The organism is Corallibacter sp., from assembly GCF_048381695.1.
GTDB classification, from domain to species: Bacteria; Bacteroidota; Bacteroidia; order Flavobacteriales; family Flavobacteriaceae; genus Corallibacter; species Corallibacter vietnamensis.
The window spans coordinates 331,587-389,257 of sequence record NZ_JBLXHI010000002.1 but is presented as its reverse complement, the minus strand read 5'-3'; the positions used below and the strand labels follow the sequence as shown (position 1 = coordinate 389,257).

55 protein-coding genes and 1 tRNA gene (2 of these 56 cut by a window edge) are annotated in these 57,671 nt (G+C 33.1%); 33 read left to right on the top strand and 23 right to left on the bottom strand.

Going from position 1 to position 57,671, the window contains the following annotated elements:
• A protein-coding gene (locus tag ACN5J3_RS05550; RefSeq protein ID WP_417290618.1) for a thioredoxin family protein crosses the window boundary here: on the top strand, positions 1 to 238 show its 3' portion. It extends 359 nt beyond the left edge of the window; only the last 238 of its 597 coding nucleotides appear in the window; the start codon falls outside the window, past its left edge; it ends in the stop codon at positions 236 to 238.
• On the opposite strand, the gene ACN5J3_RS05545 is transcribed toward ACN5J3_RS05550, so the two are convergent.
• From ACN5J3_RS05545 to ACN5J3_RS05530, 4 genes are read right to left on the bottom strand one after another with little or no spacing between them, the layout of a single operon-like run.
• Positions 235 to 954, bottom strand: coding sequence for a hypothetical protein (locus ACN5J3_RS05545; RefSeq protein WP_418511054.1), 720 nt, complete (start codon positions 952 to 954; stop codon positions 235 to 237). The genes ACN5J3_RS05550 and ACN5J3_RS05545 overlap by 4 nt on opposite strands.
• Positions 955 to 1,014: 60 nt before the next feature.
• Entirely contained in the window at positions 1,015 to 1,713 is a 699-nt protein-coding gene (gene truB, locus ACN5J3_RS05540; protein ID WP_418511053.1) for a tRNA pseudouridine(55) synthase TruB, read from the bottom strand.
• A gap of 4 nt (positions 1,714 to 1,717) precedes the next feature.
• Positions 1,718 to 2,512 (bottom strand): undecaprenyl-diphosphate phosphatase, encoded by a 795-nt coding sequence (locus ACN5J3_RS05535; RefSeq protein ID WP_418511051.1) that lies wholly within the window; start codon positions 2,510 to 2,512, stop codon positions 1,718 to 1,720.
• Between the two features lie 54 nt (positions 2,513 to 2,566).
• Entirely contained in the window at positions 2,567 to 3,592 is a 1,026-nt protein-coding gene (locus ACN5J3_RS05530; protein WP_418508589.1) for a LacI family DNA-binding transcriptional regulator, read from the bottom strand.
• 138 nt (positions 3,593 to 3,730) lie between these two features.
• Between ACN5J3_RS05530 and ACN5J3_RS05525 the strand changes: the two genes are divergently transcribed.
• The 4 genes from ACN5J3_RS05525 to ACN5J3_RS05510 all read left to right on the top strand — a co-directional run bounded on the left by ACN5J3_RS05525 (position 3,731) and on the right by ACN5J3_RS05510 (position 10,512).
• Positions 3,731 to 6,325, top strand: coding sequence for a TonB-dependent receptor (locus ACN5J3_RS05525; RefSeq protein WP_418511050.1), 2,595 nt, complete (start codon positions 3,731 to 3,733; stop codon positions 6,323 to 6,325).
• Positions 6,326 to 6,406: 81 nt separating this feature from the next.
• Positions 6,407 to 7,726: an MGH1-like glycoside hydrolase domain-containing protein gene (locus tag ACN5J3_RS05520; RefSeq protein WP_418511049.1), complete on the top strand. Its 1,320-nt coding sequence runs from the start codon at positions 6,407 to 6,409 to the stop codon at positions 7,724 to 7,726.
• Between the two features lie 4 nt (positions 7,727 to 7,730).
• Positions 7,731 to 9,374, top strand: coding sequence for a sodium:solute symporter family transporter (locus ACN5J3_RS05515; RefSeq protein WP_418508586.1), 1,644 nt, complete (start codon positions 7,731 to 7,733; stop codon positions 9,372 to 9,374).
• Positions 9,375 to 9,384: 10 nt separating this feature from the next.
• The gene (locus ACN5J3_RS05510) at positions 9,385 to 10,512 is read left to right on the top strand and encodes a glycerate kinase (protein WP_418511048.1); all 1,128 of its coding nucleotides are present in this window, start codon (positions 9,385 to 9,387) and stop codon (positions 10,510 to 10,512) included.
• 1 nt (position 10,513) lies between these two features.
• Here the strand turns inward: ACN5J3_RS05510 and ACN5J3_RS05505 are convergent, their stop codons facing one another.
• The 3 genes from ACN5J3_RS05505 to ACN5J3_RS05495 are packed head-to-tail and all read right to left on the bottom strand — an operon-like array spanning position 10,514 to position 12,042.
• A complete protein-coding gene (locus tag ACN5J3_RS05505) occupies positions 10,514 to 10,777 on the bottom strand; it encodes a DUF3098 domain-containing protein (protein ID WP_344726426.1) in 264 nt (87 codons plus the stop codon).
• A 10-nt stretch (positions 10,778 to 10,787) separates the two neighbouring features.
• On the bottom strand, positions 10,788 to 11,162 hold the full coding sequence (locus ACN5J3_RS05500) for a hypothetical protein (protein ID WP_344726424.1): 375 nt from the start codon (positions 11,160 to 11,162) through the stop codon (positions 10,788 to 10,790).
• A gap of 1 nt (position 11,163) precedes the next feature.
• Positions 11,164 to 12,042, bottom strand: a complete 879-nt coding sequence (locus ACN5J3_RS05495) for a cell division protein FtsX (RefSeq protein ID WP_344726422.1) — start codon at positions 12,040 to 12,042, stop codon at positions 11,164 to 11,166.
• A gap of 131 nt (positions 12,043 to 12,173) precedes the next feature.
• Between ACN5J3_RS05495 and ACN5J3_RS05490 the strand changes: the two genes are divergently transcribed.
• From ACN5J3_RS05490 to ACN5J3_RS05480, 3 genes are all read left to right on the top strand, one after another.
• The gene (locus ACN5J3_RS05490; RefSeq protein WP_418511047.1) at positions 12,174 to 15,164 is read left to right on the top strand and encodes a leucine--tRNA ligase; all 2,991 of its coding nucleotides are present in this window, start codon (positions 12,174 to 12,176) and stop codon (positions 15,162 to 15,164) included.
• Positions 15,165 to 15,299: 135 nt separating this feature from the next.
• Entirely contained in the window at positions 15,300 to 15,824 is a 525-nt protein-coding gene (locus tag ACN5J3_RS05485; RefSeq protein WP_418511046.1) for a hypothetical protein, read from the top strand.
• A gap of 78 nt (positions 15,825 to 15,902) precedes the next feature.
• A complete protein-coding gene (locus ACN5J3_RS05480) occupies positions 15,903 to 16,598 on the top strand; it encodes a zinc metallopeptidase (protein ID WP_417290630.1) in 696 nt (231 codons plus the stop codon).
• Positions 16,599 to 16,803: 205 nt separating this feature from the next.
• Here the strand turns inward: ACN5J3_RS05480 and ACN5J3_RS05475 are convergent, their stop codons facing one another.
• Together ACN5J3_RS05475 and ACN5J3_RS05470 are read right to left on the bottom strand one after the other, a co-directional pair.
• Complete coding sequence (locus ACN5J3_RS05475) at positions 16,804 to 17,274, bottom strand: Lrp/AsnC ligand binding domain-containing protein (RefSeq protein ID WP_417290631.1); 471 nt, start codon at positions 17,272 to 17,274, stop codon at positions 16,804 to 16,806.
• 76 nt (positions 17,275 to 17,350) lie between these two features.
• Entirely contained in the window at positions 17,351 to 18,715 is a 1,365-nt protein-coding gene (locus ACN5J3_RS05470; protein WP_417290632.1) for a saccharopine dehydrogenase family protein, read from the bottom strand.
• A gap of 80 nt (positions 18,716 to 18,795) precedes the next feature.
• On the opposite strand from ACN5J3_RS05470, the gene ACN5J3_RS05465 reads away from it, so the two are divergent.
• The 3 genes from ACN5J3_RS05465 (at position 18,796) to ACN5J3_RS05455 (ending at position 22,137) form a co-directional block, all read left to right on the top strand.
• Entirely contained in the window at positions 18,796 to 19,188 is a 393-nt protein-coding gene (locus ACN5J3_RS05465) for a DUF423 domain-containing protein (protein WP_418511045.1), read from the top strand.
• A 63-nt stretch (positions 19,189 to 19,251) separates the two neighbouring features.
• Positions 19,252 to 20,868, top strand: a complete 1,617-nt coding sequence (pckA, locus tag ACN5J3_RS05460) for a phosphoenolpyruvate carboxykinase (ATP) (RefSeq protein ID WP_417290634.1) — start codon at positions 19,252 to 19,254, stop codon at positions 20,866 to 20,868.
• Between the two features lie 177 nt (positions 20,869 to 21,045).
• Entirely contained in the window at positions 21,046 to 22,137 is a 1,092-nt protein-coding gene (locus ACN5J3_RS05455) for a T9SS type A sorting domain-containing protein (protein ID WP_418511044.1), read from the top strand.
• Positions 22,138 to 22,220: 83 nt separating this feature from the next.
• Here the strand turns inward: ACN5J3_RS05455 and ACN5J3_RS05450 are convergent, their stop codons facing one another.
• Complete coding sequence (locus tag ACN5J3_RS05450; RefSeq protein ID WP_344726404.1) at positions 22,221 to 22,970, bottom strand: uroporphyrinogen-III synthase; 750 nt, start codon at positions 22,968 to 22,970, stop codon at positions 22,221 to 22,223.
• A 25-nt stretch (positions 22,971 to 22,995) separates the two neighbouring features.
• The gene (locus ACN5J3_RS05445; RefSeq protein ID WP_417290636.1) at positions 22,996 to 23,640 is read right to left on the bottom strand and encodes a DUF4271 domain-containing protein; all 645 of its coding nucleotides are present in this window, start codon (positions 23,638 to 23,640) and stop codon (positions 22,996 to 22,998) included.
• Between the two features lie 151 nt (positions 23,641 to 23,791).
• Here ACN5J3_RS05445 and ACN5J3_RS05440 point away from each other — a divergent pair, with 151 nt between their 5' ends.
• From ACN5J3_RS05440 to ACN5J3_RS05430, 3 genes are read left to right on the top strand one after another with little or no spacing between them, the layout of a single operon-like run.
• On the top strand, positions 23,792 to 24,514 hold the full coding sequence (locus ACN5J3_RS05440; protein ID WP_344726400.1) for a polyprenol monophosphomannose synthase: 723 nt from the start codon (positions 23,792 to 23,794) through the stop codon (positions 24,512 to 24,514).
• 2 nt (positions 24,515 to 24,516) lie between these two features.
• Entirely contained in the window at positions 24,517 to 25,863 is a 1,347-nt protein-coding gene (locus ACN5J3_RS05435; protein ID WP_418511043.1) for a dihydroorotase, read from the top strand.
• 3 nt (positions 25,864 to 25,866) lie between these two features.
• On the top strand, positions 25,867 to 26,325 hold the full coding sequence (locus ACN5J3_RS05430) for a DUF4296 domain-containing protein (RefSeq protein ID WP_417290639.1): 459 nt from the start codon (positions 25,867 to 25,869) through the stop codon (positions 26,323 to 26,325).
• A 2-nt stretch (positions 26,326 to 26,327) separates the two neighbouring features.
• Here ACN5J3_RS05430 and ACN5J3_RS05425 read toward each other — a convergent pair whose 3' ends face one another.
• A complete protein-coding gene (locus tag ACN5J3_RS05425) occupies positions 26,328 to 27,329 on the bottom strand; it encodes an NAD-dependent epimerase/dehydratase family protein (RefSeq protein WP_418511042.1) in 1,002 nt (333 codons plus the stop codon).
• A gap of 87 nt (positions 27,330 to 27,416) precedes the next feature.
• On the opposite strand from ACN5J3_RS05425, the gene tyrS reads away from it, so the two are divergent.
• On the top strand, positions 27,417 to 28,724 hold the full coding sequence (gene tyrS / locus ACN5J3_RS05420) for a tyrosine--tRNA ligase (RefSeq protein WP_418508578.1): 1,308 nt from the start codon (positions 27,417 to 27,419) through the stop codon (positions 28,722 to 28,724).
• Between the two features lie 103 nt (positions 28,725 to 28,827).
• Here the strand turns inward: tyrS and ACN5J3_RS05415 are convergent, their stop codons facing one another.
• From ACN5J3_RS05415 to ACN5J3_RS05400, 4 genes are all read right to left on the bottom strand, one after another.
• Positions 28,828 to 29,808: an acyl transferase gene (locus ACN5J3_RS05415; protein ID WP_417290642.1), complete on the bottom strand. Its 981-nt coding sequence runs from the start codon at positions 29,806 to 29,808 to the stop codon at positions 28,828 to 28,830.
• A 72-nt stretch (positions 29,809 to 29,880) separates the two neighbouring features.
• A complete protein-coding gene (locus ACN5J3_RS05410; protein WP_418511041.1) occupies positions 29,881 to 31,425 on the bottom strand; it encodes a T9SS type A sorting domain-containing protein in 1,545 nt (514 codons plus the stop codon).
• 102 nt (positions 31,426 to 31,527) lie between these two features.
• Positions 31,528 to 33,168, bottom strand: coding sequence for a T9SS type A sorting domain-containing protein (locus tag ACN5J3_RS05405; protein WP_418511040.1), 1,641 nt, complete (start codon positions 33,166 to 33,168; stop codon positions 31,528 to 31,530).
• A 105-nt stretch (positions 33,169 to 33,273) separates the two neighbouring features.
• Entirely contained in the window at positions 33,274 to 33,609 is a 336-nt protein-coding gene (locus tag ACN5J3_RS05400) for a T9SS type A sorting domain-containing protein (protein ID WP_418511039.1), read from the bottom strand.
• A 268-nt stretch (positions 33,610 to 33,877) separates the two neighbouring features.
• On the opposite strand from ACN5J3_RS05400, the gene ACN5J3_RS05395 reads away from it, so the two are divergent.
• Together ACN5J3_RS05395 and ACN5J3_RS05390 are read left to right on the top strand one after the other, a co-directional pair.
• On the top strand, positions 33,878 to 34,561 hold the full coding sequence (locus tag ACN5J3_RS05395) for a response regulator transcription factor (RefSeq protein ID WP_418508571.1): 684 nt from the start codon (positions 33,878 to 33,880) through the stop codon (positions 34,559 to 34,561).
• Positions 34,561 to 35,601, top strand: a complete 1,041-nt coding sequence (locus tag ACN5J3_RS05390; protein WP_417290450.1) for a sensor histidine kinase — start codon at positions 34,561 to 34,563, stop codon at positions 35,599 to 35,601. Before ACN5J3_RS05395 ends, ACN5J3_RS05390 begins: the two co-directional genes overlap by 1 nt.
• Here ACN5J3_RS05390 and ACN5J3_RS05385 read toward each other — a convergent pair.
• A complete protein-coding gene (locus ACN5J3_RS05385) occupies positions 35,575 to 36,633 on the bottom strand; it encodes a glycosyltransferase (protein WP_418511038.1) in 1,059 nt (352 codons plus the stop codon). The two genes, ACN5J3_RS05390 and ACN5J3_RS05385, sit on opposite strands and share 27 nt — an antisense overlap.
• 171 nt (positions 36,634 to 36,804) lie before the next feature.
• On the opposite strand from ACN5J3_RS05385, the gene trmB reads away from it, so the two are divergent.
• From trmB to ACN5J3_RS05350, 7 genes are all read left to right on the top strand, one after another.
• The gene (gene trmB / locus ACN5J3_RS05380; RefSeq protein ID WP_417290448.1) at positions 36,805 to 37,485 is read left to right on the top strand and encodes a tRNA (guanosine(46)-N7)-methyltransferase TrmB; all 681 of its coding nucleotides are present in this window, start codon (positions 36,805 to 36,807) and stop codon (positions 37,483 to 37,485) included.
• Positions 37,482 to 38,111 (top strand): LysE family transporter, encoded by a 630-nt coding sequence (locus ACN5J3_RS05375; RefSeq protein ID WP_417290447.1) that lies wholly within the window; start codon positions 37,482 to 37,484, stop codon positions 38,109 to 38,111. Before trmB ends, ACN5J3_RS05375 begins: the two co-directional genes overlap by 4 nt.
• Entirely contained in the window at positions 38,111 to 38,440 is a 330-nt protein-coding gene (locus ACN5J3_RS05370) for an MGMT family protein (RefSeq protein WP_344726373.1), read from the top strand. Before ACN5J3_RS05375 ends, ACN5J3_RS05370 begins: the two co-directional genes overlap by 1 nt.
• Positions 38,441 to 38,553: 113 nt before the next feature.
• The gene (locus tag ACN5J3_RS05365; RefSeq protein ID WP_418511037.1) at positions 38,554 to 39,687 is read left to right on the top strand and encodes a P-loop NTPase; all 1,134 of its coding nucleotides are present in this window, start codon (positions 38,554 to 38,556) and stop codon (positions 39,685 to 39,687) included.
• 4 nt (positions 39,688 to 39,691) lie between these two features.
• Positions 39,692 to 39,934, top strand: coding sequence for a NifU family protein (locus ACN5J3_RS05360; protein WP_344726369.1), 243 nt, complete (start codon positions 39,692 to 39,694; stop codon positions 39,932 to 39,934).
• A 67-nt stretch (positions 39,935 to 40,001) separates the two neighbouring features.
• Positions 40,002 to 41,063, top strand: a complete 1,062-nt coding sequence (locus ACN5J3_RS05355) for an NAD(P)/FAD-dependent oxidoreductase (protein WP_418508568.1) — start codon at positions 40,002 to 40,004, stop codon at positions 41,061 to 41,063.
• Positions 41,063 to 41,398 carry a ferredoxin gene (locus tag ACN5J3_RS05350; protein WP_417290444.1) on the top strand — a complete coding sequence of 112 codons (336 nt, stop codon included), beginning with the start codon at positions 41,063 to 41,065 and terminating at the stop codon, positions 41,396 to 41,398. Before ACN5J3_RS05355 ends, ACN5J3_RS05350 begins: the two co-directional genes overlap by 1 nt.
• A 7-nt stretch (positions 41,399 to 41,405) precedes the next feature.
• On the opposite strand, the gene ACN5J3_RS05345 is transcribed toward ACN5J3_RS05350, so the two are convergent.
• The 5 genes from ACN5J3_RS05345 to ACN5J3_RS05325 form a co-directional block, all read right to left on the bottom strand.
• Complete coding sequence (locus ACN5J3_RS05345; RefSeq protein ID WP_418511036.1) at positions 41,406 to 42,305, bottom strand: metallophosphoesterase; 900 nt, start codon at positions 42,303 to 42,305, stop codon at positions 41,406 to 41,408.
• 73 nt (positions 42,306 to 42,378) lie between these two features.
• Positions 42,379 to 43,557: an acyl-CoA dehydrogenase family protein gene (locus ACN5J3_RS05340; RefSeq protein WP_344726361.1), complete on the bottom strand. Its 1,179-nt coding sequence runs from the start codon at positions 43,555 to 43,557 to the stop codon at positions 42,379 to 42,381.
• 63 nt (positions 43,558 to 43,620) lie between these two features.
• Positions 43,621 to 44,334: a tRNA1(Val) (adenine(37)-N6)-methyltransferase gene (locus ACN5J3_RS05335; protein ID WP_418511035.1), complete on the bottom strand. Its 714-nt coding sequence runs from the start codon at positions 44,332 to 44,334 to the stop codon at positions 43,621 to 43,623.
• Between the two features lie 6 nt (positions 44,335 to 44,340).
• Positions 44,341 to 44,874, bottom strand: a complete 534-nt coding sequence (gene rimM / locus ACN5J3_RS05330; RefSeq protein ID WP_418511034.1) for a ribosome maturation factor RimM — start codon at positions 44,872 to 44,874, stop codon at positions 44,341 to 44,343.
• 107 nt (positions 44,875 to 44,981) lie between these two features.
• On the bottom strand, positions 44,982 to 45,497 hold the full coding sequence (locus ACN5J3_RS05325; RefSeq protein ID WP_417290440.1) for a 30S ribosomal protein S16: 516 nt from the start codon (positions 45,495 to 45,497) through the stop codon (positions 44,982 to 44,984).
• Between the two features lie 160 nt (positions 45,498 to 45,657).
• On the opposite strand from ACN5J3_RS05325, the gene ACN5J3_RS05320 reads away from it, so the two are divergent.
• From ACN5J3_RS05320 to ACN5J3_RS05280, 9 genes are all read left to right on the top strand, one after another.
• Positions 45,658 to 46,668, top strand: a complete 1,011-nt coding sequence (locus ACN5J3_RS05320) for a DUF6252 family protein (protein ID WP_417290439.1) — start codon at positions 45,658 to 45,660, stop codon at positions 46,666 to 46,668.
• A 186-nt stretch (positions 46,669 to 46,854) separates the two neighbouring features.
• Entirely contained in the window at positions 46,855 to 47,304 is a 450-nt protein-coding gene (locus tag ACN5J3_RS05315; RefSeq protein ID WP_418508562.1) for a ferritin-like domain-containing protein, read from the top strand.
• A gap of 134 nt (positions 47,305 to 47,438) precedes the next feature.
• Complete coding sequence (dnaE, locus tag ACN5J3_RS05310) at positions 47,439 to 51,827, top strand: DNA polymerase III subunit alpha (protein WP_418511033.1); 4,389 nt, start codon at positions 47,439 to 47,441, stop codon at positions 51,825 to 51,827.
• 258 nt (positions 51,828 to 52,085) lie between these two features.
• Positions 52,086 to 52,403: a thioredoxin gene (trxA, locus tag ACN5J3_RS05305; RefSeq protein ID WP_103050957.1), complete on the top strand. Its 318-nt coding sequence runs from the start codon at positions 52,086 to 52,088 to the stop codon at positions 52,401 to 52,403.
• 66 nt (positions 52,404 to 52,469) lie between these two features.
• Positions 52,470 to 53,399 carry a DUF58 domain-containing protein gene (locus ACN5J3_RS05300; RefSeq protein ID WP_418511032.1) on the top strand — a complete coding sequence of 310 codons (930 nt, stop codon included), beginning with the start codon at positions 52,470 to 52,472 and terminating at the stop codon, positions 53,397 to 53,399.
• Positions 53,400 to 53,480: 81 nt separating this feature from the next.
• Positions 53,481 to 53,554 (top strand) — tRNA-Asp (locus ACN5J3_RS05295).
• Between the two features lie 563 nt (positions 53,555 to 54,117).
• Positions 54,118 to 54,297, top strand: a complete 180-nt coding sequence (locus tag ACN5J3_RS05290) for a hypothetical protein (RefSeq protein ID WP_344726344.1) — start codon at positions 54,118 to 54,120, stop codon at positions 54,295 to 54,297.
• Between the two features lie 142 nt (positions 54,298 to 54,439).
• Positions 54,440 to 56,449 (top strand): ATP-binding protein, encoded by a 2,010-nt coding sequence (locus ACN5J3_RS05285; protein WP_418511031.1) that lies wholly within the window; start codon positions 54,440 to 54,442, stop codon positions 56,447 to 56,449.
• A gap of 18 nt (positions 56,450 to 56,467) precedes the next feature.
• Positions 56,468 to 57,142, top strand: a complete 675-nt coding sequence (locus tag ACN5J3_RS05280; RefSeq protein ID WP_417290434.1) for a DNA-binding response regulator — start codon at positions 56,468 to 56,470, stop codon at positions 57,140 to 57,142.
• Positions 57,143 to 57,394: 252 nt separating this feature from the next.
• Here ACN5J3_RS05280 and ACN5J3_RS05275 read toward each other — a convergent pair whose 3' ends face one another.
• Positions 57,395 to 57,671: the 3' portion of a DUF456 domain-containing protein gene (locus ACN5J3_RS05275; RefSeq protein WP_418511030.1), read on the bottom strand. It continues 233 nt past the right edge of the window; the window shows 277 of its 510 coding nt (coding positions 234-510); its start codon lies beyond the right edge, outside the window — the gene reads right to left on this strand; its stop codon occupies positions 57,395 to 57,397.

Below are 57,671 nucleotides of genomic sequence, written 5' to 3'. Positions count from 1 at the left end.
TCAGTTTTTAACAAATGGCGGAAAGTCGATACCTAAACTTGTTATGATTGATGATGAAACAGGCAATGTTGTAAATACATTTGGACCAAGACCTAGTGAGGCAACAAAACTTGTTACAGATTATAAAGAAACGCATGGTGTTTTAACACCAGAATTTAAAGAAGATTTGCAGCGTTGGTACAACAAAGATAAAGGTCAAAATGCAATAGCAGATTTGTTGCAGCTATTAGATGTTTAGTTTTTTCCTTTAAAATAAAATGTAATAGAACCTAGTTGCGTTTTTTTAGAGGCATCAATACTAAAACGTGCTTGGTTAGCATATTTTAAAGCTTGATCTTTTAAACATTCATTTGCTGAAGCATAGGCTGCATTAATGTAAGAATCAGTGACTAAACCAGAAGCGTTAACTTTAATGTTTACAATAATTTTCCCTCCGTTTTCACAAAGGTAAATAGGTGTTGGCAAGTACTTATGCGTTCGGTTTACTAGCGAGTAATGCATGGAGCTATTTTTGTTTACAGATTGCTTGCCAAGCACACCAGATCGTCTTTTGTTTAAAACATCATTGACACTGTTATATGAAGAAAGTACATCATCGTCAATTTCAGAGCTTGAGTTTGACGAACCTTCATCTGTGTTGTTATCATTAATATTACTTTCAGATGATTTAAACTCGTAATCTTTAGGAGGAGCAATAGGTTGATAAGCTTTTGCGTAGCGCTTGTACTTTTGCGTTTCGTTAAATGCTTTGTTAGTTTCAGAAAGCTTTTCATTTGGGTTGTCTAAAGACTTTTTATCAGCAGTCTCTTTTGTTTTTTCAGGTTCTAACTCATAGTAAGTTTCTGCCAACTGTGCATTTTGTTTTTTTAGGCCAAAATTAAACACAGTAAGAACAACAGTTCCTGAAATAAGAACGGTTAATAAAATGGCTTTATGCTTATTTGATAACTGCAATTTTTTTTGGGTTATATGTTTTTAATGCCCAGTTTACAGTATAATATACGGAAAAACAGCTTAATTGGTTGTTAAGCTTTCTATAAAGCCATCTATAGAAGTCGCATTTTTAACTAAAAAATCACCAATTCTAGTACGACGTAAAACAGATAAATGCGCGCCAGAATTTAAGGCAGCTCCAAAGTCATTTGCTAGAGAGCGAATATAAGTACCTTTGCTGCAAACAACTCTAAAATCAAGATTGTTGCCATCTATTTTTGTGATTTCAAACGATGAAATTGTAACAGTTCTAGATTTAATATCGACAGATTCTCCTGCACGTGCAAATTCATAAAGTCGTTTGCCGTCTTTTTTAATAGCTGAAAAAACCGGTGGAAATTGTTCAATATCTCCTATAAACTGTTTGGTTGTTTCATGAATCAATGACTCGGTGATATGATCAGTAGGGAAGGTTTTATCTATTTCGGTTTCTAAATCAAAAGAAGGTGTTGTGCTACCTATTACAAAAGTACCTGTGTATTCTTTTTCTTGACCTTGAAAGGTATTTATTTGCTTGGTCATTTTTCCTGTGCAAATAACAAGTAGTCCTGTGGCCAACGGATCTAAAGTGCCAGCGTGTCCTACTTTTATCTTTTTTATTTTAAAGGCTTGTCTTATTTCCCAGCGTAGCTTGTTAACGGCTTGAAATGATGTCCAGTTTAAGGGTTTGTCAATTAATAAAACTTGACCATTAAGAAAATCTTCAGCAGTTTTTTGCATAAAATTAGTTCATTAAAGAGAATACAATGGCAATAATACCTACAATGCCGCAATAAATTGAGAAATACGATAATTTACTTTTTCTTACTAAAGAAATCATCCAAGTACAGGCAATCATGCCAGAGACAAAAGCTGCTATAAAACCAATTATAATAGGTGTAAAGTTACCGCTGTTGTAAGTTAAATCGCCACCTAAAATGTCTTTAGCTATTTTACCGAAAATTAATGGTACAACCATTAAAAAAGAAAATCTAGCTGCTTTAGATTTGTCATTACCAAGTAAAACAGATGTTGAAATTGTAGCACCAGATCTTGATATACCAGGCAACATAGCTATGGCTTGAGAGATACCTATAATGAAAGCGTTACCAAAACTTACTTTTTTGTTGGTGTCTTTAGCTTTGTCAGCCAAGAAAAGTAATGCGGCAGTGATAATTAGCATACAGCCAACAAGTAATATGTTTTCGTCAAATAATTGTTCTAGCTGTTCTTCAAAAAGTAAACCTACAAAAACAGCAGGAATCATAGATATGGCAATTTTTAACGCAAATTGTAAATCTTCATTCCATGTAAAGGTTAAAATACCTTTTAGAATGCTCCAGATATCTTTTCTAAAAATAACAATTGTACTTAATGCTGTAGCAAAATGAAGCACAACGGTAAACATTAAGCTTTCTTCAGGCATAGAGTTGTCGCCAAGAATAGCTTTACCTAATTCTAAATGACCACTTGATGATACAGGTAAAAACTCTGTAAGCCCTTGAATAATTCCCAGAATGATAGCGTCTATTATATTCATAGAGCAAATGTATCAAAATAGATGTACCAATTTAAAATAAATTACATCATTTTATTACACCTTAAAAGTAGATTCTCTTATGATTAAGTTGGTCTTTATTTCAATAGTTTTACTTGTTAATGTATCGTTTGTGTTCTCTATTTCTTCTATAAGATATTTTACCGCGGTTGTTCCTATGCGGCTTCCAGGTTGATCTACAGTGGTAAGTTGAGGTTCTATAATTGTTGAGTGTATAGAGTTGCTAAACCCTATAACAGCTATGTCTTCAGGTATTTTTATATTAAACTTTTTGAGTGTTTTTATCACGCCAATAGCCGCGCCATCAGTAATTGCAAAAATGGCATCAGGGCGTTCTTTCATACTTAATAAAATGCTTGCCATTTGTTTGCCTTCTTTCATACTGATATCATTACAGCTTAAAATAATTTTATCGTCTACAGGAATGTTGTGTTCTTTTAAAGCTCTTAAGTAACCAGCATATCTCTTCTCAGAGTTATATGAAAATTCAGATTCTTTTATAATTGCGATACGTTTTTTGCCAATATTAATTAAGTGTTCTATAGCGTTAAAAGATGCTTCTTCTTCATTTATAACGATTTGTGAACAAGGTATTTTGCTAGATACCTTATCAAACAAAACAAAAGGTATTCTATCTACGGTTTGTAAAATGGCATCAACATTTTTTGTCATTTTAGAAAGCGACATTAAAATACCATCTACACCAAACTGTATCATGGTATGCATCATTTCTGTTTGTCTATTTACATCATTGTTAGATTCTGAAATAATAACCCGATAACCTTTCAGTTCTGCTTCTTCTAGAATTCCTTTTATGATGGTTGAAGTAAAATAATGAGTTATTGTAGGTACAATAACACCAATAATGTTTGTTTTATGTTGTCTAAATCCTTTTGCAAAAATATTAGGCGTATAGTTTAGATGATTTGCTAATTTTCTTACATTAATTTTTGTACTCTCACTTATGTCTGGATGATCATTAATGGCTCTTGATACCGTTGAAATTGATAAATTTAATTGATTAGCAATTTCCTTTAATGTTGTTACTTTTTTCTTTGACATGTACTTAATTTCTAAAATATTTAAAAAATACCGCAAACGTTTTCGCAAACGTTTGCTTAACTTTTTGATAAAATTAATAGCTCAAAACTACATTATTGTTAATAGATTTACTCCAATGATAACAAAATATTAATATTTATGAAAAAAATACTACTCACTTTTATGTCTGTGTTTTGCTTTTATATAGGTTTTTCGCAAACAGAAATTAAGGGAACAATTATTGACGAGGCTGGAGTGCCTGTTACTGGAGCCAATGTACTTATTAAAGGAAGTGCTTCTGGAGCAACGACAGATTTTGATGGTAATTTTAGCTTTACTACAAATCTAGAAGGAGAACAAGTACTACAAGTTTCTTTTATAGGTTATGAAACCTATGAGCAATCAGTTAACTTACAGGGAACACTAGTAGAGATTAATGCAGTGTTAGCTGAAGGTGGTAATACGCTTGACGAAGTTTTATTAACAGCGACATCAACTACAAGATCGCAAAAAGAAACACCTTTGTCTATTACATCAATAAACTCTAAACAATTAGCAAAATTAAACACAAGTAGCCAAGCTGATGTATTAAGAAGCGTGCCTGGTATCACTGTAGAAGGTGGTGGTGGTGAAGTAGCATCAAATATTTTTGTTAGAGGATTGCCGTCTGGTGGTCAATATCAATTTAACCCATTACAAATTGATGGAATGCCAGTATTGAGTACATTCGGGTTAAACTCTTCTGCTCATGACGTGTATTTTAGAAATGATTTAGGAATGAAGAGTATGGAGTTTGTTCGTGGTGGTTCTTCAATTTTATATGGCGTAGGATCTGTTGCTGGTATTATAAACTATACAAGTGTTACAGGATCTCCAGTAGCAAAAAGCACTATTAGAACAGAAGTGGCTTCAAACTCTAGATACAAAGCAGATTTTGTAACTAGCGGACCTTTAGGAGGCGAAGATTCTAACACGTTTTATGCTTTATCAGGATTTTATAGATATGATGAAGGACCAATTAAAACAGGTTTAGCAACTGAAGGTTTTCAATTACGTGGTAATATTAAGCATTTAACAAAAAAAGGATCAATAACATTTTCTGGACAATACATAGATGATAATGTGCAATATTATCTGCCATTCCCATTAGAAGGTAGTTCTAGAGAACGCCCTAAAGGGAATGATGGTCAAACTATTTATACACTTCAAACATCTGATGCTGCAAACTTATCTTACATGACGCCAGATGGTATGTATAATTCACCAATTGAAGATGGTGTTTTAACAAAAGGTGGTTATTTCTTAACTAATTTCAAACACGATTTTAGTGAGACTTTTAAAATGGATGCTAAACTTCGTTACTCAAGATACCAACATCAATTTAACTTCTTTTTAGATGGTAGTGGTGTTTCTGGAGCAAAAGTTGTTGAAAACCAACAAGAGTATTTAGCAGCAAGAAATTTAACAGCTGGTAACTTTACATACCTTAACGGGCAACCTTTAGCAGCTAATGCTTTGCTTTATGAAAATAGAATATTAGATAGAGATAGACCATTAGAAGAGCTTATGGCTGATATCAAATTTACAAAAGAAGTTGGTGTTCACAATGTAACTTTCGGATCGTTTTTATCAAGATCAAGCGCTGGTGATTTTAATGTGATTACAAGTTATTTAAGTGAGTATAATAATAGACCAAGGCTAGTTGATGTGTCAGGTTATACTGTTAATGGAATAACAAATAGAGGTACAAGTTATACAAACAGAAACATATCTAGTAATAAAGTAGCTGTGTTTTTAACAGATGAAATTAAACTAGATCGTTGGAACTTTGATATTGGTGTACGTTACGAAAGAGCATCTGGTGATATTGAAGTTGAAGGTACAGATTCGTATTCTGTAGATAACACAGGGATCGCCAATTTAGATAATGTTGTTTGGGGTAACGGAAGCTATACAAGAGGTCATGTTTCTGCTGATGATTTTGCCGTAGCACTTGCCGGATTATATAAAGTAAATGATAACTTAAGTGTTTATGGTAACTTCTCTAGAGGATATTTCTTCCCTGAATTAAGAGGAACACAATTTGATGCTAACGGAAATCCGTCATCTTATGATACTGAAAAAATATTACAAGGAGAATTAGGTTTAAAATATGGAACACCTAAATTTTCAGGAACACTTGCGCTTTATGCTGTTGGATTAAAAGACAGACGTTCTATTACGTTTGTAAATACAGCAAACGGAGGAACTACTGAAGATGTAGATACTCAAGATACAAGTACTATAGGTGCTGAAGCTACTTGGAACTGGAGATTTGTTAAAAACTTCAACTTTGGAGGTTCTGTGACATATCAAGATCACGAAATCACAAAATCTGAAAGTGACCCAACTATAGAAGGTAACGAGTTAAGAAGACAACCTAAATTCTTATCAACATTCAATTTAGGATACGATAACAATAAATTTGATGGTGTTTTTACTTACAACTATACTGGTGATAAGTACTCTAACGATACAAACACAATAAAGCTTGATGGTTACGGATTGGTAAACTTTAATTTAGGATACACATTCCCAATAGGAGAAGATTCTGAAACATTAAGATTAGGAGCTCAAGTATTTAACCTATTAAACTCTGAAGGAATTACAGAAGGTTCTCCAAGATTAGGAAACAACCAAACCGAAGAAGAATATTTTGTAGGTCGTCCTGTTTTACCTACGCGTGTATTTTTTAGCGCAACATTCAATTTTTAATTTTTTGATTTAGTTTATTGACATGCAATGGCATTACTATAAAGTTATGCCATTGCATTCATTACTATAACTTACTTATTTATGATAGATAATTTATTAGATTCAGCAAAACAAGTTTTAAACAATAATTTTCAGCCTAAAGGGTTTTCTATTCCTTGTGAAGGATTATATCCTTTTCAATGGAATTGGGATTCAGGATTTATAGCTATAGGCCTTTGCCATTATGATTTTGAAAAAGCTAAAAGCGAAGTGAAAACCCTTTTAGATGCGCAATGGAGTAATGGTTTTATTCCTCATATTGTGTTTCATAACGAAAGTGATTCATATTTTCCAGGAGCTGAATTTCATAAATCTGAATTAAGCCCTTATGCTCCAAAAGACCATAAAACTACAGGTTTAACACAGCCGCCAGTTTTAGGTTTTGTTTTGGAAGAAATGTATCATATACACAAAAATAAAGATGAGGTTTTAGCATTTGTTAAAAACCATATTGATCAGGTATTTAATTGCCACAAACATTTATATGAGCATAGAGACCCAAAAAACGAAGGCTTGGTTTATATATACCATAACTGGGAATCTGGTACAGATAATTCTCCTATGTGGGATGAAATTTGGGAAACCATGACAGATATTCCTACTTATGAGTTTGAAAGAAGAGACACCTCTCATGTAGATGCATCTCAAAGACCATCAAACCAGGAATACAACTATTATTTACACCTTATAGAAATAGCAAAAGCTCACAACTATGAAGATGCTAAAATAACAGAGCTTTCTCCGTTTTTAATTCAAGATCCGCTTTTTAATGCAATGCTTATCAAGTCTAATCAGGCATTGATAAACTTGTATGAAATAATAGGAGGAGAAACAGAAAAAATAAACACACTAAAAGCGTGGAATACGTTAAGTAAAAAATCATTTAATGATAAGCTTTATGATAAAGAGTTAAAAGCATACATCCATTATGATTTACGTAACGATAAACCATTAAAGTATGTGTCTTCGTCTTCTTTTAGTCCGTTGTTTGCTGGTGTGCCAGATGCTGACAGAGCAAAAGAGATTATAGATAACTTAATGACTGTGTTTGGTAAAGAAGAGTTTTATTTATGTGCATCTTTTGATCCTGATAGCGATAAATTCAACCCTAAAAAATATTGGAGAGGCCCTGTTTGGGTTAACCTTAATTGGATTGTTTATAACGGACTTAAATCTTACGGATATAATGAGTTAGCAACCCGAGTTAAAAATGAAACCATTGAGTTAATTACTAAAAACGGATTTTATGAGTATTTTGATCCGAGAAAAGAAGTTCATAAAGACGGAAATGGTGGTTATGGTGGTAACAATTTTTCTTGGAGTGCCGCTTTATTAATTGATTTATTAAAAAAAGAGAACTAAATATATGAATTGGTTAGACTATAGTATTGTATTAGGCTATATAGTGTTTTTCCTTGCAATGGGATTTTTCTTTAAAGAAAACAAAAACTCTAGCGATTACTTTTTAGGAGGAAAAAAACTAGGATGGTTTCCTTTAAGCCTTTCAACTATGGCTACCCAATTATCAGCTATTAGTTTTATATCTGCACCAGCCTTTGTCGGACTTAAATTAGGAGGTGGTTTAAAATGGCTTACGTTTGAGTTTGCTGTTCCTCTAGCAATGATTTTTATTATGATTGTGGTTATACCTCCATTATTCAGGTCTGGTGTAGTTAGTATTTATGAATTTGTAGAAAAACGTTTCAGTGTTTCAACGCGATTAATTTTAAGTGTTGTTTTTCAAATAAGTCGCGCGTTAGGAACAGGCGTAATGGTGTACACGATTGCAATAATCTTACAAGCAGTTTTAAATATTGATTATGTGTACACCATTTTAATTATAAGTGTGATTACTATAATCTACTCATGGCAAGGTGGTATGAAAGCTGTAGTTTGGGGAGATGCTATTCAAATGATTATCTTGTTTTTAGGGCTTATTATTTGCCTTTTTTATGGGTGGGATTTATTACAGGATCACGGTGGCTTGACAAATGGTTTTAATTCTGAAAGACTTCAAGTTATAGACTTAAATATTGGTATAGGCGAAGGCAATGAGTATGGTTTATTACCTATGATTATTGGAGGTTTCTTTTTGTATGTGTCTTATTATGGATGCGATCAAACACAAGCTCAACGTTTGCTCTCTTCAAAAAACGAAGGAACTATCAGAAAACTTTTACTTGCCAATGGTCTATTAAGGTTTCCTGTGGTTTTAACATATTGTATTATGGGGCTTATTATAGGTGGTTTGGTTACCATAGCTCCAGATTTCTTACAAGAAATAGCTAATACAACACAAACATTTTTTCCTGAAAGCTATGCAAGCAATGGTGTTAAAGCAGATTTAATGATTCCTGTATTTATTATAAAGTATTTGCCTCACGGTTTAATAGGTATTTTAATGGTAGGAATTTTATCAGCTGCAATGTCATCTTTAAGTTCTACTGTAAACTCACTGTCTGCGGTAACTGTTGAAGACTTTTTTAACAGAGGTAGCGTAAAGTTAAGCGAATCAAAGTATATGATGATTTCTAAATCATCTGTTGTCTTTTGGGGTGTTGTTTGTATTGCTTGTTCATTTTTATTTGGTGGTAGCAAAAGCGCGGTAATAGAAATAATAAATGCTGTTGGGTCGGTATTTTATGGACCGGTTTTAGTAACGTTTTTATTAGCGTTTTTTTCCAAGAAAATAAATCATATTGGTATGAATGCAGGTATTATACTAGCAGTGCTTATCAATCTTATTTTCTCTAAAACAATGCAAGAAATCTTTCATATAGATTTAGGATTTCATGTGTTCTGGATCTGGCTTAATTTTACAGGCGTAATTATTGCTTTGGTTGTTGCCTATGTAGTTAGTGCGTTAACTAAAAATATACCAGCTAAAAAAGTTAATACAGATTTCAAAATTAAAAAGTCAGACTTTTTCATAAAAGAGGTTTATATCTTACTGGCGTTCTTTGTACTTATTTTAGTTGTTAGTTACTTTTTACCTGTACTTTTAGGTTAAATATCAAACCATGAAAATTATTCTAGCACCAGATAAGTTCAAAAATTCATTAACAGGTTTACAGTTTTGTGAGGTTGTTCAAAAAAGACTTGAACAAAGCATTAAAAATGTTGAGGTTATTAAACTACCTCTCGCTGATGGCGGCGATGGTACCATTGATGTCATAAACTTTTATTTGGAAGGAAAACCGGTAAAGGTTAACGTTAGTAATCCTTTTTTCAAGACGATACAGGCTACTTATTTGTATGACGAACAGCAAAAAATCGCTTTTATTGAAATGGCTGAAGCCTCTGGCGTAAAGCTTTTAGAAAAAGAAGATTTTGATTGTTTACACAGTACAACTTTAGGTACTGGGCAATTAATATTAGACGCAATAAAAAAAGGTGCTAAAGAAATTATACTGGGTATTGGTGGTAGCGCTACTAACGACTGTGGTATTGGTATGGCAACAGCGCTTGGCTATAAGTTTTTAGATAAAGATAATAACGAAGTAAAACCTATAGGAAAAAATTTAGCTCTAATTGATAAGATTGATGACACAAACGTACTGCCTGAACTAAAGCATGTAGCTTTCAAAATAGCTTGTGATGTATCCAATCCGTTGCACGGAGAAAATGGTGCTGCATATGTGTATGCACCGCAAAAGGGAGCTTCGCCTAAAGATGTTCTTGTTTTAGACAAAGGTTTAAAACATTTTTCTAAACATATAGATAGTCATTTTAATATAGATAGCCAATCGGTTTCTGGGGCTGGAGCAGCAGGTGGAATGGGTATTGGTTCTGTGGTGTTTTTAGGAGGTAATTTACAATCAGGAATACAACTTGTTTTAGAACTTGCAAAGTTTAATACTAAAGTAAAAAATGCCGATTGGATTATAACCGGCGAAGGTAAACTAGATCAGCAAACCTTATCAGGAAAAACCATTCAAGGTGTTTTAAACATGGCTCAAAAGCATCAAATTAAAACAGCGGCCTTTTGTGGTAGTGTAGATTTGTCAGAACCAGCGTTAAAAACACTTGGTGTGTCTTATGCTGATGCGGTTATAAATTATGCCAAAAATATTGATGATGCTATGAAAAATAGCAGCAAATATTTAGACGAGATAACACTAAAGTTTTCTGAAGTAATTAATGATTAAATTAGCTTTTTGATGGCTTATCAGGGTCTAATAAAATAGCATACACCTGAAACCCAAAACCTAGTAAAACTAATGTAGGAGCTAATCGTATGCGTCTCCAACTAAAAATCTCTGGATTAAAAACATTAGGGTCATCACTGCCGCCTCCAGACATCAAAATAAAACCTAAAGCAATACAAGCTAAACCTATAAGCATAAACTTATAGTTTTTCTTTCCGAAGATAAAGGTGTCTTTTGAGTCTTCTTTTCTTTTCTGTTCTCCCATAATCTTATTTTTAGTCTTCAGTGATGTTATTGTTCTTAAACTCTGTAAATATTATAGTATCGCCTATGGCTAATTGCGAAATATGGCTTGATACTCCTGTCCAAAGTTTAGGTAAGTGCAAAGTAACAGTTTTATTTAAAACTTTTGCGTTAAGAGAATCTAAATTTAATCCGCGTTCTAATCCACGATTTATATAGTAGCGTTGTCCGCTAGTAGTCTCAAAAGTAATGTCGTATGATGTAGCTTCTTCTATTTTAGTTATTGTTCTTGTTTCTGTAACGCAAGATGACTTTTCTGTATTGTTTATTACAAGCGAACCTAAAAGCTTAAAGCCTAAAAAGCCAATTATAACCAGAGTGCTTATTATAATAAGACCTTTTTTCATACTAGTAATACAGTTGGTCGGTTTTCAAATTCAAGAAACGTTGGGTAGCAATAAATGTGCTTATCCAAGTAATAACAATACCTAGCAAAAAGATACCAGCAAACAATAAGCCTATTAGTACAGGGTTTTGTAATAAATTAAGTTCTGGAAAAGTTTTATTTATATAATATAAAACTACAGCCATACCGCCTAGAGCTACAATAGCGCCTATAATTCCTAGTCTTACACTTTTCCATACAAAAGGACGTCTTATAAACTGTTTAGTAGCACCAACCATTTGCATGGTTTTTATAGTAAATCGTTTTGAGTAAACAGATAGCCTTATCGAGCTGTTTATTAGTAGTACAGCAATCACGGTAAACAAACCGCTTAAAACCAATATCCAAAAACTAATTTTCTTTACATTGTTATTCATAAGGGTTACCAAGTCGTTATCATAGCGCACTTCATCAACAAAGCTTTTACTATTGGCTTCTTCTGCTATTTTCTCTAACTGTTCTGCGGTAACAAAATCAGCTTTTACATGCACATCAATAGAGTTTAGTAATGGGTTAAACCCTAAAAAGTCCATAAAATCTTCACCGTTTTCGGCTTTCATAGATTCTGCGGCTTGCTCTTTTGAGACATATTCGGTAGATTTTACATAATCTGCCATAGCAAGACTTTTTTCTAGCTGCTTGGTTTCAACCTCTTTTGCTGAATCTTTTAGGTAAATTGTTACAACAACTTGCTCTTTAAAATGATCGGATACCTTTTTAGCATTTAATACCAAAAGGCCTAAAACGCCTAGTAAAAACAATACTAAAGCGATACTTAATACGACAGAAAAATACGAAGATATCAATCGGCGTTTTTGATACTTTTCAAACGATGAACTCATAAAACGAATTAGTTAATGTTGTAAAAATATAAAAGATATTTATTCCCTTAAGGTTTATAACGTTGAAACTTTCAACATTGTTATAATAACCGTAAATTTGCGCTTTCAAAAAAACGCAGAAACTCATTCGGATGACATACAATTTCAACGAAATCGAAGCCAAGTGGCAAAAATATTGGGCAGAAAACCAAACGTTTAAAGCAGAGAATACGAGCGACAAACCTAAATATTATGTGTTAGACATGTTTCCGTATCCATCAGGTGCTGGACTTCATGTTGGGCATCCATTAGGATATATTGCTTCAGATATTTATGCACGTTACAAGCGTCATAAAGGATTTAATGTACTACATCCGCAAGGCTATGATAGCTTTGGGTTGCCGGCTGAACAATATGCTATTCAAACAGGCCAGCATCCAGCAATTACTACAGAAACCAACATTGCTACCTACAGAAAGCAATTAGATAAAATTGGCTTTTCTTTTGATTGGAGCAGAGAAGTACGCACAAGTAATCCAGAGTATTACAAATGGACACAATGGATTTTTATTCAGCTTTTTGAGTCTTGGTATAACAACGATACCAACAAGGCTGAACATATAGATACCTTGATTGCTAAATTTTCTTCTGAAGGAAACACCAACATCAATGCGGTGTGTGATGATAACATCATAAGCTTTACTGCTGATGAGTGGAACAACTTTTCTTCTGAAAAGCAACAAGAAATATTATTGCAATATAGACTAACATACCTAGCAGAAACCGAAGTTAACTGGTGCCCAGCTTTAGGTACAGTTTTAGCAAATGATGAAATCGTTAATGGCGTGTCAGAGCGTGGCGGACATCCTGTAATTAGAAAAAAAATGACCCAATGGAGTATGCGTATTTCTGCCTATGCAGAACGATTACTTCAAGGGTTAGATACTATAGATTGGACAGACTCTCTAAAAGAAAGCCAGCGTAACTGGATAGGAAAGTCGGTTGGAGCAAGTGTGACTTTCAATGTTGAAAATCACGATGAAACTATCGAGGTATTCACAACAAGACCTGATACCATTTTTGGTGTAAGTTTTATGACATTGGCACCAGAGCATGAGCTAGTAACCAAAATAACAACACCAGAGCAAAAGGTTGATATAGATGCCTACATTCAGGCAACAGCAAAGCGTAGCGAGCGTGACCGTATGGCTGACGTAAAAACTATTTCAGGTGTATTTACCGGAGCTTATGCCGAGCATCCGTTTACAAAAGAGCCTATTCCTATCTGGATTGGCGATTACGTATTGGCTGGCTATGGTACTGGCGCTGTAATGGCAGTACCTTGTGGCGACCAGCGTGATTATGATTTTGCAAAACATTTCAATATTGATATCCCTAACATTTTTGAAGGTGTAGATATTAGCCAAGAAGCCTTTGCTGATAAAGATAATACCATCATTGCCAATAGCGATTTCCTTAACGGAATGAACTATAAAAAAGCAACCAAGCGCGCCATTTTTGAGCTTGAACAAATTGGGCAAGGCGAAGGAAAAACCAACTACCGCTTACGTGATGCTGTATTTAGTCGTCAGCGTTATTGGGGCGAGCCATTCCCGGTATATTACGTAAATGGTATGCCGCAAATGATTGAGCAAAAACACTTACCTATTACCTTACCAGACGTAGAAAAATATTTACCTACAGAAAGCGGTGAGCCGCCATTAGGTCGCGCAGATGTTTGGGCTTGGGATACACAGTCAAACCAAGTAGTAAGCAATGATAAAATTGATGATAAAACCGTATTCCCACTAGAGCTTAACACCATGCCAGGTTGGGCAGGAAGCTCTTGGTACTTTTTCCGTTATATGGAAGAACAAGCCAATCGCGGTAACACATTTGCTAGCGAAGAGGCACTTCAATATTGGGAAAACGTAGATTTATACATTGGTGGTAGCGAGCACGCTACAGGACATTTATTGTATGCGCGTTTCTGGACCAAGTTTTTAAAAGATAGAAACTTTGTAGGCGTTGATGAGCCGTTCAAAAAACTCATAAACCAAGGAATGATACTTGGGACGAGTGCTTTTGTTAAACAATTAAACTTTGTTTTTGAATATAAAAATGAAAGTGATTTAACAGAGGATACGCCAACAGCATCTATATATTTTAAACATATATATATGTCAGATGATTTAAGTAAAGATTTAAGTAAAGTAGAAGATTTATTATCTAATTTAATCAAAAATGATCGTGATTACGAGAGTTTAATTGAACTTCTAGAGTCTGGTAAATTTAAAGAAAGACCTAATATTTTCTTTTATGATAAACATGCAGATGTATCTTTCGTTAACGCTTCAGATGAATTAGATACCGAAGCTTTTAAAAACTGGAGACCTGAATTTAAAGATGCAGTTTTTATTACAGAAGAAGATGGTACTTTTAAAGTAAATCGAGAGGTCGAAAAAATGTCCAAGTCCAAATACAATGTCGTAAACCCTGATAACATTTGCGAGCAATATGGTGCAGACAGTTTACGTCTTTACGAAATGTTTCTTGGGCCATTAGAGCAAGCAAAACCTTGGAATACTGCTGGTATTACAGGAGTTCATGGGTTCCTTAAAAAACTTTGGAAACTTTACAACGATGATAACGGTAGTAAAGTAAACCAAGCAGAGCCAACAAAAGACAACCTAAAAACCTTGCATAAAACCATAAAAAAGGTCGAGGAAGATATAGAGAACTTCTCGTTCAATACATCGGTATCTACCTTCATGATTGCCGTAAACGAGCTTACTACACAAAAATGTACAAGCAAAGCTGTGTTAGAGCCGTTATTAGTATTGCTATCGCCTTATGCACCGCATATTACCGAGGAGCTATGGAGCCAATTAGGAAATACACAAAGTATAGCCACGGAACCATTCCCTAAATTTGAAGAGAAACACTTGGTAGAAAGTAGTAAAAACTACCCAATTTCTTTTAATGGTAAAATGCGTTTCACGTTAGAGTTGCCTTTAGATATGTCAAAAGACGATATCGAAAAAACAGTAATGGCTCACGAGAAAACACAAGAACAACTACAAGGGCGCACACCTAAAAAAGTCATTGTAGTACCAGGTAAAATTGTAAACATTGTAGGATAAACAGCGTATATCCTTATTGTAATACTTTAAGCACTCATGCTGTCATAAATCATTTTTGACAGTTTGAGTGTTTTTTTTATGCCTTAAAAAATAAACACATCAAGTTCATTATCTTTAACTCTTAAAACCAACAATATGAAATACCTTGTTACGCTATTAGTTTTATGTTTGTCTTTATCAGCTCTTTCACAAAATGATTCGCTACAATTCCCACAAGATTTTTACGGAGTTTACAAAGGCGACCTGCATATCACTAACCAAAACATAAAGCAAACCATACAAATGGAGTTTCATTTAAACCCAACAGATACTTCGGGTAAATATCAATATATGCTGGTTTATATTATGAATGGCGACCGCCAAGAACGCCATTACAATCTTATAGAACAAGACAAAGAAAAAGGGCAATATATTGTAGATGAAAACAACGGCATTTTATTAGATGCGCAACTTATAGATCACACGCTATACGCCATGTTCGAAGTTCAAGGCAACATACTTACTACCACAGAACGTTTTTACAAAAATAGCATGGATTTCGAAATTACATTTGCAAGTAAAACAAAGCAAAGAGAATCCGAATCTAATGATGAGCAAGCAACTCAAGTTCTCTCATACCCAATCTTGGTAGTACAAAAAGCACACCTAATAAAACAGTAAACTGACAAAATTTCTTAACGTAAATTTGGCTTATTTTTTGCAATATATCTTTAAATTTACATAACTAAAGAAGAAACAATGATAGGATATTATATATTAATAGGAGCCATAGCTCTAGTAAGTTGGTTAGTAAGTAATCAATTAAAACGAAAATTTGCTAAATACTCTAAAGTAAGATTACGTAATGGCATGACAGGACGTGAGATTGCTGAAAAGATGTTAGCAGATAACGGTATTTATGATGTCGAAGTTATTTCGGTTTCAGGTCAATTAACAGACCATTACAACCCTAAAAACAAAACAGTAAACTTAAGTGAGCCAGTTTATAATCAAGCAAACGCTGCCGCTGCCGCAGTTGCCGCACACGAGTGTGGTCATGCCGTACAGCATGCACAAGCTTATAGCGCTTTAGGTATGCGTTCAGCATTAGTACCTATTGTAAGTGCTACATCTGGTATGTCACAATGGTTAGTAATAGGTGGTTTAGTATTAGGAGCAGCTGCTGGAGTAGGATTAGGATATTGGGTAGCTGTTGCTGGATTACTATTTATGGGCTTTGCAACCTTATTTAGCTTCATTACACTACCTGTAGAATACGATGCCAGTAATAGAGCACTAGCATGGTTAAAAGCAAAAAACATGGTAACCCCTGAAGAGTATAAAGGCTCTGAAGATGCACTAAAATGGGCTGCCAGAACTTATCTTGTAGCAGCAATAGGAGCCTTGGCGTCATTGCTATATTGGGCATTACAAGTGTTTGGAGGAAGAGACTAAAAATTTAAACCAAAATATAAAACCCTTTCAATACTGTTGAAAGGGTTTTTTTTATGGAGTAAAGCAAGATTTTAATACAATATACTTTAGATGTATACCAAGTATATGCCGACTATAAGCCGAGTATATGCCGACTTTGTACCGACTTAACTTGGGGTTATATTCATATAAACCATAGGTGACATTCGTAACAAATCACGAATACCTATATCTTAATCTGTCTATCTATTTGTTGTTGTAATGAAATAAATGTTTCGGTTCTAGAAACACCACTTATAGATTGTATATCCTTATTTAATACCTGCATCAAATGCTCGTTATCACGACACAGTATCTTAATAAAAATACTCCAATTTCCCGTAGTATAATGGCACTCTAAAACTTCTGGTATTTTTTGTAATTGTTTTACAGCTTCAGGATTACTCATAGCTTTATCTAGGTAAATACCTATAAAAGCCATAGTGGTATAGCCTAAAGTCTTTGGGTTAATAACAAATTTAGAACCTGCTAGCAACCCAGACTTTTCTAACTTTCTTAACCGTTGATGAATAGCAGCGCCAGAGATGCCAACCTGTCTTGCTATTTCTAAAACAGGGGTTCTAGCGTCTTCCATTAAAGCACGTAGTATCTTTTTATCAATACCGTCAATTTGTATGTTTTGGTTTATTAGTTTCATACTTTAGGCTAATAAATGAGTGATTTTTACGCTAAATATGTAATTAAAGGTACAATATTTATAAGCAACTTAATGATTATACATGCAGTTGGTTATAGCCTAAATAAGGAACATCATATTCCTTAAAAGTAATGTCATACTTTTCTAGCTCTTCCAATATAGGACCATAAACTTCTTTTGTAATAGGTATTTGTACACCAGGAGTTGTTATAGTTTTATTTAGCACAGCTAATGTAGCTATAGCAACAGGCAAACCTACTGTTTTAGACATAGCAGTATAGGTGTCATCTTCACCAATAGTTACCATAGTTGAGTCTATTTGATGTTTTTTTCCGTCTAATTCATAGCCAAACTTATGGTACATAACAATCATGTCCTTGTCGTCTTCTGCAAGTGCCCAACTATCCATTAATATTTTTTGAAGTATTTGAGCTGGTGTTGCTTGTTTAAGCTCAACCATTTTTTTAGAACTAAATAAATCTAACTCTATTAATTTGTCCCAAATAATATCATCTTGATCTATCTTTAGTTGGTACCTAAACTTTAGTTCAACAGAATCAGTAGGACTGTAAGGTAAAAAGCTATTTACAAAATCACGATAGCTCATATTTTCGCTATCTTCAATAGTATAGCTGTCATCTGTCATACCTAGTTGAACAAACATATTCCAAGCACGGCTAAAACCAACACGGCGCATAGTGCCACGATATAGTGTTTTTATATTTTCAAGTCCGTAAACACTTTGGTATTTTAAAGAGTCTCTGTTGGCATAAGCTTCAAAACGTCCGTAACCTTCTACATCAAGAAACTCTGTACGTCTAAATAGCCTGTTATAAGGAATATATTTATAGGTGCCTTCTTGCAAGAATTTTGCAGCACCACCTTGTCCTGCTACAACCACATTTCTCGGGTTCCAAGTAAATTTGTAATTCCATAAGTTGTTGTCACTTTCAGGAGCTACAAGCCCACCTGTAAATGATTCAAACAATAACATTTTACCGCCTTTCGCACGAATCTTGTCAATAACTTTCATAGCGCTCATATGGTCAATACCTGGATCAACGCCTATTTCGTTCATAAATACAAGGCCTTTATCTTTTGCAGCTTTATCTAAAGCATGCATTTCATCGCTAACGTATGAAGCGGTTACCATATTCTTATTAAATGTAATACAGTCTTTAGCAACTTCTATATGAAATCTAGCAGGAAGCATACTAACTACAATATCGGCATTTTGTATAGCGCTTTCGCGTGATTGTTTGTCAAAAACATCAAGCATTATAGCTTGAGCGTTTTCATGATTGTTTGTTAGCTTTTTAGCATGGCTAAAATTAATGTCGCCAACAATTATTAATAGGTTTTCTTTTACTGAGTGATCTAGTAAATATTTTATAAGGTATGATGCAGATTTTCCTGAACCAATAACTAAAATCTTTCGCATAGTGGGATTTGTTGAGTAAATTTGTAAGCACGAATTTACTAAATAGAAAGTGTATTAAAAAACGCAATACATTATTTGATATGAATAAAAAAATATTAATAACAGGAGCCATTTTAGGAATTTTAAGCATCATTTTAGGCGCTTTTGCAGCGCATGGCCTAGAGAAACTTATTTCTGTTGATGCACAACAAACATTTGAAACAGGTGTAAAATATCAAATGTATCATGCGTTGTTATTATTATTTGTAGGAGGCACAACTCTAATAACACCAAAAGCAAAAAAAACCATACTGTACTTAGTAATCCTAGGAATTGTGTTTTTTTCGGGCTCAATCTATGGGCTAGCAACCAATGATTTATCAAGTTTTGATTTTAAAACAATAGGGCTTATAACGCCTGTAGGTGGCTCATTATTAGTTGTTTCTTGGTGTGTTTTGTTAATAAGCTTTTTAAAACTACCTGCTGATAAATAAGGTTTTTAGTGTGTACTTTAAAATAATATTATAATTTTGCACTATAAACAACATAAAGAAATTATGGTCGATCATACCCAAGCAACGAAATCGATTTCGTTAGAACAATACGGAATTAAGAATGCTAAAGTAAACTATCAACTATCCCCAGAAAAACTTCATGAAATTGCTATTGAAAAAAAACAAGGTGTTGAGGCATCTTCAGGAGCATTAGCAATTAATACAGGAGAATTTACTGGACGCTCTCCAAAAGACAGATTTATAGTAAAAGACGATGTTACTAAAGATCGTATTTGGTGGGGAGATATCAACATTCCGTTTGATTCGGATGCCTTTGAAAAACTATACAATAAAGTAACTGATTACTTATCAGAAAAAGAAGTTTTTGTAAGAGACAGCTATGCATGTGCAGATGAAAATTATAAACTAAATATACGCGTTATTAATGAGTACCCTTGGAGTAACATGTTTGCGTATAATATGTTTTTACGCCCATCTGAAGATGAGTTAAAAAACTTTACACCAGAGTGGACAATTGTAAACGCTCCAGGTTTTATGGCAGATCCTGAAGTAGATGGAACACGTCAACACAATTTTGCTATACTAGATTTTACTAGAAAAATAGCACTTATTGGAGGTACAGGTTACACAGGTGAAATTAAAAAAGGAATCTTTTCTGCTCTTAACTTTATTTTACCAGTATTTAAAAATACATTGCCAATGCACTGTAGTGCCAATGTAGGTGAGTCTGGAGATACAGCTATCTTTTTTGGGTTGTCAGGAACAGGAAAAACAACGTTGTCAGCAGATCCTAACCGTAAACTAATAGGAGATGATGAGCATGGTTGGACTAACGAAAACACCGTTTTTAACTTTGAAGGCGGATGTTATGCTAAAGTAATTAACTTATCTAAAGAAAACGAACCTGACATTTATAATGCGATAAAGCCAGGAGCTATATTAGAAAACGTAATTCTTAATGATAATGGAGATGTGAATTTTGAAGACACATCTATTACTCAAAATACGCGTGTTAGTTATCCAATTCATCATATCAACAACATTCAGCAACCGTCAATAGGAAAAAATCCTAAAAATGTATTCTTTCTAACAGCCGATGCTTTTGGTGTATTGCCTCCTATTTCAAAACTTACACCAAGCCAGGCTGCTTATCACTTTATTTCTGGGTATACAGCAAAAGTTGCTGGTACTGAAGCTGGAGTAAAAGAACCTCAACCTTCTTTTTCAGCCTGTTTTGGAGCACCATTTATGCCATTACATCCTACTAAATATGCAGAGATGTTAAGCAAAAAAATGAAAGAAGCAGGTGTGAATGTTTGGTTGGTTAATACAGGTTGGACAGGTGGTCCTTATGGCGTTGGTACCCGAATGAAATTGAAGTATACACGTGCTATGATAAATGCTGTACTTAACGGTGATTTAGGGTTGTATTCATATGATGATTATCACATTCATTCAGTGTTTGGTGTAGCACAACCTAGAACTTGTCCAGGTGTGCCAACAGAGGTTTTAAGCCCAAGAGCAACTTGGAAAGATGATGAAGCTTATTACACTGCAGCATTTAAGCTTTCAAATGCATTTAGAGAAAACTTTAAGAAGTTTGAAAGTTACGCTAATGAAGAAATAAGAAGAGGCGGTCCGCAACGATACGCTTTTTAAATAAAAAGTAAACTAATTTTCTTACAAAAGCGGCTCATTAGAGTCGCTTTTTTGCATTTATAGCGCGGTCATAAATAGCTGAAATACAATAAAATTAGGTGTAATGCATTCGCATTTTTTGTTTACATAATTATTATGAGGTAACTTTATATGCATGTAATTTTAACCACGTATAATATGAAAAAAACTACTTACTTTATAGCAATATTTATTGCGTTTCAAACACTTATGTTTGCTCAAGTAACATCTATACCAGATGCTAATTTTGAACAGGAATTAGTAAATTTAGGTATAGATTCTGATGCTACTGTAAATGGTCAAATCTTAACTGCAGATGCTGCAGCTAGAACATCTTTTATAGATTTATCTGGATTAGGAATTGCAGATATGACAGGTATTGAGGCTTTTGTTAATTTAACCGCATTGAAGTCTTCAGGAAACACATTTACAACAATTGATTTAACTTCAAATTTAGCTCTTAACGATTTAAATTTAAGTGATTCAGATATCTCTACATTAGATTTATCTGGAAATGTAAACTTAACAAAACTAAACGTTTCATACTCTTTAAACTTAACAACTTTAGATTTAACAAGTAATGTATTATTAGCAGATTTAAATACTGAAGAGTGTAATAATATAACAAGTATAAACATTACAGGTTTAACAACCTTGGTTGATGCTAATGTAAAGGATAACGATTTAAGTAGTTTTGATGTTTCTGCAAATTTAGGATTAGAAACTATTAACGTTAGACAAAATCAACTTACAAGTTTAGACCTTTCTAGTAATGGTGCTTTAACGGAAATAAATGTTGGAGGTAATGGAATGACAAGTTTAGATTTACGTAATGGTAATAATGTAAATGTAACGTCATTTATAGGAACATTTAATAGTGATTTAAAATGTGTTTTTGTTGATGATCCAAATGCAGCTTATTTAACTAATGTAGCTGTTTGGGAGAAAGATGGTAATAGTAATTTTGTTGCAAATCAGATTGAATGTGATAATCTAACTTTGAATATTAATGAAATAGATTTTAGTACTTTTTCATTATATCCAAACCCAGCAAAAAACACTCTCAATGTAAATGTAACTTTAGCAACGGCTACTATTGAAATTTACAACATTACTGGACGTAAAGTGTTGTCAAAACCTTTAACATTTGGAGACAATAGCTTAAATATTTCATCACTACAATCTGGTGTTTATATTACAAGGGTTTCGTCTAGCACAAGTACAGAAACAAAAAAACTTATAGTTAAGTAATATTACAATTCAAACTAAACTAATTCAATAAAAAAAGCACAACTTAAATGTTGTGCTTTTTTTATATTTTGAAGGAAAATAGGTTATTTCTTCTTATTAGTATCTTTTATATACTTTTCAAGAGCCATTGTCATAGATGGTGTTTCAGGTGTTGGAGCTGCAATATCAACTCTTAATCCGCGTTCTTCAACAGCCTTGATTGTTGTGTTACCAAAAACAGCAATACGTGTGTCATTTTGTTTAAAATCTGGGAAATTGTGAAATAATGATTCAATTCCAGAAGGGCTAAAAAACACTAAAATGTCATAATAAACATTTGCCAAATCTGATAAGTCACTAATTACAGTTTTGTAAAAAATAGCTTCTTTCCATTCTACATTTAAAGCGTTTAAAGTTTCAGGAACTTCAGGCTTTAATTTGTCTGTAGTTGGTAATAAAAACTTCTCGCCTTTGTATTTTTTGATTAGTGGAGATAAATCAGAAAAAGTACGCTTACCAACATATATTTTACGTTTTCTGTAAACAACATATTTTTGAAGGTAATAAGCAACAGCTTCAGACTGACAGAAATATTTCATGGTGTCAGGAACTTTAAAACGCATTTCTTCAGCTACTCTAAAAAAGTGATCAACAGCATTTCTACTAGTTAAGATAATGGCTGTATAATTTTTTAAATCAACTTTTTGTAATCTAATTTCTTTAGCATCTACACCTTCAACATGAATAAATGGTCTGAAATCAATTTTTACTTTTTGCTTTTCCTGAAGATCAAAATAAGGCGAATTTTCTATTTTAGGTTCTGGTTGAGATACTAAAATTGTTTTCACTTTCATATGGTTTTGTCATTTAGAGTCTTAATTATTCTATAAGAAACTTATATAAAATAATATAAGGTGTGATTTCAAGTGCGCAAAGATACAAAATAAAATAAAACAAGTTCTTTTTTATTATGTTTTGGTGCATTTTAAATGAGGTTATTAGCCCAATACATAAAACCAAAAGCAATAAAGAAAACGCAATGTATATGGCAATGTTGTGAGACTCTAATGTGTATAGCATTAGCGCGTTTATAGGTATTAAAACAAGTCCTAAAAAGTTTGTGTAGCTTATTTTTTGAAAAAGAAAATTATCAACAAAATTATCAATTTCAAACAGGCTGCCTATTAGTCGTTCTAGTAATATTTTTATAAGAAAAAATGAAGCTACACCAACTAAAACTTTGATAACAAGCGTGTTGCTGTAATCGGTGATTGCATAAAAGCTTTTTACACAAAGGAAAAGAAAAATTGATAAAGAAATAACAAGGTTTGTAAACAATAGAGCATCAAAACCATCAACAAACTTTTGATCTTTAGAATATATTTTAAGATATTTTGAGTTCCAAACAACTTGCGTAAAGTCATGAAATCGTTTGCCGTTTGTAGCCTTGGCAATACCAATACAAACAAGCCCAATAATAATGAGCACGGTAAATAATTCATTTGAAAACATTTCGCGAAGCATGTTGTAAAATTATTACAAATAATATTACAGCTTGTCTTTTTTTAAGGAATATTTAAAAAAAAGTCAATTTTAAATGATGTACATTTGCTGAAATTAAAATGTTTCACACCTGTTGCATTTGTCGCCATTAAGAAGTAATTTTAAAAGTTAGATGAAGGACGCCATTGTCATAATTCCTACCTACAACGAAATAGAGAATATAGAGGCAATAATTCATGCTGTATTTTCATGTAGCGATATGTTTCATATTCTTGTGGTAGATGATAATTCGCCAGATGGTACTGCAAAAAAAGTTATAGAACTTCAAGACGTTTACAAAGACAAGTTATTTTTGTTACAAAGGCAGGAAAAAACAGGTTTGGGAACCGCGTATATTGCTGGTTTTAAATGGAGCCTGAAAGAGAATTATGAGTATGTTTTTGAAATGGATGCTGATTTTTCACATAACCCAAACGACTTAATAAAACTCTATAATGCTTGTCATAATAATCAAGCAGATGTGGCAATAGGCTCTAGATATGTAAAAGGTGTCAATGTAGTAAATTGGCCAATGAGCAGGATACTTTTATCATATTTTGCGTCAAAATATGTACGATTTGTAACTGGTATGAAAATACATGACACAACTGCGGGTTTTGTATGTTATAAACGCGATGTTTTAGAAACAATAGATTTAAATAATATCAAATTTGTTGGTTACGCTTTCCAGATTGAAATGAAATTTAAAGCGTACTTAAAAAAGTTTAATATTGTTGAGGTTCCTGTAATTTTTACAGATAGAGCAAAAGGAAAATCAAAAATGAGTGGTGGTATCATTTCAGAAGCTATATTTGGAGTGATAAACATGAAAATAAAAAGTTTATTTAAAAGATGATTATGGCAGAAAAAACAGTTCTTATAAAAAATGCTAAAATTGTTAACGAAGGTAAAGTTACAGAAGGAGATATTCTTATAGAAGGCGATTCTATAAAAGAAATAGCAAGCTCTATAAGTGCAAAATCTGCCGATGTAAAAGTAATAGATGCAGAAGGTAATTACGTGCTACCTGGTGTTATTGATGATCAAGTGCATTTTAGAGAACCAGGCTTAACACATAAAGCAAATATAGAAACCGAGTCTAAAGCTGCCATCGCAGGTGGAATTACTTCGTTTATAGAAATGCCAAATACAAGCCCTCAAACAACAACCATTGATGCGCTAAATGATAAATTTGACATAGCTTCACAATCATCATATGCGAATTATTCTTTTATGTTTGGAGGAACCAATGATAACCTTGAAGAAATAAAAAAGGTAAACACAAAAGAAGTTGCTGGCTTAAAGTTGTTTTTAGGATCTTCAACAGGAAACATGCTTGTAGATGACCCAGAAGTTATTGAAAATATTTTTTCAAGTACCGATATGGTTATATCAGTACATTGTGAAGATGAAGCCACTATAAAGAATAATTTAGAGATTTATAAGTCTGAATATGGCGATGACATTCCAGTAAAATTTCACCCAAATATTCGCAGTGAGCAAGCGTGTTATTTGTCATCATCACGCGCTATAGAATTAGCAAAGAAAACAGGAGCAAGACTGCATGTTTTTCATTTATCAACAGGAAAGGAAACAAATTTGTTTTCAAATAAAGTGCCTTTAAAAGATAAGAAAATCACAGCCGAGGTTTGTGTTCATCATTTGTGGTTTTCTAATGAAGACTATGATACTAAAGGAACTTTAATTAAGTGGAATCCAGCAGTAAAAACCACTAAAGATCGTGATGATTTATGGAAAGCGTTACTAGATGACAGAATAGATGTTATAGCAACAGACCATGCACCACATACACTAGAAGAAAAACAAAATGTTTATACAAAAGCGCCTTCTGGAGGACCATTGGTTCAGCATGCATTAGTAGCTATGCTAGAAGCATATCATAATGACAAAATATCTTTGCCTAAACTGGTTGAAAAAATGTGTCATAACCCAGCTATTTTATTTCAGGTAGAAAAAAGAGGCTATGTAAAAGAAGGGTATTTTGCTGATTTGGTTATTGTAGATTTAAACAATCCATGGACAGTAAAAAAGGAAAACATTTTATATAAATGTAAATGGTCTCCTTTTGAGGGTTCAACTTTTAAGTCTAGAGTTACACACACTATTTTAAATGGTCAGTTGGTTTATGAACATTTTAAGTTTAATGGTGTAAAAGCGGCTAAACGACTAACGTTTAATAGGTAGACTATGAAAAATGTAATACGACTTTTTGTAATACTTGTATTAATAAGTGCTTGTAAAGGAATAGATAAACCAGATAAACCTGACAATCTTCTTTCTAAACAGGAGATGGTAAATGTGTTAATTGACTTATCTTTAATATCTTCAGCAAAAGGCGTTAATAAAAAAACATTAGAAAACAATGTGTCATCACCAAAAGCGTTTATTTACAAAAAACATCATATAGATAGTTTACAATTTGCTTTAAGCAATCAATATTACGCTTATAACTCTGAAGTTTACACAGAAATATTAAATCATGTAAGTGATAGCTTGAATACGCTTAAAGATATTTATCAAGAGAAAGAGAATGAAGAGTTAATGAAGAGAAGAGAGAAAGACTCTATAGATAGAAAAAATAAAGGAGATTCTTTAAAACTGAAAAACACTAAAAATAAAAAGAAGAAGCCAGTTAAAATACTGTAGTTTTATTTGTGAAACTGTTTAGCGACTTTTAAAATCTCATCTTCAACCGGAGAAAAATCATAGTTTAAAGCATCTACTATTTTAGCATTATTGTAAATGCTTTTTGATGTAAGCGTATGTGCTAATTGCTTACTCAAGCTTCGGCGTTTTCTTGTTATTTTACTATATAACCAATCTAATCGCCAACCTATTTGTAACAAAAAGTCACTTGCCTTTTTTGTAGGAGGTTTTACGTTAAGATGTTTTGCTACCAGTGATAAAAAAGTTTTATAAGATAGGTTTTCTGATACCAAAATAAAGCGTTCATTAATAATGTCGCTTTTCATGAGTTTTGTCATTATAGAAACAACATCAGAAACACCAACATAACCCACATGTCCTTTTGTGTAATAAGAAAGTCCTTTATGCACTTTTTTAAAAATAAAACCGCTACCATGATTCCAAATACCACCACCTATAATTACACCTGGGTTTACAATCACGGCATTTAAGCCTTCTTGAGTGCCTCGCCAAACCTCAATTTCAGCACCGTATTTGGTTATTCCGTAAACACTGTTGTCAGCTTCAGGATTCCAATAAGTGTTTTCATCTATTGTTTTTCCTAAACTAGCTTTTCCAAGAGTTGCTACAGAACTTACATAACATAGCTTTTTTACATTACTCGCAATGCATAAGTTTACTATGTTTGCTGTTCCATCAATATTTGTTTTACGTAATAAATGATATTTATTAGGTTCAAAACTTACAAAAGCCGCACAATGGTATACATGACTAATATCAACAAAAGCTTCAGATAAAGCAGGGATGTCAAGTAAATCAGCCTGAATCCAAGTAATTTTATTGAATAAAACCTCGTTATTTTCAGAATAATAAGAAAATACCTTTTTTACAATTTCTAGCTTCTTTTTATTTCTATAAATAGCTTTTACTTGCTCATTATTATTAACAAGTTGATATAATAAATGCGATCCAACTAAACCTGTGCCTCCTGTAACTAAAATCATAAAACTAAAGTAAAGAATTATTCATAAACGTTTAGGTTTTATGCATTGATTTTTATCTTTGTTACCATTAAATATGATTTAGAAATTATGGCAAACAATTTAGTAGAAGAATTACGATGGCGAGGAATGGTGCATGATATCATGCCTGGGACAGAAGACCAATTGAGTAAAGAAATGACAACCGCTTATATTGGTTTTGATCCAACATCAGATGCATTACATATTGGTAGTTTAGTGCCTATAATACTGTTAGTGCATTTAGAAAAAGCAGGACATAAGCCTATTGCATTAGTTGGTGGAGCAACTGGAATGATAGGAGATCCTTCAGGAAAAAGTGACGAACGTAATTTGCTAGACGAAGCTACTTTAAATCGTAATGTAGCTGGAATTAAAAATGTGTTGTCAAGATTTTTAGATTTTGATTCTACTGCAAAAAATGCTCCAGTATTAGTAAACAACTACGACTGGATGAAAAATTTTAGTTTTATAGATTTTGCCCGTGATGTAGGTAAGCGTATTACCGTAAATTATATGATGGCTAAAGACTCTGTAAAAAAGCGTTTTTCAGGAGAAGAAGGTAGCATAGGAATGTCATTTACAGAATTTACTTACCAGTTAATTCAAGGGTATGATTTTTACCATTTGTACAAAGAATATAATTGCTTATTACAAATGGGAGGAAGTGATCAATGGGGAAATATAACAACAGGTACAGAGCTTGTAAGACGTATGAATGTTGGTGAAGAAGCAAAAGCCTATGCAATGACTTGCCCGTTAATTACTAAAGCTGACGGATCTAAATTCGGAAAATCAGAAGGTGGAAATATTTGGTTAAATGCTGATAAAACTTCGGTGTATAAATTTTACCAGTTTTGGTTAAATACCAGTGATGAAGATGCTGAAAAATATATTAAAATATTTACGTTTTTAGATAAAGAAACTATTGATGAGCTAATAAAAACGCATAAAGAAAATCCTGGTTTTAGAGCATTGCAAAAAAAGCTAGCAGAAGAAGTAACAACATTTGTGCATAGCAAAGAAGACTTTGAAACAGCTGAAAAAGCATCAAATATTTTATTTAGTAAATCTTTTAAAACAGACATTAAAACACTAGATGAGAATACGTTTTTAGATGTTTTTGAAGGCGTGCCTCAAGCAACTGTAACAAGAGAAGACATAGAGTCTGGGATTGATATGATTGCAGCACTTTCGGCAAAAACAAACTTTTTAAACTCTAACGGAGAAGCGCGCCGTGCTTTAAAAGAAAATTCTGTGTCAGTCAATAAAGAAAAAGTAAAAGAAGACTACCAGTTAACTGTAGATGATTTAATAAACGACAAGTATATTATAATTAATAAAGGAAAGAAAAACACTTACATTATTGTAGTTTCATAAAAAAACGCCTGATAAATTTTATCAGGCGTTTACAATTAACCAACCAACTAAAAAATCTTTCTTTTTCTTAGCTGTTATATTAGTCGTAATAATATTTGTTTCCTTACAGAACCATTAAATTACATCCTCTAATATCAGAATTATCAAATCTTCCTATAATTTCAAAGGAGTTATCATCATGTACGCGACCTAAATCTTGAGTCGCTATAAAAGAGCAAGAGTTTATATTGGCAAGATCTATTACGTTTATTCCGCCTGTTTTATTAGTGTCTTGTATGGTTAAGGCATCTTCGGTATCGCGTGTAAGTATTTTCATCCAGTTAGGGCATTTAAAAATACCATGGCCATGTGAGTAAGCCTGACTTAATAATTCGGTCATACCATATTCACTATGAATAGCATCAACGCCAAAACCTTTTTTTAATTCAGTATGAAGTTCTTGTCTAATCATTTCTTTTCTTCTGCCTTTCATACCGCCAGTTTCCATAACAATAGTGTTTTTAAGGTTAAAAGAATAGCTTGCTATTAAGTCTAATAAGGCAAACGAAACACCTATTAATAATACCTTTTTACCACTATTATCAAGCGTGATTAGTGTTTCTTTTAGTTCTGATAAATTGTCAAGATAAAATCCACTTTTAGGCTCTTTTGAAGATTTTATTAAGTCATCTACCATATAAATTAAAGAAGAACCTTCTCTTTCTAAATAAGATGGTAATAATGCCAAAACTGTGTATTCTGATATGTCACCATAAAAAACCTCAAAAGCTTTTTTAAAACTATTTTCATATACGTCAAGATTAGTCACATGGTGTTTGCTGCTAACACTTCCTGTCGTGCCAGAGCTAGTAAAGGTTTTCTCTATGGATTTTTGAGATGAAATAATAGCGTGTGTTTTAAAAAACTGAATAGGTAAAAAAGGTATTTCTTTTATGTCTTTTATGTCACTTGGGTGTATGTATAATAAATCACAAAATGATCTATATGTTGCATTGTTTTCAAATTGATGTTTAAAAACCGAAAGCGCCATAGTTTCAAACTCTTTTTGAGTTTTTATATTAAAAATATCATAGGTGTTTATCATAAGTACAAAAGTATATAAAAATAAAAAGCGCTACCAGTGGTAACGCTTTTTAAAATTGTATTAAAAAAAAGATTATTTAACTACTAGTTTTTTTGTAGCTGTTTGTCCGTTTTGATTAATGTTGACTATGTATATACCAGCATGTAATGTTGATACATTAAGTGTATTGTTTGAAATCGTATTTGATAATACTTGTTTGCCTAACATATCAAATACTATTACATTAATTTTTTCGTTTGAAGCACTAGTAATGTTCACAAATCCTGTGTTTGTTGGATTAGGAAATACAGAAAACACATTTGTAGTTACATTAACAGTTGATAAAGATTCGCAGCTAGATGTAGGTCTGGTTCCTAATACAGGACAGTTGCTGTAAGTGACTAACTCAACATTAGATAAATTCCAATCAGAATAACCATCAGCACCGTCATCTAAATATTGAATACTAATAAATACATCTGTTCCAGATAAGCTTGATAAATCAACTTCTACAAGTCCTTCATCACTTTCTGTGATTGTTTGTAAAAGTGACCACGTTGTATCATCAGGGCAACCAGAATAGTTTGCTGTGTAGTTTACTGCTAGTGGTGTATCTCCATAATTTTCTTGAGCATCAAACTTTAATGTAAGGTCTGTTACGCCGCTCATGTCTAGAGGCCCAAAAAGTAACCAAGAGTTTACAGGTTCAGCGCATCCACCACCACAGTATCCGTTCATGTTGTAAGTGCCACTGCTTAATGTCCAAATATCGCCGTTAGTGTTTTCTGTGTTAGTGAATATTTCAAATTTTTCAGTTCCATTGCTTAAGTCAAAACATGTTGTTTGTGTAGGTTCGCAATGATCTGCAGGAACGGTTCCTGATGATGAAATTACTGAACAGTCACCGCCTTGAAAACTTACATCCCAATTATCGCCTTCAGAAAGTCCAGTGATTGTGATTGTACCATTTTCTGTTACAGCAGGGTTATTTCCACCAACAGTGCCAAAAGTTGTTAAAACATTAGTTATAGTAGCATCTACTCCTGTGTAAGGAATATTTACTGTTACATTGTCGTTATTGTCTCCAATAGTGCTTGTTGCACATGTGTATGTGGCTGTACCTAAAGTAATACCACAAGATGTAGAGAAACCTGTCCAAGAAATATCATCAATAATAACTTGCTTACTAGTAACATTTACAATTTCAATAACAGAATTAATAGGTTCATTTATATTTAGAACAGTAAAGACATGTTCATCATAATCGTCAAAAGCTTCAGAAGTTCCATAAGATGTACCATTAATAAATAGTTCAACTTGTCTACTTCCTCCTCCGGTAAATCCTTTATAAAGTTTTACAGAAAAATTTCCTATTCCGCCTGTAATAGAACTAGAAGTTATTTTGCTATTGTTTGATGAGCGTCTTAACATTAATGCAGGTAGTGTTATTCCTGAACCATTATCGTCAGAATTTCCATCTCTTGATGCCACATAAGACCAAGTAATACCATTATTGCCAACAAAAGAGTTTGTTCCATAGTTGCTGGTGGCGTTAGAGTTTGTGAAATCTTCTAAACCTTGTCCAAATGACATTATTGATGTCAACAAAGTAAAAATTAAAAAGTAAATGTTTTTCATGATTAAAATTTGTGATTTATTTGGGGGTAAAAGTAGTGCCATAAACAAAAAAAGCCAACTCAATAGTTGGCTTTTAATGATTTGATAATGTAAAGTTAGTAATTACTTGATAACAAGTTTTTTGCTAACTGTATTGTTGTTTTGAGATAGCCTTAAAATGTAAACACCAGAATTTAAAGATGAAACATTTAATGTGTTATTAGTTAATGTGTTATTTAATACTTGTTTTCCTAGAATATCATATACAGCAACTTTTATTGCTTCGTTAGAACTGCTTGAAATATTTACAGTTCCATTTGTTACAGGGTTAGGGTAAATATTAAATTCATTATTAGCATTGAAATTAACTCTAGATAAAGTTAAGTCTGTTAAAGAACGGGCAGTAACTTGAGGAGAACCTCCAAACTCTCCAACAAATACTACAATGTCATTTGCTCCAGAAGGAATAGTTTCACCTATGTAATCTGCTTCAGCAAAATTTGTTCTAAAGTTTATAATAGAAACACCACCTCTAGAAGAAGTGTCCATTAAATCATAGTCAGCACTAGCAGCAAACGTGCTACCAGCGTCAAAAAATGTTGCTTGATTAATTTGGATTAATTTAGATTCGTAATCTTCCCAGTTAGTCAATAATGTAGCGATAGTTACAACTTCAGGAGTAACTGTTGCACCAACAGCTACAGAAGCATCTGCAGAAGGCACAAATTGTAGCACACCATTAAATTCAGATGTTTGACCAACTAAACCACTAATTCCATCACCAATAGCGAAAGTTGTAGTGATTGTTCCTGCTGAATCATCAATTAAAATCCCAGTGCCACTCGTGTCTTGAGCATATTTTTGATTTCTATTTGTTCTTGTATATGTAATAGTTGGTGTACTCATTATTTCGTAGAAACCACCAGTGCCATTTGTTGCAACATCAGCGCGTAAGGCAGCTAAATCAGCAACTTGAGTTACAGAAGAAACTGTAAATGTTACAGAGGTTGTAATCGCAGGGTCAAAAGAAGCGTGAGAGTTATTAACTAACTCTAAATCTACTGTGTGTTCACCATCAGCTAAACCTGTTAAACTGATTGGGTCTGTATCATATTTCATTACAATTCCACCACCATCAACAGTATAGTGAATATGACCATCTCCAGTACCGTTAGCAACAATAAAGTTTTGTATGCTTAATTCAATATCAACATCACCACTAACAACTGTTGAGTTATCTGCAGGAGATAAAACAGCTATAGATGGAGTTGTTTGAGCTTCAACTCTAAAATCATCAACAATCATTACTGAAGATCCTGTGAAGTTAGCAGAAATGTCATAAAATCTAAGGCCGAATTCAACATCGCCAGTAGCATCAGCTGTATATTCATAAGAAACAGTTTGCCATTGATTTAACAATGATTCATCAGAATAATTTCGGTAATCTCCAGCATAAAGTCTTGCTCTACTACCATTGTCTAATTGGTAAATTTGTACAGAAACATTATATACTACACCAGCAACAACACTAATAGATTGTCTAAAATCTGTATCTCCTTGACTAGCTGTTGTAACTTCAAAATTAGCAGCAAAAGAACCTTCGGCTACAGTAGTAGTCTCTTGTGTTATTGTAGTTCCAGACTCTGAAGACCAAGTTCCTAAAACACCTGTGCTCCATGTTTCAAAACCACCATTTACAGCTATGTTTTGGCCGAAAGTAAAACAAGCTGTTAAAGCAAATAATAAAAAGTAAAGTTTCTTCATAATATCTTATATAAAAATTTGAATAACAAATATACAGAGATTTTAGCATTTATACCAATGCGTGAAGTGTTTAAGTCGCTTTTTTACAATAAGATAATGTTAGTGTTACTTTATAATAAGCTTTCTGGTGGCTGTTACGTTCTTTTCTGTAACTTTAAGAATATATACGCCTTCTTTTAATTGAGCTACATTTAACTCTTTAGAAGTAAGAGTTTTTTTTAAAATACGTTTTCCTAAAACATTATAAATCTCTATTTCCTTGTTGAAATTTCCTTTTGTTATAATATATACTTTGCCATTACTTACAGGATTTGGGTATATAGATAAGCCTTCAATGTTTTCAACAGGAGTATTGTTTTCATACAAAGATTGGCTAAAAGCACTTTCAGCAATCAGCATGCTAAATATAAAACATAGATAAAGTGTAATTTTATGTGCCATATAATAAAGATATAAATTAAAGATACTAATATGTATTCAAAATTTATACCAAAAAAAAGTTAAACCCAATAGAAGGTAAAGGTAATTTTATGTCAGTGTAAGTTATACGTTACGTTATTGTTATTAATCTTATATTTGTAATAAGACATCTTTATTAATTTTATCTTTACTCACTAAAATAACATATAAATGCAACATCTACTTGTTATAAGCGCTTTTGTTTTTTTTAGATGTTACATGTGATTATTGAAATAAAATACAAAGACACATGAAAAAAAAGGATATAAAAATACTTTTAGTAGATGACGAGCCAGATATTTTAGAAATAGTAGGTTATAATCTATCTGCTGAAGGTTATCAAGTATCAACGGCTGAAAACGGTGTTGAAGCTGTAAAAAAAGCAAAAAAAGAAAAACCACAACTTATCATTCTTGATGTAATGATGCCTGAAATGGACGGTATTGAAGCTTGTGAGCAAATACGTAAAATTCCAGATTTAAAAGACACCATTATTACTTTTTTAACAGCGCGTGGTGAAGACTATTCCCAAGTAGCAGGTTTTGATGCTGGTGCAGATGATTATATCACAAAGCCTATTAAGCCTAAAGTTTTGGTTAGTAAAGTAAAAGCACTATTAAGACGTCTTAAAGATGAAGAAGTAGCTGAATCTAAAGTAAAGATAGGGCATTTAGTAATAGATAGAGACGAATATAAAATTACCCTTAAAGACAAAGAAATTGTATTGCCTAGAAAAGAGTTTGAATTATTATCTTTGCTAGCATCTAAACCAGGAAAAGTTTTTAAAAGAGAAGAGATTTTAGACAAAGTTTGGGGTAACGAAGTAGTTGTAGGAGGAAGAACTATAGATGTACACATTAGAAAACTACGAGAAAAAATTGGAGATAAATCTTTTAAAACTGTAAAAGGTGTAGGCTATAAGTTTGTAGACTAATGCAAAAATTAAAAAAAACATATAAGTTTGCGATAAGGACTTCGCTTTTTATCACAATCATACAAACACTCCTTTTGAGTGTTTTTTTATACATAGAAGATTCATTGAGTTATCTTCTTCTACTAGCATTTGCAGCTATATCGTACATAGTATGCTTTTTAATAATACAATATCGTGTAGAGCGTTTTATATACAGACGTGTAAAAAAAATATACGACGATCTTACATTGCTTGAGTCTACCTCACTTACAAAACAGCCTATTACTACAGATATGGCTAGACTTACAAGAGAAATTGATAGGTATGCAAAAGATAAAAAGCTAGAAATTGAAACGCTTAAGGTACGAGAGGAATACCGTAAAGAGTTTATTGGAAATGTTTCTCATGAACTTAAAACGCCATTGTTTACCGTGCAAGGGTATTTGTTAACCTTAATTGATGGAGCTATTGAGGATAAAAAAATAAGAACCAAATACCTTAATAGAGCAAATAAAGGTGTAGAACGCCTCATTTACATTGTAAAAGATTTAGATATGATTACCAAGTTAGAAGTTGGTGATTTAAGTTTAAACATAGAATCTTTTGATATTGTCGAGCTGGTTACTGGTGTTTTTGAATTACTTGAAATGAAAGCTGCCAAGAAAAAGATTACACTAACTTTTGATATGGATTATCCTAATCCTATTATAGTTCATGCAGATAAAGAACGTATACAACAAGTACTTACCAATCTGATAGTGAACTCAATCAAATATGGTAGAGAAAAAGGAACTACAGAAGTAAGTATAGAAAACTTAATAAAGAACAAAGTTATAGTTAGAGTAACAGACAATGGAGAAGGTATTGCTCAAGAGCATTTATCAAGAATTTTTGAAAGATTCTTCAGGGTCGATAAAAGTGGCTCAAGAAAAGAAGGAGGTTCCGGTTTAGGCTTATCTATCGTTAAGCATATTATTGAAGCGCACGATGAGCGTATTTATATAGAAAGTGAATTAGGTGTAGGAAGTGAGTTCTCATTCAGTCTTGAAAAGGTTGAATAGCTTTTTGTAATTTATCTCATAATCAAAGCCAGATAACCCTTTGTAATTATCTATTTCTTTTAATTTGTCAATACTAAATTCAGATTGTTTGCAGCTAGGAACCAAGCCTGTTTTAGTTAGTCTTTCAGCTAAATATTCTTGTTCAAATTGTCCCGGAGTAGGTATAAAAAAAGCTTTTTTACCTAATTGAGCCAAGTCCATTACCGTTGTGTATCCTGATCGTGATATAATAAAAGCACTTGAATTAATAGCCTCTTCAAGCATTTGGCTCGTCATATAATTGTATACAGTAATGTGATCTTGTGTTTTTGATTGAGGTTCACCTTCAATAACACCTCTTACAAATAAAACAGAGCCTTTATAAGTTTTAAAAGATTCAAGTAGTTTTTCTTCTAGTAATGTTCGTTGCGGTTCAGGACCAGATAATAATACCATAGCACTGTAAGTCGTTTTACTGTTTTGTGTTTTTTGTAGCCTACTTAATGGGCCTATATGTTTAACCTTGAGTTTAGGAATATCGATATGTCCTAGTTTTCCGCTTAAATTAGGTTCTCCTACATTATCAGGAACCCAGCATTCATCAAACTTTTTTATGATTTTTTGATGCATTTTAGAGCTAAACCAAGTTGTGTTGCCACTTAAAACCTGTAATTGATGAGTTATAAAAACAGAAGGTATATGCTTGCTAGAAACTCCAAAGCGGTTGTCAGAAATAATACCAGAGATATCATAATCTTCAATAATTTTTTTTATAGCCTTTTTTTCAGCCTTTAATGTGGTTAGCATTTTAGGAGAATCTTTAAGTAGCTTTAATTTAAAATAAGCACCTTTTTTAGAATACGTAATGTTGTAAGACGGTAGCTTTATATGTTGTAAATCAGGAAATTCCTTTTTTAATAAATTAAGTGCAGCACCATCACTAGCAATTATAGGCTCAAAGTTGTTTGTAATCAAGGCGTGTATTATAGGAATACAACGCGTTGCGTGCCCTAAACCCCAGTTTAAAGGAGCTACTAAAATTCGCCTTTTCATCAATTTAAATATTCAGGTATTATAAAGTTTAATGATGTGTGCTGTTTTTTATTTAAAGCACATATCAATTATAAGGGTTTCAATAAGATTTAAAAACAAAGATAAGCATATATAAACTCTCATATATTTCCGTAATTTTACCGAATCTTATATTAAACATTAAATCAATCCGTGGGAAGTAAGAATAAATTAAGAAGATTTAGAGAAAACGAAACCTTTGCAAACGTATTTCAACCGTCAAGACCAGATCTTGTAGATGGCGAATACAAGATGAAAGGACAATGGAATAAAACATTTTTTAAAAACGATAACCCATTAATTTTAGAGCTTGGCTGTGGTAAAGGAGAATATACAGTTGGGCTTGCAAAAAGATATCCTAATAAAAACTTTATAGGAATTGATATAAAAGGTGCGCGTTTTTGGAGAGGCGCTAAAACAGCGATAGAAGAAAACTTACCAAATGCAGCATTTTTAAGAACTCAAATAGAGTTAGTAGAATACGCTTTTGCAAAAAATGAGATTGATGAAATATGGATTACCTTCCCAGATCCGCAAATAAAATACAAACGAACCAAGCATAGAATGACTAATACTGCGTTTTTAAAGCGTTACAAAACCATATTAAAACCAGATGGTGTAGTAAATTTAAAAACAGATAGTGAGTTTATGCACGGATACACTTTAGGGTTGTTACATGGCGAAGGTCACGAAGTGTTATATGCAAATCATGATGTATACAGACAAGAAGGAAGCCCTGAAGAAGTAACAGGCATTCAAACATTTTATGAAAGTCAATATTTAGAAAAAAACAAACCAATTACGTATATTAGATTTAAAATCAAGGACTTTTGAATTTAACAATCGTATTTTTTTTAGGGTTTATATGTGCTTTTTTTGCAGTGCTTCCACCAGGATTGTTAAATATAACTGCTGCAAAAATCAGCTTAAAAGAAGGTCATGTTAGAGGTATTGTTTTTTCAATAGGAGCCTGTATTATTGTATTCTGTCAAACACTTATAGCAACAGTTTTTGCTAGGTATTTACACAAGCATCCTGACGTTATTGATATTTTACAACGCGTTGCATTTGTCATTTTTGTACTAGTAACCATTTACTTTTTACTTATAGCAAAAAGTAAAGACAAACCAGATGAAGATATTGATGCAAAAAGTAAAACAAGCCGTTTTTTTCAAGGAATGTTTCTGTCTAGTATTAATGTGTTTCCTATTCCTTTTCAAGCCTATATGGCTATTACATTAGCGTCTTTTGGTTGGCTGCATTTTGATAAAACAAGTGTTGCTGCTTACGTTACTGGTGCCGGAATGGGTTCTTTTGCAATATTCTATATCTATATTTTCTTTTTTGAAAAGATAAAAGGAAAAAAGATGACCTCTCAAAAAAACATGAATTACCTAATAGGAACTATAACAGGAATCGTGGCGCTTATTACATTAATCAATATCATTAAAGAAATGTAATGAAACCAGAGACTCTTAATTTTTTTGAAAAGGTTTATCAAGTAGCTAAACAAATTCCTTACGGTCGTGTAACCAGTTATGGGGCAATAGCAAAATATTTAGGAGCCGCAAAAAGTGCTAGAATGGTAGGTTATGCCATGAACGGATCTGTAGGCAAAGATGTGCCTGCTCATCGTGTTGTAAACAGAAAAGGTTTGCTCACAGGAAAACATCATTTTGAAGGAACAAACCTTATGCAGCAGTTACTAGAAAGCGAAGGTGTTAAAGTAAAAGATAACCAAATTCAGGATTTTAATACTGTGTTTTGGGAGCCTTCAAAAGAGCTTTAATTCAAGCCATAGAGCTAAACAATACTACTATAAAAAAACTTACTTCAAGAGGCTTCACTCTTCAAGCTTTATTAGTTATATTTGCATTTTAGAATAAATCTAAATTATTGAAAGTGAAGTTAGTTAAACAAGATATACTTAAAGCCCTTGAAACCATTTCTGCGCCTGGTGAAGGACAAAATATGGTAGAAAGTGGTGCGGTAACAAATGTGGTTACTTTTGGTGACGAAGTTATAGTTGATATTACTATAAATAACCCAAGTCTACAAGCCAAAAAGAAAACCGAAGTAGAAATTATGAAAGTCATACACGATAAAGTGTATGAAAAAGCAAAAATAAAAGTCAATATAAAAGTTGAAGCTCCAGCAAAACCTAAAAACGAAATTAAAGGAAACCCTATACCTGGTATCCAAAATATAGTTGCGGTTGCATCTGGTAAAGGTGGTGTTGGTAAATCTACAGTAACAGCAAATTTAGCAGCAACATTATCCAAAATGGGATTTAAAGTTGGTGTTTTAGATGCTGATATTTATGGACCTTCAATTCCTATAATGTATGATGTTGAAAACGAACGTCCATTATCTGTAAATGTAGGCGGAAAATCTAAAATGAAGCCTATAGAAAGTTATGGTGTTAAAATTTTATCAATAGGATTTTTTACCAAACCAGACCAAGCAGTTATTTGGCGTGGACCAATGGCTTCAAAAGCTTTAAACCAAATGATTTTTGATGCTGATTGGGGTGAATTAGACTTTTTATTATTAGACTTACCTCCAGGAACGGGAGATATTCACTTAAGCATTATGCAAGCATTACCAATTACTGGGGCTGTTGTAGTGAGTACGCCCCAAAATGTCGCACTTGCCGATGCTAAAAAAGGTGTTGCTATGTTTCAACAAGAAAGTATCAATGTACCAGTTTTAGGTATTATAGAAAATATGGCATATTTTACACCAGAAGAATTGCCAGAAAATAAATATTATATCTTTGGTAAAGAAGGCGCAAAAAACCTTTCAGAAGATTTAGAAGTTCCGTTTTTAGGAGAAATTCCTTTAGTACAAAGCATTAGAGAAGCAGGAGATGTTGGTCGTCCAGCAGCTTTACAAACAGCAACACCACTAGAGAAATCTTTTGAGAAAATTACTCAAAATGTAGTTCAGGAAGTTGTGAGACGTAATGATGCTTTACCACCAACTGAAGCAATTAAAATAACAACAATGGCTGGTTGTTCAGCAGTTAAAAAATAATCGTATGACTAGTGAGCAAATAAGAATAAATGTAGAAAAAGCACTTGAAGAAATTCGCCCCTTTTTACAAAGCGATGGCGGTAACATTTCATTATTATCTATAGAAGATGATAAACTAGTAAAAGTGCAGTTAGAAGGTGCTTGTACAAACTGTAGTGTTAATCAAATGACTCTAAAATCTGGAGTTGAGATGACTATCAAAAAATATGTACCGCAAATAGAGCAAGTTATTAATGTTGTTGCTTAAAAAGTGATATAAATCATATTTACTAAAAACACTCAACATTATTTTTGTTTCCTGAAAAAATCTATTCATGATTAAAACCGATATACTTATTATAGGTGCTGGTCCTACAGGATTATTTACTGTATTTGAAGCTGGCTTATTAAAACTAAAATGTCACCTTATAGATGCCTTACCACAACCAGGAGGGCAATGTTCAGAACTTTATCCTAAAAAACCTATTTATGATATTCCTGCATACCCAGAAATATTAGCTGGTGATTTAACCGAAAAATTACTCGAGCAGTGTAAACAGTTTGAGCCAGGTTTTACGTTAGGAGAGCGTGCTGATACTATAGAGAAACAAGAAGATGGTAGCTTTATAGTAACCACTAACAAGGGAACTAAACACCAGGCGCCTGTTGTAGCTATAGCTAGTGGTTTAGGGAGTTTTGAACCTAGAAAACCTGTAATTCATAACATTGCTGATTTTGAAGATAAAGGTGTTGAGTATATGATTAAAGAACCAGAACTATACAGAGATAAAAAAGTAGTTATCGCTGGTGGTGGCGATTCTGCTTTAGACTGGAGTATATTTTTAAGTGATGTTGCTTCTGAAGTAACTTTAATTCACAGACGCAATGAGTTTAGAGGACATTTAGATTCTGTAGAAAAGGTTCAAGAATTAAAAAATCAAGGAAAAATTAACTTAATTACGCCTGCCGAAGTTATCGGTATTGTTGGTGATAAAAAAGTTAATGCGGTTGTTGTAAAACAAGCACAGCATATTGAAAAAGAATTTGAAATAGAATGTGATCACTTTGTACCTCTTTTTGGTTTATCACCAAAATTAGGTCCTATAGCTAACTGGGGTTTAGAAATTGAAAAAAATGCCATCAAGGTAAATAACGCTCTAGACTATCAAACAAATATTCCAGGCATATTTGCTATTGGAGATGGTAATACATATCCAGGTAAATTAAAGCTAATACTTTGTGGTTTTCATGAAGCAACATTAATGTGCCAAGCAGCCTATCAAATTATAAATCCAGGAAAACGCTACGTTCTTAAATATACAACCGTAGCTGGTGTAGATGGTTTTGATGGTACGCGTAAAGAAGCACCAAAAGCCGTTGTAAAAGCTATAGATTAATGGAAGATCAAGATATTAAAATAACCATTATAGACCGCGATGGTGTTTCTCATGAAATAGATGCACCTACAGATATGGCAATGAATCTTATGGAGGTTGTTCGTAGTTACGAATTAGCTCCAGAGGGAACTATAGGTATTTGTGGCGGTATGGCTATGTGCGCTTCATGCCAATGCTATGTGCTTTCAGATCATGAATTGCCAGAAATGCAAGATGATGAAGAAGCTATGTTAAGTGAAGCTTTTGATGTGAAAGACAACAGTCGTTTAGGTTGTCAAATTCAAATTGCTCCAGAAATGAACGGACTTAAAATAGAACTAGCTCCAGAAAGTTAATGTTTTTTTATTCCGTTTTATAATCAATTAACTTTTTAGGGCCTTCTAGCAGAACACGTACAATTTGAAGTGTGCCATCTTCTTTTGTGGCAACTTGCCATTTTATCAAGGATATTTCACCGTTTTCAATTTCAAGCCCTGTGATGCTTCTTGGATGTACACAACTACCATCATTAAAAAAAGCAATATCACCAGGTTCAGGAAATCTTGGTCTATGCGTATGACCGGTAATAGTGATTAAATTGTTGTTATCAATAATCCATTTTTTAGTTCGTTTTTCAACCTTAATAAGTTCTTTGTAGTTTTTTGCTGGACTTGTAGGGTCTGCAATGCCCATTACATTTAGTGGTTTCCAAAGAACTCTAACTAAAAAGCGGCTCCACTTCCAGAATGTATAATTCCACCAATCTGCTTGGTGTCCGTGAGTTAAAAACAATTGTTGTTCGGTTTCACAATGTTTTAATACAATGCCTTCATGGTATTGAATGTTAGGAAATAAAGATTCTTCTTTTCCTGTTTTTGCATCAAAGTATGTAAAAAGGTTTCTTTTTACATAATTAGGGTTTCTGTAAACCATATCATGATTGCCCCAAATCATATGTAGTCTGTCTTGTTGATAAAACAGCTTCATAAGATTGTATACGTTTTTATGTGCTTCAAGAATAGGTGTAAAAGAAAGGTTTTCCCAAAGTTCGTCGCCATCACCAAGCTCGCAATAGCTGAAGCCTTCAGCATAGTAATGCTTTAAAGCGTGAAAGTAAATGTTTCTATTGTTAGCAAAATCATCGGCAAAACTATTGTCGCCTCGATGACAGTCACTAAAAAAAATAAACTTACTAGCATTGTCAAAGTCTATAACTTTGGCTTCTTTATATGCTTTGTCAAGTCGTTTTTTAGATGAAAACATAAAGTAAATGTAAATAAAAAAAGCGAACCTAAATTAGATTCGCTTTTGTAAGTTTTTTATTTGTCAAGGTATATTATTTAAAGGCATTTAAACCAGTAATATCTAACCCTGTAATTAATAAGTGAATGTCATGAGTTCCTTCATAAGTAATTACACTTTCTAAATTCATAGAATGACGCATAATGCTGTATTCTCCGGTAATTCCCATGCCACCTAGCATTTGTCTAGCTTCTCTAGCAATATTAATAGCCATATCGACATTGTTACGTTTTGCCATAGAAATTTGAGCAGATGTAGCTTTACCTTCGTTACGTAATACACCTAAACGCCATGTTAAAAGTTGCGCTTTGGTGATTTCGGTAATCATTTCTGCTAATTTCTTTTGCTGTAATTGAAATTGTCCTATAGGTTTACCAAATTGCGTACGCTCTTTGCTGTATCTTAAAGCTGTGTCATAACAATCCATAGCGGCACCAATAGCTCCCCAAGCAATACCATAACGTGCAGAGTCTAAGCATCCAAGTGGAGCGCCTAGTCCTGATTTGTTAGGTAATAAATTCTCTTTAGGTACTTTCACGTTGTCAAAGATAAGTTCACCTGTTGCAGAAGCACGTAATGACCATTTGTTGTGTGTTTCAGGAGTAGAAAAACCTTCCATGCCACGCTCTACAATAAGACCGTGAATTCGTCCTTCTTCATTTTTAGCCCAAACAACAGCTACTTGAGCAAATGGAGCATTACTTATCCACATTTTAGCACCATTTAAAAGATAATGGTCGCCCATATCTTTAAAATTAGTAACCATGCCACCAGGATTTGATCCGTGGTCAGGCTCGGTTAATCCAAAACAGCCCATCCATTCACCAGAAGCTAACTTTGGTAAATATTTTTGTCGTTGTTCTTCGTTACCATATTTCCAAATAGGATACATAACTAACGATGATTGTACAGAAGCAGTGCTTCGTACACCAGAATCTCCACGCTCAATTTCTTGCATGATTAATCCGTAAGAAATTTGATCTAATCCTGCGCCACCATATTCTTCTGGAATATAAGGTCCGAAAGCACCAATTTCAGCTAAACCATTAATGATTTGTTCTGGAAATTCGGCTTTTTGAGCATAGTCTTCAATAATTGGTGATACATCACGTTTTACCCATTCTCGGGCAGCATCACGTACTAGTTTATGTTCGTCTGAAAGTAATTCGTCTAGATTGTAATAGTCTGGAGCTTCAAATAAATCTGGCTTCATCAGTTTTTTAGTTTTAATTGCTCCTCAAAAATAACGAAAACGTTTTCAGTGTACAATTTTAAACTACATTTTTAAGTAGAAATCTTTGGTAAGTTTTTTATAAGCTTCAGTATAATTATGTCGAGACGTTTCTATAATTAACTCTGAAGTGTTTATGGTGCTTTTTTTGAAAGAAAAATCTATGAGACTGCGTTTAATTTCTGAATCTGGAGTCCCTTTTACATGCAGTATGTTGTTTGGGTATAAAGCAACTTTTGAAGCGAGTTCTATAAAATGTTTTTCTTCTTGATGAGGGATGACTACCGAAAAAACACCGTTTTCTGAAAGTAACTTTGAGGCGCTGTTTAACAAATGGTCAAACGGCATGGCGTCTTGAAACCTTGCTAAATCTCTTTGTTGGTTGTCTGTTTTATAGTTTTCTGAATAAAAAGGAGGGTTTGAGATTATCAAATCATAAGTGTCTTCAATTTCTTCAGTAAATTCATCAAGTGATGCATGATAACAAAACAATCTGTCTCCCCATGGTGATTGTTCAAAATTGTCAACGCATTGTTCATAAGCTTCATCGTCAATCTCAATAGCATCTATTATTTCTGCTTGACTGCGTTGCGCTAGCATTAAAGAAAGAATGCCGGTTCCTGCTCCAATGTCTAGTATAGAAAAAGGTTGGTGTTCTAGGCTTGACCAAGCGCCTAGTAATACGCCATCTGTACCAATTTTCATAGCGCAGCGGTCTTGATGGACTGTGAATTGTTTAAAATGAAAAGGCTTGTTCATTGTGTGTTAATTTTCATCTAGATATAAATCTATCAAGCCTTCGGGAGTTTCAACAATAATAGTTTTATTGGCGCGATCTACATTATTTATAAACTCATCATTCATAGGTATTAGTATTTCTACACCATCACGATCTATTTCAAAAAGTGCTTGCGCAGTAGAATCATTTATAGCTTTAATAGTACCAACAACACCATAATTTATATCTGTAACGGTAAACCCTATAATTTCATGAAAGTAAAATTTATTGCCTTCAAGTTTTGGTAAAAATTCTAAAGGTAGATATATATCGCTTTTTACAAGAGTATCTGCATCTGCTTCAGTATCTACGTCTTCAAATTTTACACGAAGTAAATCAGACTTATGTAATTGAGAGCATTCTAAAAAGAAAGGAACTAAATTGTTTCGTAAGTCAATAAATAAAGCATCAAGGTTTTCGTATAAGTCAGGCTCGTCAGTATCTAGCTTAATTAGGAGTTCACCTTTGAAACTATATTTTTTTACAATTTTACCTAAATAGAAGCAGTCTTTTTTTTGCATAATTTTTTAGTGAAAGTAAACATGGTTATGAGTAGTTTTTTTAATCTAACTCATAAAAAAAAACCCAGACAAAAATGTCTGGGTTCAAAAGTATAAAAAATATTTTTTTACTCTTCTTCGTTTGAAGCTTCAGCTTCAGTTTCAGGAGCATCTTCAGTAGCTGTTTCTTCTACAACTGGTGCGTTTGCAGCAATTCTAGCTTCGTTTACAGCTTTTTCAGCTTCAAGAGCTTTAGCTTTAGCATCTGCTTCAGCTTTAGATAATCCGTCTTTTTTAGCATCAATCTTACCAGTTTTTTCTTCTAACCAAGCGTTGAATTTAGCTTCAGCTTGCTCTTCAGTTAAAGCTCCTTTTCTTACACCACCAGCAAGGTGATTTTTAAGTAAAGCGCCTTTGTAAGATAAAATAGCTCTGGCAGTATCAGTTGGTTGTGCACCATTCTGTAGCCATGTTACAGCTCCGTCTACATCTAATTCAATAGTAGCAGGATTTGTGTTAGGGTTGTAAGCACCTAATTTCTCTAGGTATTTACCATCTCTTTTTGATCGTGCATCAGCTGCAACAATCCAGTAGTAAGGTTTTCCTTTTTTACCGTGTCTTTGTAATCTAATTTTTACTGGCATAAATAATTAATTAGTGAGGTTCTCGACCTCTGTTATTAATGAGGGTGCAAAGATACTATATTTTTTTAATTTCCAATTAATTATATAAAATGAATATGTTTATTTTTTTTATTCTATTTTTGAGTCCTTTAAATCACTAAAAATAATTCAAAATTATACTATGAAAAAACTATGTGTTTTTATTGTTGCTTTGCTTACTATAGTTGGTTGTGGTGACGAAATAGAGTTTAATACGCCTGCTTTACAAGGAAAGAAAGATGGAAATTTATGGAAAGCTGTTTACTATGAAGCAAACCTAAATGATGATGGTGATATTGAAATTTCAGGAGGTGATAATTACGAAACTGTAAAACTGGTAATCCCTTCGCCAGCCATAGGGAACTACGAGTTAGGAGAAAGTCAACCAAGCGAAGCTGTTTTTGTTGATATTCAAGATATAGAATACTCTACTAAAAATGTCCCAGATGGTGATAATCATGTTTATCCAGCTGATGGGTTAATCACGGTAACTAGATATAATGTTTTATCAAACACTATTTCTGGAGAGTTCAGGTTTAACGCATATTCTGCTTCAGGAAGACATACGGTAAACATGAGTGAAGGCGTATTTTTTGATATTCCTTTACCATTCTCTGCAGCCGAAGTTTTTGCTTGTGATGATGCAGTTGCTGCTGTTGAGGTTGCTAGAACAAATTATGAAGCTGTAGGAACTTATCATAATGATTACCCTGAATTATGTACAGCCTATGTAAATGCGTTAATACAACAACAAAATGCGTGTGTTGATTCTACAGGAATGATTCAAGATCTTATTGATAGTCTGTATTGTGGTGATGATGATAATGATGGAATTTTATCAATAAATGAAGACATTGATGGAGACGGAGATCCAACAAATGACGATACAGATGCAGATGGAACTCCAGACTATTTAGATACTGACGATGATGGAGATAGTATTTTAACGCAATACGAAGATTTAGACATTGACGGAGACTTTTTAAATGATGATACTGATGCAGACGGTATTCCAAATTATTTAGATAATGATGATGATAATGATACTATATTAACTATAAGTGAAAACCCAGATCCAAATGGTGACGGTAATCCAGATGATGCTGAAGATTCTAACGCAAACGGAACTCCAGATTATTTAGATTCACTATAGAAAAAATCTTAAAAACATTAACAAACGCAGCTTAAAAGGCTGCGTTTTTTGTTAAGGATTCTTAAAGTTTTAGAGATTATAAGTCTAAAACTTGACATGACTTCATATTTCTTGTATACTAAAAATAGCAGATGTGAAACAATACGCATCTATAAAGAATTTATTGAAATTTAAATGTCAAAGAAAATGAAGTATTCAGAAGAAATTTCAAACAAATTAAACAACTTATTAGTGAAAAATTATGACGCTGAAAAGGGTTATACTAACGCTATGAACAATGTAGAAAATCCAAACCTTAAAATGTTTTTCAAACGAAGAGCATCAGAGCGTAGTCAGTTTGCTAAAGAACTACGAACAGAAATTTTGCAATATGGCGAAGTACCAGAAGAATCAGGTAGTTTAAAAGGTACAGCTCATAGAGGTTGGATGAATTTAAAATCTACATTTACAACAAATGACGAAGAAGCTATTCTAGAGGAAGCAATTCGTGGAGAAAAAACAAGTCTAGATGAATATAAAGATGTTTTGAAAGATAGAACGCTTCCGCCAAGTATTGATGCGATTTTAGTTAAGCATAAAAATGCCATACAATCGGCAATTAATACAGAAAAAGTTCAAGAAGAGCTCGTATCCTAAATTATTAAACTAAAAAAAATAAACGCAACCTATCAGGTTGCGTTTTTTGTTTACAACTGTTTATAACTTTCGGTCAAAAAACTAATAATTATTCTTAATTTTAACCTTCTTATTTTTCAAGATAAAACCATTTTATGTACTTAATTTTTGATACCGAAACAACCGGATTACCAAAGCGTTGGGATGCCCCTATTAGCGATACCGATAACTGGCCAAGAGCTATTCAAATTGCTTGGCAGTTGCATGATGCGCTTGGTAATTGTATTGAGCATCAAGATTATTTAATAAAGCCTGAAGGATTTAATATTCCTTATGATGCCGAGAAAATTCACGGTATTTCTACCGAATTAGCAGAGGAACAAGGTGTCTCTTTATCTGAAGTTCTTGAGAAATTTAATGAAGCATTAAACAAAACCACGTTTATAGTTGGTCAAAATGTTGGCTTTGATGTCAATATTATGGGAGCCGAATTTTATAGAGGCGATGTTGCAAATAAATTGCAAGAATTACCAGTGCTTGACACCTGTACCGAGCATACAGCGCAACTTTGCCAAATTCCTGGTGGTCGTGGTGGAAAATTTAAGTTACCAACCTTAACCGAGTTGCACGAATTTCTATTCAATAAACCTTTTGCTGAAGCGCATAATGCAACAGCCGATGTTGAAGCAACAACACGTTGCTTTTTTGAATTAATTCGTCGTGAAGAATACACGATTGAGCAATTAGACGTTCAGCCTGATTATTTTCAGAAATTTTCTGAAGCTAATCCGCAGGAAATTCAACTTATCGGATTAAAGCACATCAACCTAAAGCGTGAAAGTGCTAAAATTCGTGAGCGTCTTCAAAAACAGCAAACAAGTACCATTTCAACCGAGGAAATAAAACAAAATATTTCCGATTTAGCAGAAGTTGATTTTGTACACCTTCATAATCACTCGCAATTCTCAATATTGCAGTCTACAATGAGTATTCCTGATTTAGTTTCGGCTGCTGCAACGCACAATATGCCTGCGGTTGCACTAACAGATCATGGGAATATGATGGGTGCCTTTCATTTTATAAATGCGGTAAACAATCAAAATAAAAATATTGAGGCTGCTATAAAAGCTGCCGAAGAAAAAGGAGAAACAACTGATAAGAAACTTATTAAACCCATTGTAGGTTGTGAGTTTTTTGTTTGTGAAGATCATACAGATAAGTCCAGAAAAGACAATGGTTACCAAATTGTGCTTTTGGCAAAAAATAAAAATGGGTATCATAATTTAGCAAAATTGTCTTCGCATGCCTTTGTAGATGGGTTTTATTATGTGCCTCGTATTGACAAAAAACTTATTGAACAATACAAAGAAGACATCATTGTTTTAACTGGAAACTTGTATGGGGAAGTTCCAAGCAAGGTGTTGAACATTGGTGAAAACCAAGCTGAAGAAGCCCTGATTTGGTGGAAAGAACAGTTTGGAGACGATTTGTATGTTGAGATTATGCGTCATAATCAAGAAGACGAAAATCGTGTAAATGATACATTGGTGAAGTTAGCAAGAAAGCATGATGTTAAGCTGGTTGCAACTAACAATACCTATTATCAAAATCAAGAAGATGCCAATGCGCATGATATTTTATTGTGTGTAAAAGATGGTGAAAAACAAGCCACACCAATAGGTCGTGGACGTGGTTATCGCTATGGTTTACCAAATCAAGAATATTACTTTAAGTCTTCTGATGAAATGAAGACGCTCTTCAAGGATTTACCTGATGCAATTTCTAATACGCAAGATATTCTTGATAAAATTGAAGCTTTTCAGTTAGCTCGTGATGTACTGTTACCAGCGTTTGATATTCCTGATGAATTTAAGCATGAAGAAGATTTAGTTGATGGTGGAAAACGTGGGGAAAATGCCTATTTACGACATCTGGTTTACGAAGGCGCTAAAAAGCGTTATGGCGACCCGCTATCTGAAGAAGTTACAGAGCGTCTCGACTTTGAGTTAAGCGTTATTGAAAACACAGGTTATCCTGGATATTTCTTGATTGTAGAAGATTTCATTCGCGAAGCTAGAAATATGGATGTATCGGTTGGTCCAGGACGTGGTTCGGCTGCTGGATCGGTAGCCGCTTACTGTTTGTGGATTACCAACATAGATCCTATGAAGTACGACTTACTTTTTGAGCGTTTCTTAAATCCTGATCGTATTAGTATGCCTGATATTGATATTGATTTTGATGACGAAGGCCGAAGTCGTGTTATGGATTACGTAATTAAAAAATATGGTGCTAATCAAGTGGCGCAAATTATTACCTACGGAACCATGGCTGCCAAATCTTCTATTCGTGATACAGCTCGTGTATTAGATTTGCCACTATTTGATGCTGATAGAATTGCCAAATTAATCCCAAACATGTCTAAACTAAATAAGATATTTGGTTTAGATGAAAAAGCATTAGCAGGTAAGTTTAGATCGGAAGAATTAGAGAAAGTTAATCAGCTTTTAAATATTTCTGAAGGCTCTGATTTGGAAGCAGAAACCGTAAACACTGCGCGTGCGCTTGAAGGTTCTGTAAGAAATACAGGTATACATGCTTGTGGTGTGATTATTACACCAGATGATATTACCAAATTCGTTCCGGTGTCTGTAGCAAAAGATTCCGATTTGTATGTTACCCAGTTTGATAACTCGGTTGTAGAATCGGCAGGACTTCTTAAAATGGATTTCTTGGGATTAAAAACCTTAACCCTAATTAAGGATACAGTCAAGATTGTAAAAGCAAAACATGGTATTGAGCTAGATCCTGAAAGCTTTCCGTTAGATGATGAAGAAACCTATGCGTTATTCCAACGTGGTGAAACGGTTGGCGTTTTTCAGTACGAATCTCCTGGAATGCAAAAACACCTTCGCGATTTAAAACCAACGGTGTTTGAAGATTTAATTGCGATGAACGCTTTGTATCGTCCAGGTCCAATGGAATATATCCCAAGTTTCGTTCGTAGAAAGCATGGTGATGAAGAGATTGAATACGATTTACCTGCTATGGAAGAATACCTTAAAGAAACCTATGGTATTACCGTTTATCAAGAGCAGGTAATGTTGTTGTCGCAAAAACTTGCAGATTTTACCAAGGGTGAAGCCGATATGCTTCGTAAAGCCATGGGTAAAAAGCAAATTGCGGTACTAGATAAAATGAAACCGAAATTTATTGAACAAGCTAGTGCAAATGGTCATGATGCCAAAGTACTTGAAAAAGTTTGGAAAGACTGGGAAGCCTTTGCAAGTTATGCCTTCAATAAATCGCACTCAACATGTTATGCGTGGATTGCTTATCAAACAGCTTATTTAAAAGCGCATTATCCTGCCGAATATATGGCTGCGGTACTTTCAAATAACATGAACGATATTAAATCGGTTACCTTTTTTATGGAAGAATGTAAGCGAATGAAATTGAATGTACTTGGACCAGATATTAACGAAAGTTATTATAAGTTTTCAGTAAACCAAGACAACGCAGTGCGTTTTGGTATGGGAGCCATAAAAGGGGTTGGTCATGGAGCTGTAATGACTATTGTTGAAAACAGAAAAGAAGATGGTCATTATAAATCTATTTTTGATTTTGCTAAACGTATAGATTTGCGTGCTGCTAATAAAAAAGCTTTTGAAAACCTAGCGCTTGCTGGTGGTTTTGATTGTTTTAAATCGACGCATCGTGCGCAATATTTTCATGATGATGGCGATGGAATAACCTTTTTAGAAAAAGCCATAAAATATGGTGCAAAGCATCAAGAAAATGAAAACTCTGCACAAGTAAGTTTGTTTGGAGAAGCAAGTGATGTGCAAATAGCTGAACCACAAGTGCCACCTTGTGAAGAATGGGGAACCATGGAAAAATTGGCAAGAGAGAAAGAAGTTGTTGGTATTTATATTTCAGGGCATCCTTTGGACGACTTTAAAGTTGAAATGAAAACGTTTTGTAATGCCAACTTATCATTGCTAAACGATTTAGAAACCTATGTAAATAGAGAGTTAACATTTGGAGGCGTAGTGACAGATGTGCAACATCGTGTAAGTAAACAGGGTAAAGGTTGGGCATTATTTACTGTTGAGGATTATGATGCTAGTTATGAGTTTCGAATTTTTGGTGAAGAGTATTTGAAATTCAGGCATTTCTTTGTTGTGAATTCGTTTGTGTACATTAAACTTTTTGTAAGAGAAGGTTGGGTGAATAAAAACACAGGGATAAAAGGAGAACCAAGAATACAGTTTAATAGTTTTCAATTATTACATGATGTCATGGATACTTATGCCAGAAAGCTGTCTATTCAGCTTCATATAAATGACTTGCAAGAAAAGCGAATAGTTATTTTAAAAGAATTGATTCAAGAACATGCTGGAGAAAAACAGTTGGATTTTGTTGTCTATGATAATGAAGAAAAGATAAAGCTAAATATGCATAGCCGAAAACAAAAAGTAAAGATTTCTCAAGAGTTGCTTAATCATTTAGAACAACACGATTTGTATTACAAGTTGAATTGATAGTTATATTTACGCAAAAGGATTGAGCGGCATCTTTGAGCTCCTCAAAGAGAGCGAATAGTGAAATATTTATAATCACGAGTTCCGTAGAAAATGAAAATACATGAATAAAACCCAGTTTATGCGCACAAAAAACCTGTAAATAATTCAAACTAATACATACATAAACAAAACAAATTGTCATGCTGTAAGTTTTGGTAAATTTTTTGACTAATATTGCATATAAAATCGAAGTAAAACACATTTAAATAAAAGATTATGGCATTAGAAATAACAGATGCAACGTTTGAAGAAACTGTATTAAAAAGTGATAAACCAGTAATGGTTGATTTTTGGGCTGCTTGGTGTGGACCATGTAGAATGGTTGGACCAATCATTGATGAAATAAGTAACGAATACGAAGGTAAAGCTGTTGTAGGTAAAGTTGATGTTGATGCTAACCAAGAATTTGCTGCAAAATACGGAGTGCGTAATATACCAACTGTTTTAGTATTCCAAAACGGTGAAGTAGTAGGACGTCAAGTAGGTGTAGCACAAAAAAGTGCATATACTGAAGCGATAGACTCGCTTTTATAAAATACTTTCTAAAAGAAAAGATAAAAGGTTTGCTTTAACGGCAAACCTTTTTTAGTTTAGAGCTTGATGAATTTACAGCAAGAACTTAATAAAACAGGAGCTTTTAAAAATCTGGAGCTACTAGCAAAACAAGTCGTAGAGGGTTTTATTGCGGGCATGCATAAAAGTCCGTTTCATGGCTTTTCAGCAGAGTTTGCAGAGCATAAAATCTATAACCAAGGAGAAAGTACCAAGCATATAGACTGGAAACTGTATGCGAAAACAGATAAGCTTTTTACAAAACGCTTTGATGAAGAGACTAACCTTCGTTGTCATTTAATTGTTGATAATAGTAGCTCAATGCACTATCCTGAAATTTCTAATTTTTCTGTAAATAGTTTAAATAAAATTGCGTTTTCTGCTTTGGCATCAGCATCATTAATGCATATGCTAAAGAGACAAAGAGATGCTGTAGGTTTAAGTATTTATAGTGATGCTTATGATTACTACGCACCTGAAAAAGGAAGTGAGCGTCATCATCAAATGTTGTTACATCAATTAAGTAACACGGTAATTTCAAGGCCTGTAAACAAACTTACAGAAACCTATACGTATTTACATCAAATAGCAGAGAAAATTCATAGAAGGTCTCTTATTTTCTTTTTTACGGACATGTTTCAAACAACATCTAAAGAAAAAGAATTGTTTGAAGCTTTACGCCATTTAAAGCACAATAAACATGAAGTTGTGCTTTTTCATGTTTTTGATAGCGAGAAAGAGCAGAATTTTGAATTTGACAATACACCAAAACGTTTTATTGATGTTGAAACAGGAGATTATATTAACGTTTATGCTGATACAATAAAAGACCAATATAAAGAGGCTGTAACTGCATATTTTGAATCATTACGTTTAAAATGCGGGCAATATCAAATAAAATATGTAGAAGCAGATTTAAGAAAAGGATTTGATAATGTGTTGACAACGTATATGATAGAACGAAAAAAGTTTGTTTAGGTAAAAAAAAATAAAAAAAAGTTTAAAAAATATTTGAGATATTGAAAAAGGCTCTTATATTTGCATCCGCAATAGAGCAACGGTCTGGTAGTTCAGTTGGTTAGAATGTCGCCCTGTCACGGCGAAGGTCGCGGGTTCGAGTCCCGTCCAGACCGCAAATATTGCTTAAGCTCCACAAAGTTGGAGCTTTTTTTGGCAATAAGATTTAGTTGTGTTGTTTGGCAGATGTTAAAGTCTGTCAATGGTTTAAGTAGTTAAACCAATGGAAAGCTTTCCTTTTCTCTTTATTGAGAATAGGGATGCTTTTTTGTTTTAAAGCCCTTTTTTAAATACGTTTTTTATTATGCTGAATAAACAACAGTTTTTTTGTAAGAAAAAACCTCAAAAATAACATTTAATCGAAGAAATTTGCTTTTAATCTATTTTTGTAGTATATTTAATATAGCAAATAATACTTTTACGCTCCTTAAAAAATAAATCCCTAATTAATCAATTTGTTTTTTAAGACTATTAATTAATCCACAATGCAAGACACGAGTTTGTCTTGATTCCCTCATAGTTTTTTATTGTTATGTAATGTGCGTATGTGCATGTTATATAAAGTTGTTAATCCATTCCTCCCTCAATCATGGTTTTGAATTTTTCATAACCACAAGTCACGAATATTTTATTTTTTTAATAATTAATAACTATTGTATAACTAAACTTTTTTAATAGCATGAAAACTCTAAAAATTACTTTACTAGCAATCGTATTTGGTGTAACTTTAACTGGACTTAAGTCTAACAACGATGATTTCTCTGAAAAAGATAAAGCATCTAAAACTACAAAAGTAGATTATAACTTCGCAGTTAAAAGACACGTGAAAAAAGGTCAGACAGTTCCTACTCAAGGATAATAATAAAACCTTAAATAAATTTTTAAACCCTTTTTTATAAAGGGTTTTCGTGTTGTATATATTCTCGGTTTATTTTATATTGAGCAAAAGATGCACTTTTCATAAAATATTATAAATTTGGTTGGTATACAATAATTCTACATTGATAAAAAATATATTATTCATACTGTCATTTTCATTAGCAACTGCACTTTATTCTCAAAATCAGGTTTATGACAGTATTTATCATTATAGAGCATTAGCAAAAGACACCAATTTAGATTTAGATGAGCGTATTTTGTTTGCCAAAAAAGCAATTGCTTTTTCAAATAGAAGTAAAAATGATTCCACACTTTTAACAAGCAAGCGATTATTATCTACACTGTACTTGTACAAGCGTGATGTTAACGAGCTGTATGATTTAAACCATGAAAATTTAAAACTAGCAAACTCGTTAAACGATTCATTAGCAGTTGCAAACGTGAGCAATGTTTTGGGTTGGGTTCATTCGGTTAGAAAAGAGATTGATAGTTCCTACTATTACTACTATAAAGCGTCAAAGTTTTTTAAAGGTGTAAATCAAGTGCAGAATGAGGCTGTGGCGTTATTTAACATGGCAGATATTCAGTTTAATGAACGTGATTATATAGGCTGCGAAAAAAATGCTATAGAATCTATTAAGCTTTTTAAAACGCTAGATCAAAATGAAAACACACTAGATTACCTTTGGGCGTTAAATAATCTTATAGCTATTGCCTCTGATGAGTTAGAGCTTTATGATAAAGCAATTGAATACCACAAAAAGGCTTTATCTTATAGTGACAGAATATCAGATAATTACTTATACACATTATACTCTAATAGTAATATTGCATTAATTTATAAAGAGCTAAAACAGTATGATAAAGTTTTAGATATCTATGATAAGCTTTTTGAAAAAAAAGAATTACTAAAGCAAGAACCTAATAACTATGCCTTGATTTTAGGAGATTATGCCTACTCAAAACATTTATCAGGGAAGTATAATAACAAAGAAATAAAGCAAATGCTTACAGAAGCCAATAAAGTAAGTGATAGTGTGCAAGACCCATTTAGCATTATGTCTGTGTCACTAAATGCGGCTAATTTTTATACCAATATAAATAATAAAGACTCTGCGTTAATATATGCAAATCAGGCCTATAAAACAGGCGTTGAAACAAAAACCAATGATGTTATATTGCGGTCTTTAATGTTAAAATCAAAAATTGAAGACCCAAGCAAAGCAAAAGATTATTTATATGACTATGTTAAGTTAAGAGACAGCTTACAAACAAAAGAGCGAGCCATTAGAAACAAATTTGCAAGAATTGAATTTGAAACAGATCAAATAGAACAAGAAAACTTACAAATTACAAGAGAGCGAATGTGGCTTATGGTTTTATCCTCAACACTTGTTATTACTATAATTCTTGTTTATATCATTATATCTCAACGAGCAAAAAATAAAGAACTTAAATTTATTCAAGAACAGCAAGAAACAAATGAAGAGATATACAACCTTATGCTGTCACAACACGATAAAATAGAAGAAGCTAGAGCGGCTGAAAAAAGGCGTATCTCTGAAGAACTACACGATGGAATTCTAGGTAGGCTTTTTGGTACACGATTAAGCCTGGATAGTTTAAATTTTAACACACAACCAGAAGCTATTCAATCAAGAAGCACCTATATCAATGAGCTTAAAAATATAGAACATGATATCCGTAAAGTGTCCCATGATTTAAACACCGATTTCATATCAGGATCAGGATATTTAGATATCATAAAAACTATGGTTGAAACACAAACAAAAGCCTATGGTTTAAAGTATGCAATAAGCAATAAAGATGATATTCAATGGGATGATGTTTCAAATAAAACAAAAATTCACATATATAGAATCATTCAAGAAGCACTTCAAAACATCTATAAACACGCCAATGCTTCAGATGTGAAAATTAGTTTTAAACTTAAAAATAATGTAATTTGCTTAACCATAAAGGATAACGGTTCTGGTTTTGATGTAGATAAAGCCAAAAAAGGTATTGGTTTAAAGAACATGAATTCAAGGGTTAAGGAAATTCAAGGAAAGTTGATTGTTAAATCAGAAAAAGATTTAGGATCTAAAATAATTATTAAAGCCCCAATCTAAAATAAAACAGAATAAATAATGTCAGAGAACATTCGAATATTAATGACTGATGATCACCCTCTAATTACAGAAGGATACCAAAACATATTATTAGCAACAAAAAAAGAACATCAAAATTTAATAATTGATGTAGCAAGCAATTGTGACGAATCCTTAAAATATATGAACCAGGCTGAAGCCTTAAAAAGGCCTTATAATGTGTTTTTTATGGATATCAGCTTACCAGCTTCTTCAGATGGTAAGTTTAACTCTGGAGAAGACCTTGCTGTATATGCAAGAAAACTGTTTCCTGAAGCCAAAATAGTGATATTAACTATGTTTAATGAACCTTACCGAATACATCATATCATTAAAAATATTGCTCCAGAAGGCTTTTTAATAAAAAGTGATTTAACATCAAGTGAGCTGGCAAGTGCATTTCAAGCTGTATTGAATAATCCGCCATTTTATAGTGGTAGCGTTAATAGTTTTATAAGAAAAGCAATTTCAGACGATATAGTTCTTGATGAGATAAACCGAAAAATACTTTATCTACTATCACAAGGTATAAAAACAAAAAATTTAAAAGAGCATATAGATTTATCAATGAGTGCTATAGAAAAGAGAAAAAAGCACTTGAAAACGCTTTTTAATGTAGAAGATGGCAATGATGAAAATCTTTTAACCGAAGCGCGAAATAATGGTTTTATATAATCAAGCTGAAAAAAATGTTAAAATTACAGTTTTTACAATTTTTATTATCTCTTGAATATGTTGATATCACTCAATTTTACGGTTTTTCCGTAATAAGTCTACGGAAAAACCGTAAATAAAATTGAAGCATATATTTTATATTTGACCATCAACGATAATTAATTAATCCCTCAAAAGAAATTTGTTGATAATAGCATTTACACTAACCTCGTGGTTTTCAGTTTTATTTGAAAATCATGAGGTTTCTTCTTTTTATAGCGTAAATATGGCGCTTTTGTGTTCCCAAGCAGTCATTATAAAAAAGCCAAAGTAAACTAAAGCGACAATAAACTTTAAAAACGTACCGGTTAAAAAACCTAAAAAAGATCCAAAAGCAGCTTTTACAGCAGTTTTAGAGTCGGCTTTATTGATAAGCTCCCCAACAAAGGCACCAATAAATGGCCAAATAATAATCCCGAAAACACCAAAAATAGGGAAGAATATAGCGATAATTAACCCTATGGTGGTTCCCCAAACTCCTTTTTTACTA

Coding starts and splice junctions, on each gene's coding strand:
- ACN5J3_RS05360 (WP_344726369.1), top strand. CDS start 39,692: ATGACTAGTGAGCAAATAAGAATAAATGTAGAAAAAGCACTTGAAGAA.
- ACN5J3_RS05465 (WP_418511045.1), top strand. CDS start 18,796: ATGAATAAAAAAATATTAATAACAGGAGCCATTTTAGGAATTTTAAGC.
- ACN5J3_RS05440 (WP_344726400.1), top strand. CDS start 23,792: ATGAAGGACGCCATTGTCATAATTCCTACCTACAACGAAATAGAGAAT.
- ACN5J3_RS05505 (WP_344726426.1), bottom strand. CDS start 10,777: ATGGGAGAACAGAAAAGAAAAGAAGACTCAAAAGACACCTTTATCTTC.
- rimM (WP_418511034.1), bottom strand. CDS start 44,874: ATGCAAAAAAAAGACTGCTTCTATTTAGGTAAAATTGTAAAAAAATAT.
- ACN5J3_RS05500 (WP_344726424.1), bottom strand. CDS start 11,162: ATGAAAAAAGGTCTTATTATAATAAGCACTCTGGTTATAATTGGCTTT.
- ACN5J3_RS05345 (WP_418511036.1), bottom strand. CDS start 42,305: ATGTTTTCATCTAAAAAACGACTTGACAAAGCATATAAAGAAGCCAAA.
- ACN5J3_RS05335 (WP_418511035.1), bottom strand. CDS start 44,334: ATGAACAAGCCTTTTCATTTTAAACAATTCACAGTCCATCAAGACCGC.
- ACN5J3_RS05340 (WP_344726361.1), bottom strand. CDS start 43,557: ATGAAGCCAGATTTATTTGAAGCTCCAGACTATTACAATCTAGACGAA.
- pckA (WP_417290634.1), top strand. CDS start 19,252: ATGGTCGATCATACCCAAGCAACGAAATCGATTTCGTTAGAACAATAC.
- ACN5J3_RS05320 (WP_417290439.1), top strand. CDS start 45,658: ATGAAAAAACTATGTGTTTTTATTGTTGCTTTGCTTACTATAGTTGGT.
- ACN5J3_RS05530 (WP_418508589.1), bottom strand. CDS start 3,592: ATGTCAAAGAAAAAAGTAACAACATTAAAGGAAATTGCTAATCAATTA.
- ACN5J3_RS05390 (WP_417290450.1), top strand. CDS start 34,561: ATGCAAAAATTAAAAAAAACATATAAGTTTGCGATAAGGACTTCGCTT.
- dnaE (WP_418511033.1), top strand. CDS start 47,439: ATGTACTTAATTTTTGATACCGAAACAACCGGATTACCAAAGCGTTGG.
- ACN5J3_RS05480 (WP_417290630.1), top strand. CDS start 15,903: ATGATAGGATATTATATATTAATAGGAGCCATAGCTCTAGTAAGTTGG.
- ACN5J3_RS05400 (WP_418511039.1), bottom strand. CDS start 33,609: ATGGCACATAAAATTACACTTTATCTATGTTTTATATTTAGCATGCTG.
- ACN5J3_RS05315 (WP_418508562.1), top strand. CDS start 46,855: ATGAAGTATTCAGAAGAAATTTCAAACAAATTAAACAACTTATTAGTG.
- ACN5J3_RS05280 (WP_417290434.1), top strand. CDS start 56,468: ATGTCAGAGAACATTCGAATATTAATGACTGATGATCACCCTCTAATT.
- ACN5J3_RS05385 (WP_418511038.1), bottom strand. CDS start 36,633: ATGAAAAGGCGAATTTTAGTAGCTCCTTTAAACTGGGGTTTAGGGCAC.
- ACN5J3_RS05435 (WP_418511043.1), top strand. CDS start 24,517: ATGGCAGAAAAAACAGTTCTTATAAAAAATGCTAAAATTGTTAACGAA.
- ACN5J3_RS05415 (WP_417290642.1), bottom strand. CDS start 29,808: ATGATAAACACCTATGATATTTTTAATATAAAAACTCAAAAAGAGTTT.
- tyrS (WP_418508578.1), top strand. CDS start 27,417: ATGGCAAACAATTTAGTAGAAGAATTACGATGGCGAGGAATGGTGCAT.
- ACN5J3_RS05370 (WP_344726373.1), top strand. CDS start 38,111: ATGAAACCAGAGACTCTTAATTTTTTTGAAAAGGTTTATCAAGTAGCT.
- ACN5J3_RS05490 (WP_418511047.1), top strand. CDS start 12,174: ATGACATACAATTTCAACGAAATCGAAGCCAAGTGGCAAAAATATTGG.
- ACN5J3_RS05495 (WP_344726422.1), bottom strand. CDS start 12,042: ATGAGTTCATCGTTTGAAAAGTATCAAAAACGCCGATTGATATCTTCG.
- ACN5J3_RS05520 (WP_418511049.1), top strand. CDS start 6,407: ATGATAGATAATTTATTAGATTCAGCAAAACAAGTTTTAAACAATAAT.
- ACN5J3_RS05450 (WP_344726404.1), bottom strand. CDS start 22,970: ATGAAAGTGAAAACAATTTTAGTATCTCAACCAGAACCTAAAATAGAA.
- ACN5J3_RS05410 (WP_418511041.1), bottom strand. CDS start 31,425: ATGAAAAACATTTACTTTTTAATTTTTACTTTGTTGACATCAATAATG.
- truB (WP_418511053.1), bottom strand. CDS start 1,713: ATGCAAAAAACTGCTGAAGATTTTCTTAATGGTCAAGTTTTATTAATT.
- ACN5J3_RS05430 (WP_417290639.1), top strand. CDS start 25,867: ATGAAAAATGTAATACGACTTTTTGTAATACTTGTATTAATAAGTGCT.
- ACN5J3_RS05470 (WP_417290632.1), bottom strand. CDS start 18,715: ATGCGAAAGATTTTAGTTATTGGTTCAGGAAAATCTGCATCATACCTT.
- ACN5J3_RS05510 (WP_418511048.1), top strand. CDS start 9,385: ATGAAAATTATTCTAGCACCAGATAAGTTCAAAAATTCATTAACAGGT.
- ACN5J3_RS05525 (WP_418511050.1), top strand. CDS start 3,731: ATGAAAAAAATACTACTCACTTTTATGTCTGTGTTTTGCTTTTATATA.
- ACN5J3_RS05355 (WP_418508568.1), top strand. CDS start 40,002: ATGATTAAAACCGATATACTTATTATAGGTGCTGGTCCTACAGGATTA.
- trxA (WP_103050957.1), top strand. CDS start 52,086: ATGGCATTAGAAATAACAGATGCAACGTTTGAAGAAACTGTATTAAAA.
- ACN5J3_RS05535 (WP_418511051.1), bottom strand. CDS start 2,512: ATGAATATAATAGACGCTATCATTCTGGGAATTATTCAAGGGCTTACA.
- ACN5J3_RS05425 (WP_418511042.1), bottom strand. CDS start 27,329: ATGATTTTAGTTACAGGAGGCACAGGTTTAGTTGGATCGCATTTATTA.
- ACN5J3_RS05475 (WP_417290631.1), bottom strand. CDS start 17,274: ATGAAACTAATAAACCAAAACATACAAATTGACGGTATTGATAAAAAG.
- ACN5J3_RS05350 (WP_417290444.1), top strand. CDS start 41,063: ATGGAAGATCAAGATATTAAAATAACCATTATAGACCGCGATGGTGTT.
- ACN5J3_RS05485 (WP_418511046.1), top strand. CDS start 15,300: ATGAAATACCTTGTTACGCTATTAGTTTTATGTTTGTCTTTATCAGCT.
- ACN5J3_RS05290 (WP_344726344.1), top strand. CDS start 54,118: ATGAAAACTCTAAAAATTACTTTACTAGCAATCGTATTTGGTGTAACT.
- ACN5J3_RS05445 (WP_417290636.1), bottom strand. CDS start 23,640: ATGCTTCGCGAAATGTTTTCAAATGAATTATTTACCGTGCTCATTATT.
- ACN5J3_RS05455 (WP_418511044.1), top strand. CDS start 21,046: ATGAAAAAAACTACTTACTTTATAGCAATATTTATTGCGTTTCAAACA.
- ACN5J3_RS05515 (WP_418508586.1), top strand. CDS start 7,731: ATGAATTGGTTAGACTATAGTATTGTATTAGGCTATATAGTGTTTTTC.
- ACN5J3_RS05405 (WP_418511040.1), bottom strand. CDS start 33,168: ATGAAGAAACTTTACTTTTTATTATTTGCTTTAACAGCTTGTTTTACT.
- ACN5J3_RS05300 (WP_418511032.1), top strand. CDS start 52,470: ATGAATTTACAGCAAGAACTTAATAAAACAGGAGCTTTTAAAAATCTG.
- ACN5J3_RS05325 (WP_417290440.1), bottom strand. CDS start 45,497: ATGCCAGTAAAAATTAGATTACAAAGACACGGTAAAAAAGGAAAACCT.
- ACN5J3_RS05395 (WP_418508571.1), top strand. CDS start 33,878: ATGAAAAAAAAGGATATAAAAATACTTTTAGTAGATGACGAGCCAGAT.